Consider the following 57,671-nt stretch of genomic DNA (forward strand, 5'->3'; position numbering starts at 1 on the left):
GTAATGACATTGTCTGCTACTTCGATAATCCCACCATTGACTGCAATCCAATTAATATGTTTGTCATCGTCTATCCGACGAACCTTAACTTGGTCTACAGCCAAAACCGCAATGGTATTGATATGATGAGGTAAAATCCCTAATTCACCATCAATTGTCTTGACAGATACAAATGCGGCATGATGATCATAAACCAGTCCATCGGGTGTCACGATTTGGACGTTCATTTGACTCATCTTTCACCTCTTCTTAGAATCCCATTTTTTCAGCTTTGGCGATGACATCCTCGATTGAACCAACACCACGGAAGGCATCTTCAGGAAGATGGTCATATTTTCCGTCCAAGATTTCTTTAAAACCACGAACAGTTTCTGCAACCGGTACGTATGAACCAGGTTGACCGGTAAATTGTTCGGCAACGTTGAAGTTTTGTGACAAGAAGAATTGGATCCGGCGAGCACGAGCAACCAATGTTTTTTCATCATCAGACAACTCATCCATCCCCAAGATGGCAATGATATCTTGCAATTCATGGTACCGTTGAAGGACACGTTTGACCTCAGAAGCTACGGCATAGTGCTCTTCTCCTACGATTTCTGGAGAAAGGGCACGAGAGCTTGATGCCAATGGATCCACCGCAGGGTAGATCCCCAATTGTACCAATTTACGTTCCAAGTTGGTGGTTGAATCCAAGTGGGCAAAGGCGGTCGCTGGCGCTGGGTCTGTATAGTCATCGGCTGGCACATAGATGGCTTGGATCGATGTAACAGAACCTTTCTTGGTTGACGTGATCCGTTCTTGCAATTGCCCCATTTCAGTTGCCAAGGTTGGTTGGTAACCAACGGCTGATGGCATCCGTCCCAAAAGGGCTGATACTTCAGATCCGGCTTGGGTGAAACGGAAGATATTGTCAATGAAGAGCAACACGTCTTGACCTTCCACGTCACGGAAGTATTCCGCAATGGTCAAACCAGTCAAAGCCACACGCATCCGTGCTCCAGGTGGTTCATTCATTTGTCCAAAGACCATAGCAGTCTTTTCGATAACACCTGATTCTTTCATTTCTCCGTAAAGGTCATTCCCTTCACGTGTCCGTTCCCCAACACCTGTAAATACGGAAATACCACCGTGTTCTTGGGCAATGTTGTGGATCAATTCTTGAATCAAGACGGTCTTCCCAACTCCGGCACCACCGAAGAGGCCGACCTTCCCACCTTTCAAGTAAGGGGCTAAGAGGTCAATCACTTTGATCCCTGTTTCAAGAATTTCTTCTGAAGTAGAAAGCTCATCAAAAGATGGGGCTTTTTTGTGGATGGATTCACGTGGAGCATCTTCTGCAAAAGGTTGATCCAAGTCAATGGTATCTCCCAGAACGTTGAAGACACGTCCCAAGGTTTCTTTTCCGACAGGAACTGAGATTGGACGACCAGTGTCCAAAACTTCCATTCCACGTGTCAAACCATCGGTTGATTCCATGGCAATGGTCCGAACGACCCCATCACCAAGTTCAAGAGCTACTTCAAGAACGACTTTTGATTTTTGTTGGTCATTTTTATAGACTACAAGTGCATTATTGATCTCAGGAAGTTTATCTCCTACGGAAAAGGCAACGTCAACGACGGGACCTACGACCTGAGAAATTTTGCCTAAACTCATGTCATTCTCCTATTCTAACTAATTTCTACTGCTTAACAATAAGCTTTTTTTGTATTAAAAATTGTATCCGACACCTATTCAAGAGCACTCGCACCAGCAACGATTTCAGTAATTTCCTGAGTAATCGCAGCCTGACGAGCACGGTTGTATTGAATCGTTAATTCGTCAATGACCTTCTTGGCATTGTCTGTCGCAGTTTGCATGGCCATCATACCTGCAGCATTTTCAGCTGTTTTGGCATCAATAATGGCCCCATAGATCATGCTTTCTGCAAACTGTGGAAGCAATTGATCCAAAATCGCATCACGACTGGATTCCAATTCCAAATTTAAGACATAGTCTTCATCGGCTTCATTGGGGTCCAAGTCAATGATGGGAAGCATTTGCTCTACCCGCATTTGGCTGGTTAAACTGTTGACATGATGGTTGTAGCAAACGTACAACTCATCAAACAAGCCTTCTTGGTACATTTGAACGGTTTTTGAAATGATTTTACGAACTTCCTTAAAGCTAGGCTGATCCGCCAAGCCACGCAATTCATAAACTGGCTGAATCCCACGCGCACGGAAGAAATCCGCACCGACACTTCCAATACAGATCACTTCAAAGTCATCTCCGTTTGGATGGTATTCTTCCTTCATTTCCATCATGGTTTTCAAAATAGAAGCATTATAGCCTCCCACCAAACCACGGTCTGATGTAATCACAATATAAGCTGTCTTTTGGACTGGACGGCTCGCAAGCATAGGATGGGACTTGGTATTTTCTGTTTCATGGCCATGGAGCAAGTCTGTTAAGAGCTTACGAACCTTAGCAGCATAAACCTGAAAATCCTTGGCTGCCTGCTCAGACTTACCGAGTTTGGCAGCGGACACCATCTGCATCGCATTGGTGATTTGACTGGTGTTTTTTGTGGATGCAATTTTATTTTTAATATCATTTAATGAAACTGCCATCTTCCACTCCTATTTCTATTTGAAATTTGACTGGTTGACAAATTCAGTAAGGGCCGCATCTAGTTCTTCTTCATTTGGAAGGTCGAGCGTTGTCCGAATAGTTTCAAAAATTCCTGCATGATGGGCTTCAAAATAATCAAACAATTCTGATTCAAAACGAAGAATATCATCCACTGGAACACTGTCCAAGTAACCATGTGTCAATGCGTACAAGATTAACACTTGTTTTTCAACTGTCAATGGTTCATGAACAGGTTGTTTCAAGACTTCCACTGTCCGACGACCACGGTTCAACTTAGCTTGAGTGGCTGCATCCAAATCACTACCAAATTTCGTGAAGGCTTCCAACTCACGGTAAGAAGCGAGGTCGATACGTAGGGTACCAGCAACCTTCTTCATGGCCTTGATTTGAGCAGATCCACCTACCCGGGATACAGAAGATCCGGCATCGATGGCTGGACGAATTCCTGAGTTGAACAAACTATCTTGCAAGAAGATTTGGCCATCTGTGATGGAGATCACGTTGGTTGCTATATAAGCGGAGATATCCCCTGCTTGGGTTTCAATGATTGGAAGCGCAGTGATAGAACCACCACCCAATTCATCTGAAACCTTTGCGGAACGTTCCAACAAACGGCTGTGAAGATAGAAGACATCCCCTGGGAAGGCTTCACGACCTGGTGGACGACGAAGAAGAAGGGACAATTCACGATAGGCTACGGCTTGTTTTGACAAATCATCATAGACAATCAAAACATGTTTACCGTTATACATGAATTCTTCTGCCATGGCAACCCCAGCATAAGGTGCGATAAAGAGCAATGGGGAAGGTTGAGAGGCAGATGCCGTCACGACAATCGTGTAATCCATGGCTCCATATTTACGGAGAGTTTCTACTTGGGTACGAACCGTTGATTCCTTTTGTCCAATTGCCACGTAGATACAGATCATATCTTGACCTTTTTGGTTCAAGATGGTATCAATGGCAATCGAAGTTTTCCCTGTTTGACGGTCCCCGATAATCAATTCCCGTTGACCACGTCCAATTGGGACCAAAGCATCAATGGCTTTCAAACCAGTTTGGAGTGGTTCTGAGACTGATTTCCGTTGCATAACGCCAGGAGCTGGTGTTTCAACTGGACGGAATTTATCTGTCATAATCTCACCCAAACCATCCACTGGTTGGCCAAGTGGGTTGACAACACGACCAATCAAGGCATCCCCTGCAGGGACTTCCATGATTTTACCCGTACGACGGACCGAATCCCCTTCACGAATATCCGTGAAATCACCCAAAATGATGATCCCGACATCCGTTGTTTCCAAGTTTTGAGCCATCCCGTATGAGCCATTTTCAAAGATCAACAACTCACCACTCATGGCATTTTCAAGACCATGAGCACGGGCAATCCCGTCACCAATGTAGGTTACAACACCTGTCTCAGTGACGTCAAAGTTTGGCTGGAAATTTTCAATTTGTTGCTTAATTAAAGCGCTGATTTCTTGTGCGTTAATCGCCAAAATTCACACCACTTTCTATTTCAATTTAGATTTTATGACTTGCAATTGGTGTTTGAGACTGGTATCCAATGTTTTATGATTGGCTGTCACGACAAACCCACCAATTAAATCTGGATCGATCTTTTGTTGGATTGAGCGAACCTGAATGCCAAATTTTCTTTCGATAATGGGTACCAATTTTCGCTCTTGAGCTGGATCCAAGGCTGTAGCTGTCGTAACCGTCACGACAAAAGCATTACTCAGTCGTTGGATCTGATCCAAACAGATCGTTATAATGTCATAAAATAAGGCTTCACGATGATTGAGAATAACCACTTCAATCAAATGGTCGAGTAATTGTGAATCCGAGGGTTGAAAAAGTCGTAGACTTTTTGCTTTCTCTTCATCCTCTACACCGATATGAGCTAAGAAGTTAGCAAGTCCAGTCTCCTCAAAAATGCCCTTGATTTGGGTTAACTTTTCAAAGACCAGGTCTTGTTCTCCTTTTTCAAAGACCAATTGAACAAAAGGCTGGGTATATTTCTCAATCACCATCAGTTGCTTTTTGTCCATTAGGCTTCTCCTAATTCATCAAGATAGCGATCGATCAGTTGGCGTTGAGCTTCAGCATCTAGCTGTTGGCTCAACAATTTTCCAGCGAGATGCACAGTGAGATCCGCCACATCGCCTTTGATACTGTTCAATGCTTCTTCTTTGTTGTGCGCAATTTCTTGTTGCGCTTTTTCTTTCAAACGTACAGCTTCTTGAGTGGCATCTGAAAGGATTTGCGATTTGTTCTTTTCAGCAGTTTCCTTTGCATTTTCTACGATAGACGCAGCTTCTTTGCGACTACCCGCCAACTCTTCTTCACGTTTATTTGCTAGTTCCTCAGCTTTTTGACGAGCTGATTCTGCTCCATCAATATCATCTGTAATCTTTTTGGCACGCGCTTCTAAAATTCCATTGATATTGTTCCATGCAAATTTCTTTATTAAAAAGATTAATAATAGGAAGGAACCAGCAATGAGAATAAAGTTACCAATAATTTCACTCATTGATACATGCATTCTTCTACTCCTCCTCTACTTACTCTTCGCCATTAATTTTCTTACCAATATAGATTGATGACAACATGGTAAACACATAGGCTTGGATACATGAAATGAAAATCGAAAACGCTGTCCACGCCATGCTTCCAATAAAGGCAAATGGATACCAATAAACAGCTTGATGCGATAAAGTCACAAGCAAGCTTGCTAGTACCTCACCCGCAAAGATATTTCCGAAGATCCGAAGTGCCAAGGAGGCAAAGTTCGTTAATTCTTCCAAAATATTCATGGGTGTCATAAACCCTGGTGTTACAAAGGCCTTCAAATATTCCTTTACACCACGCCTGCGAATTCCTTCTACATGGGCGATCAAGGTGATCAAAAATGAAAAGGCAAAGTCATAACCCAGGTTAGCGGTTGGTGATGTCCACAAATTGTAACCATTGGTCGTTTCGATTTTAGCCATCAATCCAATGTTATTGGCCACTAAAAGAAATAGGAAAAGAACAAACAAGAACAAGGAATAGTCCTTTATATAATGTTCCCCAATATTTCCTTTGGTGAAACCTACGACAAAGTCATATGCATATTCCAGCACATTTTGTTTGCCCTTTGGTCGGATCGTCATTTTACGGCTGGCCCAATAAATAAAGCCAAAAACCACCAAAACAGCAATCAAGGTCATAGCAAGTAGGGTCAAATTAAAAGTTACAGGTCCAAGAGTTATCGTTGGAGTGATACTTTCTTCCAAGTTTTGACACCTCCTTTTCTAAAATAGAAGTGCTTATTTGATAATGAAGGCCATAACCAAGGTTACGAAGAAAGTACCTTCGACAAAGGCAACACCAAGAATCAAGAGACTACGCAATTGACCGATAATTTCTGGTTGACGAGACGCAGATTTCAATAAGCTGCTCATCATCAAACCTTCTGCCAGTGATACACCAAAACAGGCTAAACAAAGACCTAAAAATGTTAAATTCATGATGAATTCTCCTTTTATAAATTTTACCTTATTAGTTTACTCCTATTAAATTTAATAGTCAAATATTTCCTCATAAAGTAAGCGTTTTACTTTTATAAAAGTCCTATTCTACGAGGAAACTTCACACTTATTTTTTTAATGCAAGTCCTAGATGAAACACTTTCACCCCTTCTATCCTTCTTTTCAAATACACCCGATGCTATTTTCCTAAAAAGTAAACTCCCACCTGCTAGGCAGATGAGAGTCCATTGATTATTTAAAGATAGAAGTTTTAAAGCTATCTGTCTGTTGAAGCAATTTCTTGAAGATTTTTTCCTTCAGTGAAAGGGTATGATCAAATTTGACTGATCCGTTCTTCAAGCTTGCCTGATCTTTTTCAACGGCAGCCGCGAAGGCTTGTTTTAAGTCTTCATAAGAGTTATAAGTTGTACCATCGATTTCGATTGATTGAAGTCCATTTTTGGCACTGGTTACAACTTCATTGAAGTAAGCTTTCTTCCAGTCTTCTAGGTTGTTAAATCTTCCATCTGAAATCTTCTGAATAATGTAATCATCCCCTAGAGTGGCATGTCCAGCTTGTTTTGATTCCTGTTTATACTTGTTTGAAGCATATCCTAGGAAGCCTTTTTCATAGCCATAGTAACCCCAGATTCTGAAGGTGTTGTGTTTGAAGGACATGGCTCCTGGAGCTCCTTCACTAGTATTTCCACCATAGATACCCGTCATCATCGGCACAGTCACATAGGCTGAACCAAAGTCAGATGGATTATAGACTCCATTTCCAGGACCACGATTGGTCATGAAGTTGTTAGTCACTAAGTCATCAACTGTATGCAAAGGAATCGCCTTTTCATCATCATTCAAAGGTCGAACCTTGTCAAATTGATTCCTGGTGTTGCTACCACGATACTGTTTATCCAGCTTCTTGAACCAAGCATTGTTTAAATCTTGACTTGCTTTATCAAGGACTGCTTCTCCTTCGAGATAATCCAGAAGCATGAGCGTATCATTGTAGCCTTTCATGTAGCGATCAATCTCAGCTCTCGATGTAAGGTCATTTGGATTGGTATTGTACCATTGGTTCCCATCGTTCGGTCGTTCATAAGCCATATTGAGACCTAGGGCTTTGTATTCCCCATTTGGATTGGATACGGATGGTGTTTGGAGCATGCCTTGGGCATAGGCTTCCAAGTCCGTTCCTTCACGATGTCTCCAGCCGCCCAAGTATACCATACGGTCATTGACGTGGGTCGTTTCATGGGTAAAAGCAGAAATCCCAAAGTCACTGATCATATCCGTTACCATAAAGAAGACCGAATCATCTTTATAAGGATTTCCATAGACACGAGCAGTTGCTCCCATACGCCAATCCGTCGCATGGTAACGATCGGTTGGTCCATACAATTCACGAATTGGAGCGACATCTTTTCCACTATTCGTATGGCCATAACGGTCTGTACTAATACCTTTGTAGTTTTGATTATCAAGGACCGGTGTTGGCACCATATTATTGCTCTTTAAGAGTTGGTTGCGAACATTATCAGCTGCTAATCGTGACCAGAAATCCAAGTAGTCTTGTTGGGCTTTGGCTACTTTATCAATCTCAGCCTTGAAAGCAGTCCGTTCTGCTTCTGAATTTTTACCATATTTTTCAAAGGAACTATAAGCCAAGGTATTGTAGGTTGAAATCAAGAACATGTGCGCATCTTTAAGATTCAAGAGTGGCAAGATCATTTTACCGTGGATATCGTTATTTAAGCCTTCATATGCCCGGTGTTTGGCAGAAGCGAATGCTGGATTTGAAGTCTCAGGCTCCACAATATAGACATTGTCTTTCGTGGCTTTGATGAACCAATCATTCAAGTCTCTATCACTTGTAAAGAGCTCCATGTTGTATTTCAAGAAGTCATTTAGATTACCTGAAAGTGTATGTTTGGCAACGACTTCACGGAAGGCATCGTCGGTACGAGTCCCTTTGATGTAGTCTTCTTTTGAACCAATTTCAATCAAACGGTCTAAGACATCGACATTCTTCCCATAGAAGTCCGGCTTGAACAGCATAAGTGGCTTAATGTTGACATCATCAAACTTCACTCCGTAATAACGGTTGAGGTAAGAAAGACCCAGAAGTACGGCAGCCTTCTTGTCCTCAATTTTCTTGATCAAGGCACGTTTTGCAGCCTCATCAGTGTTTAATTGATGGTCTTCATTTTCAACCAGTTGTTTGACAAAGTGAGCCAGATTGTCCTTGACTTCTTTGAAGCTTTCTTCGAGGTAAAGGTTCTTAATGGCATTGACTTTATTGCCACCCGTACGACCCAAGTGCGTATAAATTGGATCTGATTGCAATTCAATTGGACTTAGTTTTTCAACAATCGCATGGATCAGATCGCTCCGGTCTTTGTCTACCATATTTGGCGTGTAGACCACATCTCCTAGCTCAGCTACACTATACTCTTTAACTTGCTTCACTTTAGAGTCTTTTGGCGTGATGCTAAAGACATCTTTTGTCTTATCGGCATAATGAATCAGAATATGGTCGGCATCAGCTAGTTCCGTCACAAAGGTATTGCCTTTCATAGCGGTAACAGATAAGACTTCTTTTGTCAGGAGAGGACTTCCTGCAGCCAATTTATTCCCTTGGTTGACAATCCACTCTTTGTTGTAGAATGGTTGGATTTTTTCTATATTGCGATAAGCTTGTTCACGGTCTGCTTGGTAGTCTTGGATCTCCTTATAGGTATCCGCTTTTGGTTGGACCTGATTCAAGGTATCCTCTACTAAAGGATTCAGGACAGCTTTATCCGCTGTAATGCCCATTGCCTCAATTTTCTGACTGGCTTCTTCAAGACCAATCTCTTTAATTCTATTGGTACGCGAACGCTTGAAGGAATGTTTCCCTGAGCTGACATCTTTGACGACATAGTTTCTTTCAATCCAGTCGTTCGTGTAATAACCATCTTCTGCGTCTAGGTCACTGGAACCGTAGAATTCTTCACCGTTTTCAACTTTCATCATGGAAACTGTGTCAGCAACTCTACCCCAGGTCCAGTTTTTACTAATGAATCCACCAACTTCAACTGGTGTTTTGACCTGAATGGTTCCTTTTGTAACCGCATTTCGAATAGAGGCATACTTGTCGATCCCATTAGGGTCAGAACCATTATCCGATCTCGCAACCAGACCACCAACACGGGCTTTATTGGCTTTGATATCCGCGTCTACATAAGCTTGTTTGATATTGCCTCGCCATACTTCACCGGCAATGCCACCAATATCCCATCCCTTGTCGCCAATTCCAGTAATCTTACCGATAAAGGCAACATTCTTCAAGAGACCTCCAGTGTCCACTTTATTGACAATACCGGCTATCCCATCTTTGCCAAGAACACTACCAGTCACCTTGATATTCTCAATCGTAGCATTTTTAACGGTTCTTGCAAGTGGGGAAATAGATTCAATCCAAGGCATATTGATGTCAACATTTCCTAAGTTAATATTTTTAACAGATCCATTCTCGATTCCATCAAATAACTGGCGAGCCATATTGTAGATGGTGTATTGTTTACCATCCACACTGGTTAAATGACCAGTAAAGGTACCTGGGACATACTGTTTAGTTGGTGTTGGTACATTTGCTGCATTCAGATCCGCACCGAGTTTGAAGGTTCCATTTTTATTTGCCTGCATGGCTTTGACAAGTTCATTAAAATCGTAATAGACATCCCCTTCGTGGGCTTTTGGTTTGGCAAAGTAATGAACATACTCTTGGCTAAATCGTCGATCAGAAGTCCGTTGAACCAAATCAGATGCTTTGGCTGTCACTTTGTAGAGCGTCTTACCGTCTACCGTTACCTCTTCGATTTTATCAACGGCGAGTTTAGTGACCTTATTATCCTCTGTTGTGACTTTCAAGTAATAAGGGGTGACATCTGTTGGTGTTTCGGACAATAAACTGCTATCTGTCTCAACACCTTGGTCGTCCACACGGATCAAACTAGATTCCTTGATGTTTTTGACTTCTACTTTTTTAAGATCTAGTCTTAGAGGTTCTTCTTGGAGAACTTCTTCTTCATCCCCATTTCCTCGGTCATAAACCATGGTTGTAGCTAGCGTGTAGTCCTTATAATAGTCCAGATCTGCCAAAGCTGCTGCAAGATCCGCTTCTGTGAGGCTAACGGTCTTAACCACTTGACCGTCCTTTTTCAACACCGTTTGGATCGACTTGATGGTCACACCATCTGGTTTACTTAAACGATAGGTAGCCTTTGCAGTCCGATTTAGTTCTTCCTTATCAAGTGTCGCTAACGTTAAGCTTGGTTTTTCAAGTTCTTTCGTTCCTTTTTTGATGATACGGTCCTGCGGTGCTTCTACCACTTCCTCTGAAACGGTCGGTGCATCCGCTGTCTTTACACCTTTGATGGTCTTGTATACCTTGGTGATTTTCTTCTTTCCATTTTTCCCTACTTGAGAGACTGTCTCAGTGCCCTTTTGCAGGCTAGCATCTTGCTCTGTCGCCGTCTTAAATGGGATTTCTTCGATCGACACTTCCTCGGTCTGTCCTTCGATAGCCTTGGTTCCACGACTGATTTTTTCGTTCATAGGAGCTTGGAGTGTCTCTGTGCTGGTGCTGATTGGCTCTCCAACTTTCTCACCATTGATCGTTTTATAAACACGATGAATCAACTGGCTTCCCACTTGACCTTTTTGAATCACGCTTTCTTCATCGGTGTATCGATTGGCATCTGCTACAGACTCAGTTGCATATGGAAGAGACACCGTTTCTGTTTCAGCTACAGTCCCTTCGGTCATTTGGTAGCTTGGATTCTCCGGCTGAACCGCTGCTTCACCTTCATGGCCTACTTCTTGCGTCCCTTTTGCATCCACTACTCCAGTATAGGACGGGGTCTCCGGCTGAACTGCTGCTTCACCTTCGTGGCCTACTTCTTGTGTCCCTTTTGCATCCACTACTCCAGTATAGGACGGATTCTCTGGCTGAACGACCGCTTCACCTTCGTGGCCTACTTCTTGCGTCCCTTTTGCTGTGACGACTGGCTGCGGACTTAGTTGAGTTTCTTCTTTTGTTCCTACTGAAAGGACTTGTGAAACTGGTTCTTTCGTAACTGTATTTTCGATTACCCTTCGAACTTCTTTACCGTCCACAAGACTCACTTCTGTATCGATTCTCCGCTCACCAGTTTGACCAGCTGTTAACACCTTGCTTTGGCCCTTAGCTAGTGTAGCATCGGCTTGCTCCACCGTTTCAAATGGAATTGACTCTGTAGAAACTTCAACCCTTGGCTTTTCAACCATCGGAAAGGCTGGAGCATCTTCAGGAATCACACGTGAGTTCAAATCTAGTGGTGGTGCCACCGGACTTGTATGGGCAGTGGTTGACGCAGGTTCTTGTTTTTTCTGAATCTTGGTTGGGACTTCTTTGCCGCTTTCTTTAGTGGTTGGATAATGAAGATATCCGACATAGTCGTACCCATCAATTGGAATCACACCAGCTGCAAGATCTTTGCTGGATGAGACAGAAATCGTTTGATTATAGGGCAATAATACTTGATTTTGTAAAGCTGCCACTTCTACTGGAAGGAGAAGACTTTGCCCCATCACCCCAATTAAAAGAACACCCATCACCTTGTTGCGGTGCTTTTTAGAAAGCAAGAGAACTGCCAAAGAAGCTGTCGCAAAACTAAGTCCTAGTAGTGCCACTTCCTGACTTCCTGTCTGAGGCAAGGTTTGTTGGGGCATTCCTTTTTTTCTATAGACCAAATAAAAGGTATCCTCGTTTTGGTATTGATCTGGAATCGCATGAATGACTTGCGCCTCTTCATCAGGAGTGAGCTCGTCTTCTGTCACATATCCAAGATGGACATTGGCCGCTTGTGTATACTGATCGGCTTGTACAGGTTGAGGAGTAAGTAGACTCGCTCCTAATAGAAAAACTCCAATCGCAACTGGCCCTACACCAACAGATAATTTTCGAATCGAATATTTGGTGATTTTTTCAACAGTTTGTTTCTTCTTTTTCATCCTTTAAATTCCTACATAGTAATATTTGTTTCTCAAGAATGGACTATTCCTTTTTTAGAGCAGGTCTACAAAGGAAATTCCTGAGATGTTTTACCTTTATCTATCTTATCTTTTTTCAATTATTTTAGCAAGTTTGACCACTCACTAAATGGACTATTTTCTATCGGTAAATCGTTGCGAGGACCGAACAACTGTTGCTTTTCTAAACCATCAAAAAAGAGGGAGACTAGAACGAAAGTGAAGAAGTTTCATTCCAGTCCCACCCCAAAGTATTCTACTATAATGATTGATACAAGTCGTTGTAGCGTTGACTAGCTGTATCCCAAGAGAAATCGCGCGTCATGGCTTGCTCTTGCAACCCACGCCAAGCTTCTTGATCATTCGTATAAACACCCAAAGCTTCATCAACTGCCCAATTCAACCAATACCCTGATAAATTGTTGAAACTAAATCCGGTTCCACTGCCATCATAAGCGTTATATGGTTGAACAGTATCCCGAAGCCCACCAACTTCATGGACTAGCGGAAGCGTTCCATAACGCATGGCCATCATTTGAGAAAGTCCACATGGTTCGAAGCGGCTTGGCATCAAAAAGACATCCGAAGCGGCATAAATTTCTTGCGCTAATTGAACATCAAACAAAATATTGGCAGAAAGTTTATCCGGATAGGCTTGGCCAAACCATGCAAAGGCATTTTCAAAGCCAGGATCTCCCGTTCCCAATAAAACGATTTGAATATCTTTTTGCAAGAGTTGATGCAATCCTTCAACGACCACATCAAAACCTTTTTGGCGTGTCAAACGAGAAACAATCCCAAACAGAGGAACATCATCCCGTACAGGTAATCCAACGCGCTCTTGAAGGGCCCGTTTGCTCTCTGCTTTTCCTGATAAATCGTCTTTGCTAAAATGATAGGTTAAGAGTGGATCTGTTTCCGGATCATAAAGATCTGCATCAATTCCATTGACAATACCTGTCAGTTTTCCAGATTCCATCCGCAAGATTTGATCCAGACCACAACCATACTCAGGGGTCATAATCTCGTAAGAATAACTAGGAGAAACCGTCGTAACACGATCCGCATACAAGATACCAGCCTTCATCCAATTGAGACAGTCTTTCCAACGAAGTGTGCCATCTTCATAACGTTCAAAGCCTACACCAAACAGATCCCACAACATACCTGGATCAAATTGCCCTTGGAATTCCAAATTGTGGATGGTTAAAACAGATTTAATACCATTGTAAGCTTGAATCCAACGGTATTTTTCTTTCAGAAGGAATGGAATCATGGCCGTATGATAATCATGCGCATGCACAACATCTGGAATAAAATCCACTCGCTCCATCATCTCGAGAGCTGCCAATTGGAAATAGGCGAAGCGTTCTCCATCATCGAAATCACCATAAACATGGCCTCTGAAGAAATATTTTTGGTTATCAATGAAATAGAAGGTAACACCATCTCTAAAGATACGCTTAACCCCAACGTATTCACTTCTCCAACCAACCTTGGTTTCAAAATGCAAGACATCTTCGATTTGATCCCCAAATTTGGTATCTACCATATCATAGTAGGGAAGAACCACACGAACATCGTGCCCACTTTTAGCTAGTGATTTGGGAAGAGCTCCAATTACATCACCCAAACCACCTGTTTTTGAAAATGGAGCCCCTTCAGCTGCGACAAATAATAGTTTCATTAGACAATATCCTCTGTAACAATTGTTCCTTTTTGAACCACTACAGGTGCTTCTAGACTACCACGAATCGTCACACCAGCAGCGACTTCAACACCCTTATCAAGAATTGCATGTTCAACAATGGCATTTTCACGAACCACAACACCTGGGAAGAGTATACTACTACGAACCTCTGAACCTTGATGTAAGTAGACACGACGCGAAACGACAGAGTTTTCTACCCTACCTTCTACGATACTACCTGATGCAAATTGAGAGGTCTTAATATTTGAAGTTTTTGCGTAATAGGTTGGCTCTTCATTTTTCACCTTTGTATAAACTTTTTGATTTGGAGAGAAGAGTTTGATGAAATTTTGTGTTTCCAACATATCCAAATTTGAACGATAATAAGACTCTACAGAATGAACATTGGCTAAGTAACCTGTATATTCAAAGGCAAAGGCATTGTATTCTACCGCCAACTCGCGTAAGATGTAGCGCAATTTTTGCGGATATTCTTTTTTCGCTTCTTCCTCAATCTTTTCGATCAACCAAGGCGTATCCACAATAAAGATATCTGTCGACATATTGTAGACTTCTTTTGCATCTTTGCTATCAAAGAGTTTTTGACTGATGACATGGTCTGATTCATCAATTTCCAAGACAGAATTGACTTCTGAAATATCTTTTGAAGGCAATTTTTTATAGACCACCGTGATCGGACGATCGACCGTATTGTGCAAATGGAAGACCTGATTGAGATCAATATTTACTAAGACATCACAGTTCAAAGCAACTGTTTGGTCGGAGCCAGACCGTCTCAGATAAGTCAATAATTGTTGGTAGTATTCTGGTCCTACCGTTGTATTTTCAACTGGAGTATTATAGATTCCAAGGTAATAGTGACTCAGCAAAGTAGACAAGCCCCATTCACGACCAGAACGAATATGGTCAAAGACTGAGCTGATATTCTCTTGTTGGAAGATTCCAAAAACGCTCCGAATTCCTGCATTGGCAAGACTTGACAACGGGAAGTCAATCAAACGGTATTTCCCACCAAAAGGCAAAGAGGCAACCGGACGATGGCTAGTTAAAGTGGACATATCATGATACCCAACTGTATTTCCTAGAATGGCTGAATATTTATCAATCTTCATCTGTAACTACCCCCACTTTTTCATTGTAACCGATAACTTGTACTTCCTCTGTACCATCAATCACGACACCATCCGCAATGACAGCACCCTCACCAATAATCGCACGTTTGACAACTGCACCTTTACCGATAATGGCATTGCTCATCACGACAGAGTCTTCTACAACAGCGCCTTCACGGATCTGAGCTTCTGTAGATAAGATGGAATGTTTCACCGTACCATCTACCAAGCAACCATCGACGACCAGAGAGTCTTCAACATGCCCATTTTCACCAAAGAAGTTTGGTGGAGAAATGAGGTTACGTGAATAGATTTTCCAGTGACGATCACGACTATCCAAAGCATTATTTGGATCAATGTATTCCATATTGGCTTCCCAAAGAGATTCAATGGTCCCAACGTCCTTCCAATACCCATTGAATTCATAGGCATAAACGCTTTCACCTGATTCAAGATAAGTTGGAATGACATTTTTACCAAAGTCTGACATATCGATATCGCTCTTTTCAGCAGCAACCAGCATATTGCGCAAACGAGCCCAGTCAAAAATGTAAATTCCCATGGATGCTTTGGTTGATTTTGGTTCTGCTGGTTTTTCTTCAAACTCAACAATCCGATTGTTGGCATCTGTATTCATGATTCCAAAACGGCTAGCTTCCTTCAATGGTACATCCAAAACGGCTACTGTCAAACTAGCATTGTTATCTTTGTGAGATTGAAGCATGTCATCGTAGTCCATCTTGTAGATATGGTCTCCAGAAAGGATGAGAACATATTCCGGATTGATGCTATCGATATAGTCGATATTTTGGAAGATTGCATGGCTAGTTCCTTCAAACCAACGATTTCCTTCACTAGCAGAATAGGGTTGTAGGATAGAAACCCCTGTATTGATCCCATCTAAGCCCCAGCTCGAACCATTTCCAATGTGGCTATTTAGTGCGAGCGGTTGGTATTGTGTAATAACTCCGACATTATGAATACCTGAATTGGCACAATTTGATAAAGCAAAATCGATAATGCGATAGCGTCCACCAAATTGAACCGCAGGTTTTGCAATGTTTTGAGTTAATTTCCCAAGACGTGTTCCTTGCCCACCGGCAAGAATTAAAGCAAGCATTTCATTCTTCATTGACTTCTTCCTCTTTATAAAGCCTAGACTCCTATAGAGTCAACCAATTAACCTATTTATCAGATGTTTTTGATTTCGTCGTACGCAACTTTCTCTTCACCTTCCAAATGCTGGCACCCAATGCCGGTAAGGTAAAGGTCAAAGTTTGCTGATAATCCTTCCACAGCCCTTCTTGAGACTGAACTGTCGGATTGGTTTCTTTCCAAACGCCTCCCCATTCTTCTAATTCCGTATTCCAAATCTCTTCGTAAACAGCAGGAATTGGAACACCAATCGTAAAGTCCTTGCGTTCAATTGGAGCCATATTAAAGACACAGATCAAAAATTCACCTTTGCGAGTTTTCCGAATGAGCGAAAGTACACTTTGATCGCGATTGTCCGCATCAATAATTTCTAAGCCCTCAAAGCTCTCATCAATTTCCCACAATTCCTTGTGATCTTTATATAATTGATTCAGCTGCGAAGTAAAATGGCGCATCTTCGCATTCATTTCATCTTCAAGATTACTCCATTCGAGTTGCTCTTCTGATTTCCACTCTAAAAACTGACCGAATTCAGATCCCATAAAGAGTAACTTCTTACCTGGATGGCAAACCTGGTAGGTCAAGAGATTGCGAAGACCTGAAAATTGATTGTAGCGGTCTCCCCACATCTTATGCATCATACTCTTCTTTCCGTGAACCACTTCATCGTGAGAAAAAGGTAGCAAGAAGTGTTCAGAAAAGGCATACATAAAACTGAAGGTTACCAGATTAAAATCATACTTACGGTAGATTGGATCTTCCTCATAGAATTTGAGAATGTCATTCATCCACCCCATATTCCATTTATAGTCAAAGCCCAAGCCCCCTTCTTCTTCAGGACCCGTAATTTTTTGACCAGCCGAGCTTTCCTCAGCAATCATCATAACATCTGGGTGGTCTTGCTTGATAATTGCATTTAGGCGTCGTAAGAAGTGGACCCCTTCATAATTCAAATTTCCCCCGTCAATATTTGGCACCCATGGTCCGCTATCATAATCGAGATACAACATGTTGCTGACCGCATCCACACGAATACCATCTAAATGATAGGTTTCGATCCAGAACTTGAGGCTAGAAATCAAGAAGGATTGCACTTGATTTTTCCCCAAATCAAAGTTCAAGGCTCCCCAACCATAGTTGTGGGCCCGATGTTCATCTTGATATTCAAAGGTTGGTGTCCCATCATAATAAGCCAAGGCATCGTCATTGATAATGAAATGACCAGGCACCCAGTCCACAATGACCCCAATATTGTTCAGATGGCATTCTTCCACAAAATCTTGAAATTCTTCCGGACTACCGTAGGTATGTTCCAGGGCAAAGTAACCCATCAACTGGTAACCCCAGCTAAGGCCTAGTGGGTGAGCCATTACCGGCATAAACTCCACATGCGTATAGTTCATTTCAACCAGATAAGGAATCAATTCTTCCTTTAACTGGGTAAAACTATAGGGACTATGGTCTTCGTTGCGTTTCCACGATCCTGCGTGAACCTCATAAATGCTAACCGGTCTCTCTTTAAAGCCCAGTTTTTTACGACGGGCTCTCCAAAGACCATCTTTCCATTTTTTCTCAGGAATCTCTTTAATAATGGAGCCTGTATGAGGGCGCTTTTCCATCCAAAGAGCCACCGGATCAATTTTCAGGATTTGCTGGCCATTGTTTCGAGTGACAAGATATTTGTAGATATCTCCTTCCTTGGCATCTGGGCAAAAGGCTTCCCAAACCCCCCCTTCGTTTTTCACCATGGGAAGTTTACGATCCTCCCAATCAGTGAAATCGCCGACCACATGCACGGCTTGGGCATTGGGGGCCCAAACACGGAAGGTGTATCCTTCTTGATCTTCGATGATCTCCTTGTGAGCTCCTAGGTACTCTTGAAGTTGAAAGTTGTCCCCTCTTCCAAAAGTCCATAAGTCTGTACTTCTATCCATGTACTTACTCCTTTATGTTTTTGAAAGCGTTTTCTGCTTGATTTAATTTTACTATAAAACTGTTAAATTTTCAAGATGATTCTGTCAAATTCATATGAAATATTCAGGAAACTTTTATTATTTTTTCCTACCGAATAGTTTCTTTTCATTTATTCCTATTTTCTGAAGATTATATACTATTATACTAAATTTTTCTAGTTTTTGAAAGTTAAAACCGAACTTTCATATGACGAGATTTATCACTAATTAGTTAAAAACGAATATTACCCTACATTTTGCTTTAAATAATGGAAGAAAATTTTTCAAAAAAAGAGGCTGGGACAAAAGTCCTAGCCTCTCAATTGTTTTTGGATTATCGAGCAAGACGCAGTGGTTGAGTGGGCTCTACTACGCTGATTTCATCAGCTTTTACAGCCCTACTCAACTGTGCGGAGGTGGGACGACGAAATCGAATTCTAACGAATGACCGATTTCTGTCCCACTCTCTTGATTGATTCTTAGTCAACGTTTACGTATTCTTTTGAAAGTTCAAGAACTTCTTCCATTGTTGAACATTCAGTAAGAGCACGGTTAGCGTATTCTTTCATCTTAGCTGTGTCCAATTTCTTCATCAAGCTACGTGTACGAAGTACTGAAGTAGCTGACATGGAGAACTCATCCAAGCCCATTCCGACAAGAAGCGGAACAGCTGTTTGGTCACCAGCCATTTCACCACACATACCCGCCCATTTACCTTCAGCATGCGCCGCTTTGATCACGTTATTAATCAAACGAAGAATTGATGGGTTATATGGTTGGTAAAGGTATGAAACTTGTTCATTCATACGGTCAGCAGCCATTGTGTATTGGATAAGATCATTTGTACCAATTGAGAAGAAATCAACTTCTTTCGCGAATTGGTCTGCAAGCATAGCTGCAGCTGGAATTTCAATCATGATACCAACTTGGATATCATCTGCAACTGCAACACCTTCCGCAAGCAATTTAGCCTTTTCTTCTTCAAGGATACCTTTTGCAGTACGGAACTCTTTCAACAAAGCAACCATTGGGAACATGATCCGTAATTTACCGTGAACAGATGCACGAAGCAAAGCACGCAATTGTGTACGGAACATTTGATTACCCGTTTCAGAGATAGAAATACGCAAAGCACGGTAACCCAAGAATGGGTTCATTTCTTTAGGAAGATCGAAGTAAGGAAGTTCTTTATCCCCACCGATATCCATTGTACGAACGACAACAGGTTTACCGTTCATACCTTCAAGAACTGCTTTGTATGCTTCGTATTGATCATCTTCAGTTGGGAAGTCTTGAGAGTCCATGTACAAAAATTCTGTCCGGTAAAGGCCAACAGCTTCTGCACCATTTGCGTTGACCCCTTCAACATCTTTAGGAGTACCAATGTTAGCAGCCAACTCGAAGTGTTTGCCATCAGCTGTCACTGTTTGAGCATCTTTGAGGAGAGCCCATTCAGCTTTTTGTTTCGCATAAGCTTCACCAGCTGCTTTAAATGCTGCAATTTGTTCTTCAGTTGGGTTGATGACCACTTCGCCAGTGATTCCAGATACAGCCAACACATCACCGTCTTGTACCAAATCAGTAATATTGTTTGTACCAAGAACCGCTGCGATTTCGAGTGTACGAGCCATGATTGCTGAGTGACTGGTACGTCCACCGATGTTTGTCACAAAGGCTTTGACATACTTTTTGTTCAACTGAGCCGTATCAGATGGAGTTAAATCGTGTGCCACAACAATAGATTCTTCATCGATTGTTGCAGGATTCGGCAATTTTTTACCTAGCAAGCTAGCAAGGACACGTTTGGTAACGTCACGAATATCTGCCGCACGTTCTTGCATGTATGGATTGTCTTCCATCCCTTCAAAAATGGCGATAAACATATCAGTGACTTCTTTCAAGCCAGCTTCTGCGTTGATTTTTTTCGTACGAATGGTTTCTTTGATTTGGCCAACCATTTCAGGGTCAGCAAGAACCATCATATGCGCATCAAAAACTTGCGCTGCTTCTTCACCAAGGCTTGCTACTGCATTCTCCCGAATAAGAGAAAGCTCGTTCTGTGAAGCTTCAAGAGCTGCATCCAAACGAGCTTCTTCTGCACTTGTATCTTCGACTGAAACAGTCTCGAATGATAAGTCTGGTTGAATGAGCAAATATGCCTTAGCAACGGCAACACCATCAGATGCTGCGATTCCCTTAAGCATTTTTGTCATATTTAAGCCAATCCTTCTTTTGTCATTGTTTCTGAGATAGCAGCGATCGCATCATCTGCGTCTGCACCTTCAGCTGAGATCACAACATCTGCACCTTGACCAACACCAAGGCTCATAACACCCATGATTGATTTCAAGTTTACTGATTTACCTTTGTATTCAAGAGTGATATCTGAAGCGAATTTGCTAGCAGTTTGAACCAACAAAGTTGCTGGACGTGCGTGGATACCTGTTTCTGCCACAATGTGGAAATCTTTAGAAGCCATAATTGGACTCTCCTTTTTAAAAATAGTTTTGAGTTACCTTTTGATAACCCTTACAATTTGGTATTATATCATCTTTTGAAATTTTTTTCAAGATTTTTATCACTCACTTACAGAAAAAGCCTGCCAAAAATCGCAAGCCAGATACATTTTACTGAAATGAGCTTCAATGAATGAAAAAGTCATTGAATTTTCTACTATATTATAATCCAGTTATTTTCACTCTTTTCAAATAGTAAAAAGCTAGAAAACCACAGGATATTGATTCATCAAAAAATTATTCCTAATTAAAGATGCTTTAAAGCCTATTCCTATCCCTTTTTCAAGATTTTCCTACTTTTATCATACCACAACATATTGTGCTTTAAAAAGCCCTTTTTAGATCTTTGCACAATATTTAGTTAAAATTATTGACAAGTTGCTAGAATTTGTTTATACTGTTTACAGATTTATATTTCGATAGGAGAACGGAAAAAGAAATGGTAACCATTTACTCAAAAAATAATTGTGTACAATGCAAAATGACAAAGCGGTTTCTCGATAGCAACCATGTGGAATACCGTGAAATCAACTTGGATGAACAACCTGAATTCGTAGAGCACGTTAAGAGCCTTGGCTTCAATGCTGCTCCTGTTGTCCAAACACCAGATGATGTATTTTCAGGCTTTCAACCAGCTAAGTTGAAGAAACTTTCTTAATAAACACAGGATTTTGCTGAAATAGGGTCTAGCGTTAGCAACCTAACACTAGACTTTTTACTTGTAATTTAGAAATTAGAAAAGGATTATTATGGGATTAAAATCTCTTGAAGACGTGACGTATTTTCGTCTAAATAATGAAATCAACCGTCCGGTCAATGGCCAAATCATGCTTCATAAAGATAAGGAAGCCTTGGATGCCTTCTTTAAAGAAAATGTAGTGCCAAATACTTTGGCCTTTGATTCAATCACTGACAAGATTCAGTACCTTCTAGAGCATAATTACATTGAAAGAGCTTTCATCGAGAAGTACCGTCCAGAATTTTTGGAAGAATTGGCCCAATTTATCAAAGACCAACACTTCCAATTTAAGTCTTTCATGGCGGCTTATAAATTTTATAACCAGTACGCTTTGAAAACCAATGATGGGGATGCTTACCTTGAAAGTATGGAAGACCGGGTCTTCTTTAATGCTCTCTACTTCGCAGATGGAAATGAAACCATTGCCAAAGATATCGCAAATGAAATCATCCACCAACGTTACCAACCTGCCACTCCTTCTTTCTTAAATGCAGGTCGTGCTCGTCGTGGTGAATTGGTTTCTTGTTTCTTAATTCAAGTAACAGATGATATGAACTCGATCGGACGTTCCATCAACTCTGCCCTGCAACTTTCTCGTATCGGTGGGGGTGTTGGGATTTCCCTCAGCAACCTTCGTGAAGGTGGTGCACCCATCAAGGGCTATGAAGGTGCTGCTTCAGGTGTCGTTCCAGTTATGAAGTTGTTCGAAGATAGCTTCTCATACTCTAACCAATTGGGTCAACGTCAAGGTGCCGGAGTTGTTTACCTCAACGTCTTCCATCCAGACATCATCGCTTTCCTTTCAACTAAGAAAGAAAATGCCGATGAAAAAGTTCGTGTCAAGACGCTCTCACTAGGTGTTGTCGTTCCAGACAAATTCTATGAATTAGCGCGTAAAAATGAAGAGATGTACCTCTTCAGCCCATACTCTGTCGAACGCGAATACGGTGTGCCGTTCAACTACATCGACATTACTGAAAAATACGACGAATTAGTAGCAAATCCGAATATCCGCAAGACCAAGATCAAGGCGCGTGATTTGGAAACTGAAATTTCTAAATTGCAACAAGAATCCGGTTATCCATATGTCGTCAATATTGATACAGCCAACCGTGCAAATCCTGTTGATGGAAAAATCATCATGAGTAACTTGTGTTCTGAAATTCTCCAAGTTCAAGAGCCAAGTTTGATTAACGATGCTCAAGAATTCCTTCAAATGGGGACAGACGTTTCTTGTAACCTTGGTTCAACCAACGTGGTCAACATGATGACGTCACCTGACTTTGGCCGTTCGATTCGTGCCATGGTGCGTGCTTTGACCTTCGTTACAGATAGCTCCCATATTGTCGCGGTCCCTACGATTGATCATGGTAATAAACAAGCCCACACCTTCGGCCTTGGAGCCATGGGGCTTCACAGCTACCTTGCGCAACAATTGATTGAATATGGATCACCTGAGTCTGTTGAATTCACCAGCATCTACTTCATGCTCATGAATTACTGGACTCTCGTGGAATCAAACAACATCGCGCGTGAACGGGGCCTTACCTTCCACAACTTTGAAAAATCAGACTATGCTAGCGGCACTTACTTTGATAAGTATGTGACTGGAGAGTTTGTTCCAAAATCCGATCGTGTCAAAGAATTGTTCAAAGATATCTTTATTCCTAGCGCTGCTGACTGGGCTGAACTTCGTGATAAAGTAAAAGCAGATGGTCTTTACCACCAAAACCGCTTGGCAGTCGCACCAAATGGCTCTATCAGCTACATCAACGATGTGTCTGCTTCTATCCACCCCATCACACAACGGATCGAAGAACGCCAAGAAAAGAAAATTGGGAAGATCTACTACCCTGCAGCTGGTTTATCAACTGAAACCATTCCTTACTACACTTCTGCTTATGACATGGATATGCGAAAAGTAATCGATGTCTACGCGGCTGCAACTGAGCACGTAGACCAAGGACTTTCCCTCACACTCTTTATGCGCAGTGACATTCCAAAAGGTCTCTACGAATGGAAGAAAGAAAATAAACAAACGACACGTGACTTGTCCATCCTTCGCAACTACGCCTTTAACAAAGGAATCAAGTCCATCTACTACGTCCGTACCTTTACAGATGATGGTGGAGAAGTTGGTGCTAACCAATGTGAAAGCTGTGTCATCTAACAAATTATTAATAAGGAATTTTTATGAAAAAACATTTTTCACTACAACAATACTCTATTTGTTTATTATTAGAATCTGCAACTTTTTTATTCTTATTCAGATTAATTATTGGTTTAATTATCAAATTGAAACTACAAGCTACATTTCGTACTACCTTATTATTCTCAGTTTGTTTTTTAGGGTTGGTATACTTTGTCCTCAAGAGTATCTCACAAAAATACTCTAACAAACCTTATCTATCAATGCTTCCTGTTAGCTATTTACTCGGATTTTATCTGATTTATTTTAAGATGTTTCTAGATAATACAACTAAATTTTTTGATTATACCGAACAACTAGCTTTACTAACTTTGTTCTTTATTATTGTAAATACTATTGATAAGATTATCGATAATTTTCTAAAAAACTCCAAGGAGAAATAAACCTATGGAAACTTACTACAAAGCCATTAACTGGAATGCCATCGAAGATGTCATCGATAAATCCACTTGGGAAAAGCTGACGGAGCAATTTTGGCTCGATACTCGTATTCCGTTGTCAAACGACTTGGACGACTGGAGAAAGTTATCTCACAAAGAAAAAGACTTAGTTGGAAAAGTCTTTGGTGGATTGACTCTTCTAGATACCATGCAGTCTGAAACAGGTGTCAACGCCCTTCGCGCAGATATCCGTACCCCTCATGAAGAAGCAGTCTTTAATAACATCCAATTTATGGAATCTGTCCACGCTAAGTCCTACTCCTCTATCTTTTCTACCTTGAACACCAAGGCTGAAATTGAGGACATCTTTGAGTGGACCAACACCAATCCATATCTTCAGAAAAAAGCTGAAATCGTCAACGAAATCTATCTCCATGGTACGCCACTTGAAAAAAAAGTAGCCAGCGTCTTTCTTGAAACCTTCCTCTTCTACTCTGGTTTCTTCACACCGCTCTACTATCTTGGGAACAACAAGTTAGCTAACGTAGCTGAAATTATCAAGTTGATCATTCGAGACGAATCTGTTCACGGAACCTATATCGGCTACAAGTTCCAACTTGGATTTAACGAATTACCAGAAGACGAGCAAGAAAAACTCAAAGAATGGATGTACGACCTGCTCTACACCCTCTATGAGAATGAAGAAGGCTACACAGAGAGCCTCTATGACGGTGTGGGTTGGACAGAGGAGGTCAAGACCTTCCTTCGTTACAACGCCAATAAAGCCCTCATGAACCTGGGCCAAGATCCGCTTTTCCCTGACTCAGCAGATGATGTCAACCCAATCGTCATGAACGGAATCTCAACCGGAACATCCAACCACGACTTCTTCTCTCAAGTCGGAAATGGTTACCTTCTCGGTGAAGTAGAAGCCATGCAGGATGACGATTACAACTACGGATTATAAGAAGAAAAACCTTTCCAGACGGAGAGGTTTTTTTATTGCAATCTTATTCTGATTGGAGCTATTTCTTTTTTGAAAAAAGAGGTTGGATCAACATCCAACCTCTCTGATTCTTACAATTTACCTGCTACGACATCCAACAATTCTTGGATTTTCGCTTGGTCGCTTCCTCCTGCCATGGCCATGTCTGGTTTACCACCACCACGTCCGTCGACGATTGGAGCTAATTCTTTAACCAAGTTACCTGCATGTACCTCTTTTGTCTTGCTGGCTACAAGGATATTGACCTTGTCACCAATGGCCGCGACAAGAACAAGGATATCAGAGTAATCTTTTTGCTTCCAGTTATCCGCGAAGGTACGAAGGGCACCTGCATCAGATACAGAAACTTGACTTGCAATAAAGCGGTATCCGTTTGCTTCTTGAACATTCTTGAAGACATCACCTGCAGCTGCGGCTGCAGCTTTTTCCTTCAATTCTGCATTTTCTTTTTGAAGTTGTTTTACTTGTTCTTGGAGAGCTTCCACTTTATGAGGAACTTCCTTGAGTTGAGGTGCTTTAAGAGTTGCTGCAACTTCTTTCAACGCATCTTCCTGTTCACGGTAGGCCTCAAAGGCTTCTTTACCAGTTACTGCCAAGATACGACGAGTTCCTGAACCGATCCCTTCTTCTTTGACAATCTTGAAGAGACCAATTTCAGAAGTATTGCCGACATGGGTACCACCACAAAGCTCAATAGAATAGTCACCAATGGTTACAACACGAACATTTTTACCGTATTTTTCACCGAAGAGGGCCATTGCTCCCATTTCCTTAGCTGTATCAATATCGGTTTCAATTGTCTTGATTGCAATAGCTTCCCAGATTTTTTCATTGACTTGTTGTTCAATAGCACGTAATTCTTCAGGAGTTACGGCTTGGAAGTGAGTAAAGTCAAAACGGAGGAATTCTACTTCGTTGAGAGATCCTGCTTGAGTCGCATGATTTCCGAGAATGTTATGAAGAGCTGCATGAAGCAAGTGAGTTGCTGTATGGTTCTTCATGACGCGGTGACGACGATTGGTATCAATAGCCAAGGTATATTCTTGGTTCAAGGAAAGTGGTGCCAATACTTCAACGGTATGGAGTGGTTGACCATTTGGTGCTTTTTGAACGTCTGTAACATTTGCTACGACATTCCCTGCAGTATCCAAGATTTGACCATGGTCTGCTACTTGTCCACCCATTTCAGCGTAGAAAGGAGTTTCAGCAAAGATGAGGGAAGCAGTTCCTTCAGATACAGCTTCTACTTCTGTATTGTCCGCTACAATAGCTACCAACTTAGAAGACAATTGGCTAGCATTATAGTTAAAGTGACTTTCAACTGTAATATTTTGAAGAGTTTCGTTTTGCATGCCCATAGATCCGCCTTTGACAGCTGATGCACGCGCACGTTCTTGTTGTTCCTTCATAGCTGCTTCAAAACCGTCACGATCAATAGTCATACCAGCTTCTTCAGCGATTTCTTCTGTCAATTCAACTGGGAATCCATAAGTATCATAAAGTTTGAAGACGTCTTGTCCATCGATAACTGATTGACCTTTGGCCTTCAAGTCAGCTACGATACCTTGAGCAAAGTGTTGACCTGAGTGAAGGGTACGAGCAAATGACTCTTCTTCGCTCTTAACAATTTTTTCAATAAAGTCACGTTTTTCAAGCACTTCTGGGTAATAGCTTTCCATGATTTTTCCAACAGTTGGAACCAATTTGTAAAGGAAAGGTTCGTTGATACCCAATTTTTGGCCATGCATAGAAGCACGACGGAGGAGACGACGAAGGACATAGCCACGTCCTTCATTTCCTGGAAGAGCCCCATCACCAATCGCAAATGAAAGAGAACGGATGTGGTCTGCAATGACCTTGAAGCTCATATTGTCGCCATCTGGATCGTAGGTTTTACCAGACATCTTTTCCACTTCACGGATAATTGGCATGAAGAGGTCTGTTTCAAAGTTGGTCTTAGCTCCTTGAATCACGGCCACTAAACGTTCCAAACCTGCGCCCGTATCAATGTTCTTGTGAGGCAATTCCTTGTATTCACTACGAGGTACAGCAGGATCTGCGTTAAATTGTGACAAGACAATATTCCAGATTTCGATGTAACGGTCATTTTCGATATCTTCTGCAAGAAGACGAATACCGATATGATCTGGGTCAAAAGCTTCCCCACGGTCAAAGAAGATTTCAGTATCTGGTCCTGAAGGTCCTGCACCGATTTCCCAGAAGTTGTCTTCGATTGGGATCAAGTGACTTGGATCTACTCCAACTTCTACCCAGCGATTGTATGAATCCTTGTCATCTGGATAATAAGTCATATAGAGTTTGTCTTTAGGAAAGTCAAACCATTCTGGACTTGTCAAGAGTTCAAAAGCCCATGTGATGGCTTCATCACGGAAGTAATCACCGATAGAGAAATTTCCCAACATTTCAAACATGGTATGGTGACGCGCAGTCTTCCCTACGTTTTCGATATCGTTGGTACGGATGGCTTTTTGAGCATTGGTAATCCGTGGATTCTCAGGTTTAATGGTTCCATCAAAGTATTTCTTGAGGGTTGCAACCCCTGAGTTGATCCATAAAAGGGTTGGATCGTTAACTGGAACTAAGCTAACAGATGGCTCTACAGAATGTCCCTTGCTTGCCCAGAAATCAAGCCACATTTGGCGAATTTGTGCACTAGATAGTTGTTTCATATTTTTCTCCTAATTCTAATTGGGTTAATTTGCGCCTGCTTCTAACATTTCGACATAATCGATAGCGACACAAAGTGAGATGACTAAATCAGCGTATTCATCCTCATAAACCGATACTTGGTACGTTGAGGTAAGGTGAAAGAGTTCTTTGCTAATCTCAGCAACAATTTGATCCCGATCATCCAACAATTTGAAATCCAGGTCCCAGATATTTCCTTGAACCCGCAGTCCCAAATCTTCAATATCGTATTTGTCTCTCAAAAGCGTAAGCTTTTTAGTGATAAAAAAGCGATCCCCATTTTTTAAGCTAACCTCAAATTTTGAAAGAAGTGTGAATGGCTTTTTCGTGATCTGGCTGACTTCTTGCCCCTCGTTATCATAGATGGTAAAGGTTTTAGGAACTTTAAAAAAGGATCCCTCAACCTGGTATTCGACATTTCCTAACTCATTCTTGATATCGAAGCGTTCGCCACCCAATCGAAATTTTTGTTTCACTTGATAGATTCTCATTTTCTATCTCCTTTGAAAAGACGCTAACAGGCATGCATAAACAAAAGACAAGCCACCAAACGAAGGGCGAAAAACCGCGGTACCACCTTCATTCAATGAACTTGTCATTCTTCATTTTTTATTTCAATTGTATCAATTGAGTAGCAAAATCATTTCTCTTCCATGGCTCGCACCACCGCCACTTCTCTGTTTCCGATAACCAATGATTTATTCTCAACTATTTATTATACAGGTTCAATAAAGAACCGTCAACTATTTTTTAGAGGATGAAGAGCTGCTATCGCTCGTTTGGACACCGATATTTTGCAAATATTGGTTAAAGGTTGACTTGAAGGCATCATCTTTGACCTTGATATTGGCATCGGTCATCGCTTTGGCAATAATGCTACGGATGAAGTTAGTATCTTGCTTACGACCTTCGACAATGATTTCTTTCAAGCGTTTTTCGTATTTCTTCCAATCAGAACCTTTTTCAGTCTTCTTGTTTAATTTCACAATATAGTAGCTAGCAGAATAGTTTTGTCCTGCTGATACGGTGATCACATCTGAAATGCCGTTTTCATCCAACTTAAAGGCTGCTTCTTTGACTTGAGATGGGATATCTGCCGTTCCTGAATCAAACTTGACTTCTCCACCTTTGTCTTTTGTAGCAGTATCTGTTGAATTTTCTTTGGCGATTTGAGCAAAGTTTGCACCTTCAGCTTTAGCCGCTTCCAATACTTCTTTTGCTTTGTCTTCTGAATCCAATTTGATAACTTGTGCTGTTACTTCAGGTGTGTAAGATTCAAAGGCTGTCTTGTAGTCTGAATCCTTGAGATCCTTCTTCGCAGCTTGGTTGACTGCGTATTCCAACAACATATTGCTACGGATTTGTTTCTTGGCTGTTTCTTCCGTCAAGCCTTGTTGCGCCAAGTATGCATCAAATTGGTTGCCCAATTGTTTCTTTTGCTTGTCAAATTCTTTGTTGACATCTTTATCAGAAACTTTTGATCCATATTCTTTTTCAAAGACCTTATTGATGGTCATTTGGAAAAGGACTTGTTGGGCTCCTTGATTTGATTTCATTTCATCATAGAAATCAGAAACTGTAATCGTGTCCCCTTTCATGGTCACGATATCTTTGTTTGTGCCATTGGCACATGCTGCTAGTGTTACGACTGATAGCAAGGTCACAGCACCTGCTACAAGTTTTTTCTTCATGAAATTTCTCCGTTCCTTTTTTAAACTTCTTCTATTTTACCACAAATTAGAGAGAATACCTTAAATTTACCTAAAATGAGCCAGGCTCTGGCAAGGTAACTGTCTCTGCATTTTTTCGGATCATTAAGATGCCGTCACCAAGCGGCACCAAGCTAGCGGTTAAATCCGGATGATTGAGAGTTGCATCAAAGAGGTTCTGCAGACCTCGATAGATGGTTCGTTGTCCACGACGGACTTCCATGATGTCTTTGGCAACATCTCCCCCTTGGAAAATATCATCTAGCACCACGATACCTCCAACTTCTAGAAGCTCTAGGATCCGTGGCAAAAAGACGATGTATTTAGACTTGGCTGAGTCCATAAAGACAAAGTCATAGGTCTCTGTTAAATCTTGTAAGACATCCACCGCATCTCCCTCTAGCAAGGTGATTTGCTTTCTCTGATCAAATTTAGCCAGATTTTCCTTGGCAAAACCGATCATTTCCTCGTTTCGATCAATGGTGGTAATTTGCGCATTGGGGGCATTTTCCGCCATCAAGAGGGCCGAAAACCCAATGGCCGTCCCAATTTCAAGGATTTTCTTTGGTTGTAGGCTTTGCAGAAGCAGTCGAAAGTAAGCGACCGTCTCCTGCGGAATGATAGGAATATTTTCCTTGCGCGCAAACTCTTCTAATTCCTTGAGGGCACCAGCTACCGGCTTTTGACGCTTCCGCATAAAGTCGACAATCTCATCCTTGACCACTGGCCGACGCATATTGTGGTTGGCATTTTTACTATAAGACTCCACCATCTTATGCAAGTCCTAATTTTTCTACAAGGGCTTCAAATTCATTTAGGCGACGTTCAAAGACCGCAAAAGCTGCGTCCAAGTAGTCTTCTTTTTCCATATCCACACCTGCTTTGCGGATGACATTAAGTGGATAATCAGAGTTTCCAGCTTTCAGGTAATTGATATATTTATCACGGTCTTCTTGGGTTCCATGAACAATTTTTTCAGCTAGAGCTGAAGCTGCCGCAAAACCAGTTGAATATTGGAAAACGTAGTAGTTATAGTAGAAATGAGGAATGCGAGCCCATTCATATTGGATCTCAGGGTTGTCTTCTTTTGAAAGACCATAGTATTTCTCATTGAGATCTGCATAAAGGTTGTTCAAGAACTCACTCGTTAAAACAGTCCCTTCTTGGTCAGCCTTATGAATCGCATGCTCAAATTCAGCGAACTGAGTTTGACGGAAGACGGTTCCACGGAAACCATCTAGGAAATGGTTGAGGATGGCAAAGCGGGTTTGATCATCTTCTACTTCTTCCAAGAGACGTTCTGTCAAGATATTTTCATTGGTCGTAGAGGCAATTTCAGCAAGGAAAATAGAGTAGTCCCCATAGACATAGGGTTGATTTTCACGGGTATAGCTCGAATGCATACTGTGACCAGTTTCGTGCACCAAGGTAAAGAGATTATCCAGTGTATCTTGCCAGTTCAACAACATGAAGGCATTGGTATCATAAGAACCACCTGAGTAGGCACCTGAGCGTTTTCCTTGGTTAACATGTACATCAATCCACCGTTCACTAAAGGCCCGTTTGACACGAGACAAATAATCCTCACCTAAAACAGCCAAGACTTCTTCTGCTTTTGCCAAGGATTCTTCATAGCTAAACTTGTAGTCTGTATCTGATAATGGGGTATACATATCGTACATTTTCAAGTCAGAGATACCAAGAATTTTAGAACGCAACTGAATATAACGTTGCAAGAGTGGCAAATGTTTGTTGACAGCGACTACCAAGCGTTCATAAACGCTTTCTGGCACAAAGTTTTCAGAAAGGGCTGCTTCACGAGCAGAAGAGAATTTACGCACTTTGGCATTGAAGTTATGAACTTTTACATTGGTTTGTAAGGTCTTGGCATACGTGTGTTGGTATTGTTCATAGACCTTATAGAGTCCTTCATAGGCTTCTTTACGGACCGCACGATCTTTTGATTCAACCAAAGAAATGTAATTGCCATGAGTCAATTGCACTTCTTCACCCTTGTCATTATGCACGGTTGGAAATACAATATCTGCATTGTCTAGGATTTCAAAGGTTTCGCCACCAGATGCAAAGATTTCTCCCGCTCCAGCAAGTAACTCTTCTTCTTTGTGAGACAAGACATGTTCTTTTTTCTCAAGTAAGCAATCAAAATAATGACCATATTGTTCCAAGGCTGGAACTTCATTTACAAAATCCTTGTACTGCTCATCAGTAATAGCCATGAATTCAGGCTCATAGAAGGCAAAGGTTTCCCCTAATAAACTATAGAGTGCCATCCCTTTTGATTGGTATTCTTGGTATTTGGCAACCCGTGTATCTTGGTCATTTTTCATATGGGCATAGACATAGACCTTCTCCAACCGGCGGCTCAATTCCAAATAAGCTTCAGTGGTCTCTAACAGGTTTTGTGCCGAATCCAATAAATGACCAGCATAGTGGCTGGCTGCTTTCATATCCGCAGCTAAGCTACTTGCTTCATCTTCCCAAGCTTGATCTGTCGAAAAAATCGTCGACAAATCCCACTGGTATTTTTCATCAATTTCATTACGTTGTTTTACCATTTCAATTCATCCTCCAAAGTACTATTTTAGCATAAAAATAGTGTTTGGTGGGGAATTCCAACACAGAAAATTATCTTTTCTACCGCCTATAAAAGCAGGGAGAATAAAGAGTTTGGACTGGCTTGATTCCTTGCTCCTTGTAATAAGTGAGAAATTGCTGGTAATAATCTTTGAGATCGACCTCAATCTGAATCAAATGGTCTGAAACAATGGGACGACACATAGGATAAAAATAATCTAGATCTTTCTCAAGTAAATGGTGTCCCTGCAAATAGAGTTGCTCCTGTAACTTCATCCACCTTGGCTGACGGTAGAATAGTTGCTGCCTTACGTAAGATAAAAAATGCCGATCCAACTCTACTGGTAGTTGCTGCAAGGGTTGCTTTAGATAAGGTGCCCGTAGCATTTCAAGCAAGTGCCCTTTCCCAAAAGAAAATACTTCTGTTTTATAATGCAGTCGTCCCCGTAAATCCTCATGAATGAGGTACTGCAACCGAACTTCTTTCTTTGCAAGATCCAATTCCCAAAGATGAAATCCACGATTCTGACTAAAATAAAGAAAACCAGCTTGTAAGTTGCTCAGTCTTTCCTTGAGCCACAGCTTTTTTCCCAGCAACCAATAAACCTGATAACCGTGGGCTCGATATGCATCACTTCTCTCTTTTAATCGTTCCAAAGATAAGGGACTGCACTGCACCTCCAAAGCCAACTTCTTGTCCACAACCAAAAGATCCGCAATTTGCTGAAACTCTGGCAAATAATATTCGACTTCTGTTCTTGCTTCCTTGGATCCCCAGTCATAAAGACTGGCTTTTAATTCCAGGTGTTCCATGCTCTCAGCTTCATGATGGTAGGGACACTGTTGTAATTCTACATGGGCAAAATGAGCCCGTAACACTGAGCCGTTTTTCAATCGCACTTCACTCTGACAAGCTAAGCAATAAAAGGGCCCTGCTGCCACAGGTGGAATCTCCTCCATACAATTCCACCGCTCTTGATGTTTATCCATCGCTATAAACATTTCCTCACCTCCTCACTTATACCATTCGAAAAAAATAAGAAAAAGGCTGGAAATTTCCAACCTTTCTTCACATTATTCGTCAGAATCTGAGTCTGAATCGTCACTAGAATCATCTGCAACAGGAGATTTGCTTAATTCTTTTTTCAAATCTTCCATTTGTTTTCGAGAATCTTCCAACTGTTTTTTCGCATCTATTATGATATCGATCAAATCTTCACGGTCTTCTTTGGGAACGACAGTACTATCTGAACCAATGTTTTCCAATGCTTCGTTAAAGACTTCTTTTTGATTTTCCATTTCTTGTTTCAAAGCGCTAACTGTTGCATCATAGCTCTCTTTATCAGTACCTGTCACAGAAATACCTGCTTCTTCCGTAAGAGAAACCGTTTGATCCATTAATTTTGCAAACAACTTTTTGAAGTCGCCAACTGTCTTTGCCTTACTGATGTCATCATCTGTCACAACACTTGAAGCAGATCCTTCTTCAGAATCTGTTACCGTGTTCTTACTTTTTGAAGTGCCAGAAGACTTACTGGTGACTTTTGAGGTTGTTTGACTATTGGAAGTTTCCTTCTTTGTTTCTTGCTTGTTTGAACAAACAGCAAGTGTGACAAGAGTCAAAAGTGCGGCAGTCGATAAGATCATTTTTTCATAAAATGGTCTCCTTTAATTTTGATATTTATTATTGTAACAAGAAATACTTTGACTGTCAAATTAATCGCTGGTTCTTACTAATAGTAAAATAGTTAGACCAAACACTGTAGCATCCGCCATTCTGTCCAACTGCTAGTTGAATCCGTATCCTCCTCTATCGTGTTTTATTCGACAGTCCCACTAAATAGACTACGGACCTTCCCTTGGGGCATTTTTAAGGCAAAACTCAGAAGAAAGGCAAGGCCAACAACACCTGCTAAAAAGAAGCTCATGAGTTGGTAGCCACCTACTTCAATAAAGTGGGCTGCTATCGGTTGTAAGAGGATTGTTCCCAGATACCTAGCTCCTTGCACAATGGCCATAGCAAGAACCAAATCTTTCCCATTTACTTGTTGGGCAATAAAACGCAAGGATACCATAATCAAGACCATGCCCGTCGTATGCTTGGCTAACAGAGTTATCAGGACCTTTAAAAGGATAGGGCTTGGGAGAGCATAGATCGTATATTGAGCACATAAAATTCCTATCGGAAGAGCAATTAAAACGCGGAGGGGCCAGTGATCCATAAACCGATCAGAGAAAAAGATCAAAGGGGCTTCAACGACAACCGAGATAGCTACGACTGTTGCAGCTGTCTGTACAGAGAGCCCATTATCCATCAAGAGGTTTTGAATATAGGTATGACCAATGTTTCCAACTCCTGAAGCAAGACCAATCAAAATAATAAAGAAGAGATAAGGTCTATTGTTCAACAGGGGACGAAGAGAAACGGGTTCTTTTACTTTTTCTTCTCTTTTCTCACTATTCCCCATACGGACTGCACTTAAACAGAAAATACTCACAACAATGGTCAGCAACACCGTATAATAGACCGCTTGAGGGCTAAACTGATGATAAATCCAGCCAGCGATTTGTACACCAAGGGAGTAACCAATCGTGCCCCATACACGTATCTTTCCAAAAGCGTAGGCACTTTGCGTCGCAAAGACTTCCATCATAGGGGCAGTCCCATTTAAACAGACCAGAACGATCCCATAAAAGACGGTCAGCCAAAAGAGATTGGGAGCCCAAAGAAAGCCTAAAACTCCACCAAGAATGGCACTCAGACTGAGGGTCGTCATTTTTACGATTCCAAACCGCTCATTGATATAGCCAAAGCATGGTTGAGCGATCATGGATAAGAAAAAGGCAACCGAAACCAAGGTAGAGACTTGACTGGCATTATAGTGTTTTCCCATCAAGTAGACCGAAATCAAGGTCGTAAAAAGGGAGGTAGACATGAAATAAAAACTATAGAGCAGCAAATAAGCTGCATAGGAATTACGAAATTTTTTCATTAGAATCCTTTTCTACATCAGTATGGATGAAACAATGACAAAACCCAACTGAGTAGCAGTTGAGTTTCTATCTATTCTTTATTGTAGCGCCGTTGGGTATCTCTTGTGCGTCTCTCACGACTTTGTTTTTCAACGAAGAGAATGACTACCAGAATCACAATGGGGATCAAAATCAGGAAGTGGTCCAACGAAAGCCATTTTGTTTTTTTAGAGGCCGTATTCTTCCCACTGGCTGTTTCTTTGACCAGTTCTGGCTTGGCACCTTCCACTACCTTCATATCATCTCGGATACTTTCAGACAAGGTATAGAGATCATTATCCACCGTTAAATACCCATCTTTTACTGCAAGTGTCGGCTCCTTGGCTCCTTTTTTCACGGTCGCATAAAATGGTTTTTCGAGCGTATAAGTCTTGCCATCAATCTGATGGACACCTGCATCTAACAGTTTTTTATAGACAAATTCTTTATAAGCTTTTTCGATCAACGCATTGCCAAATGGATGACGGTAGTATTCCCCATCTTGGTCTGCCCAATCCCCTACTCCCATAATCACAGCAATTAAACGTTGATCACCCCGTTTAATCGTTGCGATGTAGTTAAAGGCTCCACGAGGGCTCGATCCGGTTTTTAAACCATCCACCCCTTTCAGGGCATACTTCGCCCCTGGTAATGAATAATTATAGGTATCAAAGGTCTCCTCATAAGGAGTCCCTTTTTTAACCGTGACCTGGGCTTGATTAGTATAAGTTAAAATATCTGGGTATTCATGAATAAAATGATAGACCAAAATTCCCAAATCACGCGCCGTTGTTTGGTTGGCCGCATCATTCGGATAAGTGCCTACCTGATAGTATCCTTGCAAGGTTGAAATAGCTGCCCCGCTTGGGTTATTCCAGACCGTATTGGTCATGCCTAATTCCTTGGCTTTGGCATTCATACGATCAATGAAAGCATCCGGATCGTTATTGGATAGGAGATTGGCCAACATAAGCGTCGACACGTTAGACGATGGAACCACCGTCATCGTGATCAATTCAGGAATCGTATAATCAACTCCAGCAACAATATTATTGTTGGAGATTTCATAAATCTTTCCAATAGCTTGGTCTGATGCTGTTGCTGTGACCACCGCGTCCTTACTGATCTTGCCCTTGGCCATATCTTCAAACAAGAGATAAAGCGTCATAAGCTTACTCATGCTGGCAGGATCTCTAACTTCATCGATATTATCTTTCCAGAGAATATTTCCCGTGTTACCATCAATAATAAGTGAGGAATGCGGACGATTGATCGCTTGTACATGGTCGTTTGGATACATTTTTTGCGCCATATCCACCAATTCATCCGCACTCACTATTACTGGCTGGCATACCATACACAGAAGGAGGCAAATAGGGATTAAATATTTCTTGATCATAAACTTTTCCTTCTCTAAGACTCATCAGCATAAGCTCCTTCACCTTGTCTCCCAGTAGCTGAAAAGAGCACGCTTCAATCAATTCTTACTTGTATTGTATCATACTTTGAAGTATTAAAAAACCTATCACCCCTGAAAAATCAGCGATAGGTCCCGTCATTTAACGACTTAACAAGCTCAAGGCTTCCTTATCTGCAATAATCGTCACATCAGGATGACCTTGAAGGGCACTAGCTGGCACTTCTTCAGACTTTTCTCCTTCTACCGTACCTTTGATCGCTCGTGCTTTTGATTCCCCATAGGCAAATAGGATAATCGATTTTGCGGCTAAGATATTGGCTATCCCCATTGAAATAGCTTGTGTTGGTACATCTTCGATCTTATCAAAAAAGCGAGAATTGGCTTCAATTGTTGAAGCATCCAACTGGACTAAGTGGGTCTGACTATTAAAAGGAGTTCCTGGCTCATTAAAACCGATATGCCCATTGCGTCCAATCCCTAAGATCTGAAGATCTACCGGATGTTCTTGCAGGATTTGATTGTAGCTTTTAACTTCCTGATCGGCTGTTTCTTCTACACCTGATGGGAGATAGCTTTCTTTGAACGGTTTGGCATCAAAGAGATTTTTCTCCATGAAATAACGATACGATTGAGGATCATCTCCTGTTAGACCTACATACTCATCGAGATTGACACTGGTTAGATTGGAAAGGTTCAAATCACTCTCACGAATTTGTTTATAAAATTCAAGGGGACTACTTCCAGTCGCAAGGCCCAGTGTTTTCGCACCCTTCTGTATGGTTTCTTTTAAGATGTCAAAGGCAACTTTTCCACCTTCGATTTGGTCTGTAACTTCTATAATTTTCATCAGAGAGACCTCCTGTTTTTCTTTACTTTCATTATATGGTATAGACCAATTTTTGTCAAGTGAAACCGCTATCTTTTCTAGTCATTTTTTTATTTTCAACTCAATTCGTGTTATAATGAAGAGTATGATTGTAGACGTATTATTGATTATTTTTTTGATCGGACTGCTTGTTTTTCTTTTATCTTTTTTGATTCATGAAAGAAAGATTCTCAAGACGCTGGTCTTTTTGATTGGAAGTTGCCTCATGCTTTTATCTTTGGGAACTGCCATTTACCTACTCACAGCATTATTATAAAAGGAGCGCAAATGAACACAAACGATTTTGATTTTGATTTGCCTGAAGAACTCATTGCCCAAACCCCACTTGAAAAACGTGATGCCTCGAGACTTTTGATTCTAGATCGAAAAACAGGTCAATTTCAAGATCGGCATTTCGATGCGATTTTGGATGAATTAGAACCAGGAGATGCCCTCGTCATGAACAATACACGCGTGCTTCCAGCTCGTCTTCATGGAGTCAAACCGGAAACAGGTGGTCACGTTGAATTCCTTCTCTTGAAAAATACACAAGATGACTGTTGGGAAGTTTTGGCAAAACCTGCCAAACGATTAAAAGTGGGGGCGACCGTAAGCTTTGGAGATGGTCGCTTAACGGCAACTGTAGAAGAAGAATTGGAGCACGGAGGCCGCATTGTTCACTTCCACTACCAAGGAATCTTCTTAGAAGTTTTAGAAAGCCTTGGCGAAATGCCACTTCCTCCCTATATTCACGAAAAGCTTGCCGACCGCGAACGCTACCAAACTGTTTACGCCAAAGAAAATGGTTCAGCTGCTGCCCCAACAGCAGGTCTTCATTTCACTAAGGAATTGCTCCAAAAAATAGAAGCTAAAGGCGTTCATCTGGTCTACTTGACTCTTCACGTCGGATTAGGGACCTTCCGTCCAGTGTCAGTGGACAATCTCGAAGACCATGAAATGCACTCAGAATTTTACCAACTTTCGGAAGAGGCCGCCGCTACTCTTCGTCAAGTAAAAGCTGCCGGAAAACGCATTGTAGCTGTCGGGACGACTTCTATCCGAACACTTGAAACGATTGGGAATAAATTTAATGGAGATATTCAAGCTGATTCAGGATGGACCAATATCTTCATTAAGCCGGGTTATGAATGGAAAGTGGTCGATGCGTTTTCAACCAACTTCCACCTTCCAAAATCGACTCTGGTTATGTTGGTCTCTGCCTTTGCTGGACGTGAATTAACCCTGGAAGCCTATCACCACGCCATTCAAGAACGTTACCGTTTCTTCAGCTTTGGGGACGCCATGTTTATTAAGTAAAGGAGATCGTATGAATAAAATTGAAAGTCGCCACCGCTTGATTCGTTCCATCATTTCTGAGCGTAGAATTCATACCCAGCAAGAACTTCAAGAAGCTCTTGAAGCCAACGGCATTATCGTAACCCAATCAACCCTTTCACGAGATGTCAAATCTCTCAACTTGTTAAAAATCAATGAAGGAAATACTTCCTACTATACCATGAACACCATTGCACCTTCCCGTTGGGAAAAACGCCTGCGGATGTACATGGAAGATGCCTTGATTATGCTGAGGCCTGTACAAAATCAAGTTGTGGTAAAAACATTGCCCGGACTTGCCCAATCATTCGGAGCAATCTTAGATGCCTTGGAATTGTCCCAAATCGTAGCCACCATCTGTGGGGATGACGTCTGTTTGGTCATTTGCGAAGACAACCAAGGAGCTTTGGATTGCTTTGAAAAATTAAAAGAATTCACTCCCCCCTTCTTCTTTAGTAAATAAAAAGAGAGTGGGACAGAAATCGGTCATTCGTTAGAATTCGATTTCGTCGTCCCACCTCCGCACAGTTGAGTAAGGCTGTAAAAGCTGATGAAATCAGCGTAGTAGAGTCCACTCAACCACTGCGTCTTGCTCGACAATCCAAAGACAATTGAGAGGCTAGGACTTTTGTCCCGGCCTCTTTTTTATGTTGTTGCTAAGCGCTGAATAGCTTCTCGATAGATTTCCATCGCAGCGTAAAGATCTTCAATTTTTGCTCGTTCATTAGCCTGGTGCTCGGTCTGTTCTGCACCTGGGAATAGTGCTCCGAAAGCAACACAGTTTTCCATCGTACGAGCAAATGTCGCACCGCCTGAAGACATGGCTGGCGTCCTATCCCCAGTTTCTTCCTGGTAGACAGCCATCAAAGAGCTGACTAAAGGACTGTCTAACGGAACATATAAAGGAGCTAAATAGTCAAATTCTTCATACTCCAACTGATAGCTAGCCGCAATTTCTTGCAGACAAGCCACTAAAGCCTCCTTGTCTGCTAGGACTGGAATCCGAATATCAATCCCGATTTCGGATTGCTCTTGATCGATGACAAGGGTTGCAAGGTTAAAGGAAAGATCCCCACTTGGTTCATCTTTAATTTCACCAAAGAGGGCAGCTCCTGTCGCGTCTTCTCCAACAGCATCTGCAATAAAGAGCAAGGCTGGATGGGGCTGAATCAGAGATAGGCTTTCTGCTAAACCAACAATGGCATTGACTCCTTCAGCTGCATCTTTAGAATGCTTGGACACCCCCATAACTGTTACCGAATGGTCTGTTTGACTATATTGAACTCCACTTTGCTCCAAAACAGGGAGCAATTCTTCTATCCGATGACCAGCATAGGTTGCCTTATCTGGGACGACGTTGAGAGCTTGACCAGCCTGTAAAGGAAGATCATCCCAACCTGGACCACGCAGTTTCACTTGTAACAAACCTTTTTCAGCATAGGTTAATGGAAAAGAGGAATCCGGTGCAAAGCCTAGATCTGCTTGTTCTTCAATTTGGTTGTAGCGATTCATACATCGCCACAAGGTTTCCTCATCTGTCCCAAAGATAAACCGAATCCGTTTGGTAAACTGGACACCTTCATCCAACAAACTCTTGACTGCATAAAGAGCAGCAAGGGATGGCCCCTTATCATCTTGTACCCCTCGACCTACTATATAGTCACCGACAATAGTCGCTTCAAAAGGGGGCGTTTGCCAATCTTTTAAATCACCGGCTGGAACAACATCCAAGTGACAAAGAACGGCCAGGAGTTCTTCCCCCTGACCGATCTCTGCATATCCATAGTATCCTTCAGGATCTACATATGTTTGAAAACCTAGTTCTCGAGCAAGCTCTAAGGTTTTTTCTAGGACATCTTGGATAGCTTGTCCAAACGGTGTTCCATTTTCCCCTTCGTTTAAAACCGAAGGATAAGAAATGATGGTTTGAAGAGAGTCTAAAAACTGCTCTTTCACATCGTCCTTTATTCTTTTCTTCATGAAACACCTACTTTATTCTATTGCAAGAATGGAACTACAGTTCCGAGTAGAAGAAGAGCAATGGTGATCACAACAATTGATACAACCAATTTACCCATGAATTTCCACCATGTACCGATTTCAACACGTCCAAGAGCAAGAGCTCCCATTACGATACCTGAAGTTGGTGCGATCAAGTTCAAGACACCAGATGCAGATTGGTAAGCTGTGACAATTAAGCTACCTGGTACATTGACGAATTTACCAAGAGGTGCCATGATACCCATTGTTGCGCTGGCAAGACCAGATGATGATGGGATCAAGAATGACATTGGCAAGTAGAAAATGTAAGTCAAGACAATGAACAATTGAGATGAAAGACCTTTCAGTCCTTCTTCACCCCAGTGAAGAATTGTTGCAGTAATCATACCGTCGTTCATAATGACTTGGATACCACGTGCTACTGCTACGATAAGGGCAACACTCAAGAGGTCAGCTGCACCATTCATGAAAGATGAAATAATTTTGTCTTCTTTCAAGCCATAAATGATACCCACAAGGATTCCCATGAAGGCAAAGAGCATAGCTGTTTGAGGGAAGTACCAAGTACCAAGAGCATCAGTGTTACCGATCAATTGACCAAGATATGGAATCTTATGAAGGGATTCATTAAAGCTTTCAAAGAATTTGATTCCCAAATCTTTGAACGGAATAAATCCAGCAACCATGATGACAAAGGTCGAAATAAATACGAGCAAGACACGTTTTTGTTTCTTGTTCATTTGTGAAGGGATTTCTTCACCATTTTCCACATTGAAATATTTCAAATCTTCTTCACGAGTTGCATAGGTTAATGATGCTGTAGGATTCTTTTGAACCTTGTCTGCATAACGGTAGACATAGTAGGTACTGAGAGCAGTCAAGACTAGCCAGAAAATCACACGGAGCAACAATCCTGATGCACTAGAGATACCAGCAGTATCAGATGCAATAACTGTTGCAAATGGATTCAATGTAGAAGCCAAACATCCAATTTGAGAACCTAGAAGGACAATCGCTACCCCTGTCAAGCTGTCAAAACCAACAGACATCATTACAGGAACAAGAAGGGGATAAAAGGCCATCGTTTCTTCACCCATCCCATAAGTTGTCCCACCAAGGGCAAACAATGGCATCAAGATCAAGATCAACATTTTTTCGCGACCTTTGTATTTACGAACGATAGAAGCAATCCCTACATCGAGGGTACCTGTTTCGTTCACAACTCCAAGGAAACCACCAACCATCAAGATGAAGAAAGCTACGTCAATCGCTGCATTGGTTGGTGCTTTACCAAGCATGGCATTGATTGGGGCCATCAAAACATCCCAAATCCCTTGAGGATTTTGTTTCACAGATTCATAACTACCTGCGATAATGGCACCAGCTTTATCAACTTTGTATTGACCAGCTGGAATGATCCAAGTTAACACTGCCATAATGGCAATGATGATTAACAATACGGAAAAAGATGAAGGCATCTTAAATCCTTTTTTCGTTTTTTCACTCATTTGTCTTCCTCCTAACGCAACAAAATGTGAGTGAGATTTTACAAGTAGAATCCTTGTAAAACGCTTACTTATGGATTTATTTTACCATATTAAAGGTAAAAACACTAGATGTTCTTAATTATTTTTTAAAAAACAGAAACCAGTGAAATCAAGCTTTAAATCGGTAAAACTTTATCCAATATTTTTATACATTCTTTTGGATAATTGTACCGCTTTCACTTTCGACCAAAGCTTCAAGATTTTCAAGAGAAGTAATAACAGCTTTTCCATGAGGTGAGCTATTTACAAAATCAATAGCTGCTTCTACTTTTGGTAACATACTTCCAGGTGCAAATTGATTCTGTTGGATATATTCTTCCAATTGTTCAACAGAGACATGTTCTAATTTTTCTTGATTTGGTTTGTTGTAGTTTACAAAAACATAATCGACACCTGTCAAAACAATGAAAAGATCTGCTTCTACCAATTCGGCTAAACGTTCTGAAGCAAAGTCTTTATCAATGACCGCTTCTACACCAGACAACCGTCCATCTTCTTCTTGTACAACTGGGATACCGCCACCTCCAGCTGCTACTACGATTTGTCCATTATCGATGAGTGCACGAATCGTATTAATTTCTTTAATTCCAACTGGTTTTGGTGATGCAACTACTTTGCGCCATCCGCGACCTGAATCCTCTTTGAAAGTTGCTCCAGTTTTTTCAGCTTCAGCTTTTGCTTCTTCTTCAGTGTAAAACGGACCGATTGGTTTTGTGAGGTTCTCAAAAGCTGGATCCTGTTTATCAACTAAAACTTGCGTTACAACAGAAGCTACATCTTTTTTTATTCCTTCTTCAAGAAGAGCATTTTGAAGGGCATTTTGAAGCCAGTAACCAATACTTCCTTCTGTCATCGCTACCAATGAATCTAGCGGAAATGCAGGGTTCTTTTCAGAATCTGCTGCTAACTGTTGCAACAAGAGATTCCCTACTTGAGGACCATTCCCGTGTGTGATGATTAACCCATCTCCATTTTTAATGAGTTTTACTAAGTGTTTTGCTGTTTCCGCTAATGCTTCTTGTTGAGCCTTCGCAGAGGGATCAGATGATAAAATTGCATTGCCACCCAAAGCGACTACGATTTTTCTTGACATAGGATTACCCTTTCTAAAAAATAGGAGCTGGACTGTAGCTATCAGTCCAGCCCCTATTACTGTTTATTATATTTTTTTAAACTTTTGGAATGTACAAGTTACCAAGAGTAGCTGCCATAACCGCTTTGATGGTGTGCATCCGGTTTTCAGCTTGGTCAAAGTGACGAGCATACTTGCTGCGGAACACTTCATCAGTAACTTCCATTTCTTCTACGCCGAATTTTTCAGCAACATCTTTACCATAAACTGTATTTGTATCATGGAAAGCTGGCAAGCAATGCAAGAAGATCAAGTTTTCATTGTTAGCCTTCTTAACCAATTCCATATTGACTTGGTATGGTTTCAAAAGGGCAACGCGTTCTGCAAATTTGTCTTCTTCACCCATAGATACCCAAACGTCAGTATAAAGTACATCTGCACCTTTCACAGCTTCGTCAGCATCTTCAGTGATCAAGATATGAGCGCCACTTTCTTTTGCGAATCCTTCTGCCAATTCAACGATTTCTTTTTCTGGGAAGAGTTCTTTTGGTGAGAAGATGTGTACGTTCACACCAAGGATAGCACCTGTTACAAGAAGGCTGTTAGCAACGTTGTTACGTCCGTCACCACAGTAGACAAGTGTCAAACCTTCGAGGCGTCCAAAGTTTTCTTGAACTGTCAAGTAGTCAGCAAGCATTTGAGTTGGGTGCCATTCGTCAGTCAAACCATTCCATACAGGAACACCTGAGAATTCTGCCAACTCTTCAACCATACGTTGGCTGAATCCACGGAATTCGATCCCATCAAACATACGTCCAAGAACTTTTGCAGTATCTTCTGTAGATTCTTTTTTACCAAGTTGGATATCGTTTGCACCAAGGTATTCTGGGTGAGCACCAAGGTCGATAGCTGCTGTTGTGAAGGCAGCACGAGTACGAGTTGAAGTTTTTTCAAACAAAAGCGCAATGTTTTTACCAGCAAGGTAGTGGTGTTGGATGTTGCGTTTTTTAAGGTCTTTCAAGTGAGCTGAAAGTCCGATAAGATATTCTAACTCTGCGCGTGTAAAGTCTTTTTCTGCCAAGAAGCTACGTCCTTGGAATACTGAAGTTGTCATTTATGATCTCCTTTTTTCATTTAATATCGAAACCCTAGTTTCCCTCAGAGCAAGCAAGTCTGGAAACGAACCTGCTATTGGGTAAAAGGATAATTAGATTTCTTCACGTTCAAATGGCATAGACATACAACGAGGTCCACCACGACCGCGAACCAATTCACTTCCGCGGATCTTGATCAAACGAAGTCCGTATTCTTCTAATTTCTTGTTCGTAACAGTGTTACGGTCGTATACGACTACCACACCAGGTGCGATTGTAAGAGTATTAGATCCGTCGTTCCATTGTTCACGAGCAGCTGCAACGGCATTTCCATTTCCACATGGAATAAGAGTCACTTTTTCCACACCAAGGTTTGCAGCTAATAGTTCTGCCAAATCACCTTTTTCTTCAACGATCTTCAATTGTTCATTTTCAAAAGTCACTGAAAAGACGCGAAGATCACCTTGAATTTCTGGGTGGATAGTGAATTTATCGTAGTCCACCATTGTGAATACTGTATCCAAGTGCATGAATTTACGGTTGTTCGCAAATTCGAAGGCCAATACTTTCTTGAAGCCAACATTCTTCTTGAAGATGTTTACCAACAATTTTTCAATAGATGCAGCATCTGTCCGTTGTGAGATACCAACTGCCAATACATCTTTAGAAAGGACTAACTCATCTCCACCTTCGATACGAGTATCTTCTTCACGGTTGTAGACAAGTTCAACTTTTCCACCATAAACTGGGTGGTATTTGAAGATGTATTTACCATACAACGTCTCACGGTTACGTGTATCTGCGTACATGTGGTTCAATGATACAGCATTCCCCATAGTAGCAAATGGGTCGCGTGTGAAGTACAAGTTAGGCATTGGATCAATAGCGAATGGATAGTCAGATTCAACCAAGTCCGTCAAGCCTTTATCAGCTTCCGGAATTTCTGGAAGTTCCGCTTTTTGGAAACCGGCCATCGTTTTTTCAACCAATTCCAGATTGTCCTCAATGCCATGAAGTAATTTCCGAATAGCATTTTTAGTTTGGCGTCCACGAATATTTGCTTCATCCAGATATTCTTCGATGAATTGTTCCCGAATTTCTGGAGAAATTAACGACTCGGCTGCCAAACGTTCCAAATATAGTACTTCAACACCTTCATTACGAAGCGCTTGAGCGAAGTTGTCGTGTTCTTTTTGTGCGTCTTCCAAGAATGGAATATCATCAAAAAGAAGACGTTCAAGATAGTCAGGCATCAAGTTTTCCAACTCTTTACCCGGACGGTGCAACATTACTTTTTTCAGTTTTCCAATCTCTGAAAAAACATGAATCGGTTTAGTTGACATCTGTCATCCTCCTTTTTCTGTGAGCTTATTCTAAAGCTTATTTCAATTGTAATTATATATACTTTTGGTAACGCTTTCACAAAGAATTTAACTTTTTGAAAGCCAAGGATTTTGCTTTTATATGAATAATATCTGTTCTTTAGTTAATATGAAGCGTTTTCTTTGGATATTTTATCTTTAATATTGTTTTTATGAATATTTATTTTTTTGAAAAATTAAAAAAAGCCAGACAAGAAAGCTTTTTCTTGTCTCACTCTCCTTCAAAACTCCTTAAGAAATAGTCTGGGTCTAAAAAAGTCAATTTTTTCCGTTCATAACCGATCTTCTTGTTTTCAACTAATTTTTTTAATACCTGATTTACAGTTTCACGTGTTGTTGCTGCTAACTTTGCTATTTCCTTCATACTGATTGGAAATGGGATTTGATCTCCTAGCTCTTCATAATCCTTACAAAGAATCGCTAAGGACTGAATAACTCTCTCCTTTGCACTCGCAGTGACAACATTTCGAAGGCGCAATTCTTGAAATTCAATAATAGATGAAAGTTTTCTAGTAATATAAAGTAATTGCTCCTTGCTCTCTTGAACACAAGATTCATATAGATTAACAGGAATAACAAAACATCTTAGATCTGTCACCGCACTTGCTGTATAATGATACCGCTCATCCTGAAAAATTCCACCAAATGGAAGTAAGGCACCTTTTTTTATGTAATCCATATAGGAAAACTGATCCGACGAGTCAAACTGTTCGATCCGGGCATATCCCTCTACTAATAGGAAAAAACGGTCACGTCTATCCCCAGAATAAAACAGGACCTGACCTTTAGAGATTGTACGACTAGAGATTTCAATCGCTAATTTATCGAAGAGCTCCACCGGAATATTAAAAAACGCGGGATGCAAGCGAAGTAATTGGTAATCGTCTTTTGTAATCATATCTACTCACTTTTTTCAATTCTACTGTTAGTATAGCACACTTTTGTGCTCAAGGGGTAAAAACCATCTTTAATTCTGAAAAATGCTTTTGGTTTTCAAAGTTCAAGTCACTAAATAGTGCTTAATCTAAAGAAAAAGGCCGGGACAAACATTCCCAGCCTCTAAGAGTAATAGTTGATGATCACCAAAACAAGTTCCTATGGCTTGCAAATCAATCCATTTCCCAGATTTATTACAAGGGATAAAAGTTGAAAAACTAAAAAGAATTGAGAAGCTTTTATTTTTTCAGGGTGGGAGCTCTATCCCGCTACATTCTTATCTTTCGAAAAGCATTATTCATTCATATTGACCCGATGCCATTCGTTAATCACATAGGCTAAGGAACCCAATTGATAAAGACCAACACCACTGATTTCAGAACTTTCTGGGGTCGTTCCACCCAGTCCTGCAGTATAGATGGCAACCAAATAAGGGGTCGATTCACGGACAATGGCATCCACATTAAGTGCCTCGGCAACATAGCCCGGTTTTTGTTGAATCACCAAATCTGGCAAGAATTTCTTATAGTATTCACCCGGGAAAGATTCCCCAATCAATTCCAGCAAATCTGCATATTTTTCTTGATGATTCCAAAGATATTCTAACACATGGATGTAATAATCCGTTGTTGTTTTATTATCTTCACTAAATGTCTTTACTTCTGGAGATCGTGATTGGCCATAACGACTAAATAATTTGCGTGCTTGATCCATACCACCCAAACGATCTGCTAGGGCATAGGCTGGCGTATTTTCAGAATACACCAGTGAATAGCGTTGCATGTCAGGGATAGACATAGCTCCATCAAAGGCTGCAACATAGTTGTCATGCTCTCCGACATATTCGTAATAGGTATTGGTAATATCAAAACGATCCGTTAAATTAAGTTTTCCCTTTGCAACCTCATCTACAACCAACATGTTCAAGGGGAGTTTATAGGTACTTCCCGCAGTCATGGGTTGAAGGTCATTCATTGCAAACTGCTCGCCTGTAATGGCATTGCGATAAGTAAAAGCGACTTGCGAAGGATCAATACCATTTTCAGCTAGATAATCTTGAACCACTTCTACCAAACCTTTATGAGCATAATCATAGACCAGGCCATAAGCAGTCATGGTTTCCATGTCAGCATCCACAACTGCTTGCTTGGCCTCGGGAGATTTGACACGCGGTTTTTGGGTTTCTGGAGTTGAGGGCTCCACATCTGGCTTCTTTATTTTCTTTTCTTTTTTTTCAATTGCTGATGCTGTGGGTTCCGTCACATGCAAATAAGCCAGTGCTCCAGTTCCTCCTAAACACAAGAGGATACTAATCCCAATCATGATCGAGCGTAGATTTACGTATTTTTTCATATAGAATTAATTATAAAAGATTCTACTGAAAATAACAAGGACAATCACAAGGAGAAAACGATTTCTTTGTAAAAAGTTTTTTAGTTTGTCCTTGTTATTATTTTCGTTTAAAAGAGCCCATAATTAGCTTGGCAATCTCACGCGCAATTGTCCGGAATAAGGAACTCAAGAAGGAATCCTTGGCCTTTTCAAGACTTGATTTCCGAGGGCGACCTGGACTGCGTTTTTGAGCTTCTTTTTCCGCTCTGGCTACTTCTTTTTGCTCTTCTTCTTGTGCCTCCTTGCTTGCTTTAGCTGCCAATTTTTCATAGGCAGATTCTCGATCAATCGTCGTCGCATACTTTTGATGGAAAGGCGATGTCGTGATCAAGGCCAATTGTTCACTCTCATTTAAGAGGTCAAAACTCGATTGAGGAGAGAGAATATAAGCACGCTCAACCACACTAGGTTGCCCCTTCTCATTCAGGAAAGAAACCAAGGCTTCCCCTGTCCCTAATTCTGTGATCACTGTTTCTGTATCAAAGTCTGGATTGGGACGAAAACTTTGGGCAGCTACCTTGATGGCCTTCATTTCTTTTGGTGTATAAGCTCGAAGTGCATGTTGTACACGATTTCCAAGCTGTGCCAAAACAGATTCTGGAAGATCTTGAGGATTTTGGGTAATAAAGTAGATTCCTACCCCTTTTGAACGAATCAGGCGCACCACTTGCTCAACCTTCTCAAGAAAAAGCTTGCTTGCATCTTTAAAAAGGAGATGGGCCTCGTCAAAGAAGAAGACCAATTTAGGTTTTTCAGGATCCCCAACCTCTGGAAGTGTTTCAAAGAGACGAGACAACATCCAAATCAAAAAGGTTGAATACAATTTTGGTGAATGAAAGAGCTTTGTAGCCGAAAGAATATTGATATACCCCCGACCAGAAGCATCGACTTGCATAAAGTCATTTAAATCAAGTGCGGGCTCACCGAAAAACTGATCTGCTCCCTCTTCTTCCAGAACCAAGAGACTTCTTTGGATAGCTCCAACAGATTGCTTGGTGATATTTCCATATTGAGCCGAATAGTCTGAGCTGTGTTCATAGACTTCCTTTAACAGGCTCTGTAGGTCTTTCAAATCAATCAAGGGCCAATTTTTCTCTTGCGCCAATTTAAAGACAATGGCTAAAATTCCTGACTGGGTTTCATTCAAATCAAGCAAACGAGAAAGGAGTAAAGAACCCATCCCTTCAACGGTAGCACGAACAGGATGACCTGCTTGCCCAAAGACATCCCATAATCGAACTGGGAAAGCTTGCGGCTCAAAAGGATCTGTAATCCCCAATAGCTTGAAGCGCTCTTCCAATTTTGGCGTCCATTGACCTGCTTTGGCTAAGCCAGATAGGTCACCCTTGATATCAGCTAGAAAGACCGGAATACCTTCTTTGCTTAATTTCTCCGTTAAAACTTTGAGGGTAACGGTTTTCCCTGTCCCTGTCGCTCCTGCAATCAATCCATGGCGATTCAGCATCCGTAAGTAGATAGGCGTCTCAACCGCTCCTTTGGTAATGGTGATAGTCGTCATTTCATTTCTCCCTAGACTTTTCTTTTGTCTTCCTTTTCTTAGCCCCCAAAATAGACTCAGACAAGCAAGACACACACTTCTTCTAGTGTATCATTTTCCTGTCCAAACGCAAGAAATTCTACTTAGATTTTAGGTTAAAGGCACAAAAAAATCTATAAGAGCGATTCCTCACTCTTATAGATTTGTTTGCTTTATTATTTTGCTGCTGCAAATAATGCATCTACCTTATTCCAGTTAATCACTGAGAAGAAGGCTTTGATGTAGTCAGGACGTACATTACGGTATTTTACATAGTAGGCATGTTCCCAAACATCCAAGCCAAGGATTGGGGTTTTGCCTTCTGAGATTGGGGTATCTTGGTTTGCAGTTGAAGTTACTTCGAGTTGACCTTCTTTGTTGACAACCAACCATGCCCATCCAGAACCAAAACGTGTTGTTGCTGCTGCTGTGAAGGCCGCTTTAAAGTCTTCAAATGAACCAAAGGCTGCATCAATAGCTGCTGCAAGTTCTGCTGAAGGAGCCGTTTGTTCTGGAGTCATCAATTCCCAGAATAGAGCGTGGTTCAAGTGTCCACCACCATTGTTGATCACCGCTTGGCGAATGTCAGCTGGAATGGTTTCTACATTTGCCAACAAGCTTTCAAGGTCTTCTCCAATTTCAGGATGTTTTTCAAGAGCCGCATTGACATTGTTTACATATGTTTGGTGATGTTTATCATGGTGCAAATGCATCGTTTCTTCATCGATATATGGTTCCAATGCATCGTAAGCATATGGTAATTCTGGTAAAATGATTGCCATTTTAAGGTCCTCTTTTCTTTATTACTGTCTTGATGATAACGCAAACAGCTAAATTATTCAACTAATCTGCTTGCGATTTCACTTGTTCTTAGATGCTATTTGCCACTTTTAAAAGTGCCAAATCAAATAGGTAGTCTTTCTCATACTGACCACTTTTAATCGCATAATCGGTCTCAATGAGGGTTAGCATGGCCTGCTTCAAAAAAGAAAGAGAAAGTCTACGACTGTCTCGCAAGGCAAACTTCACTTGGTATGGATTGATCTTACGTCCCGCTAGATCCGATAAACTCGTAACGATCTGGCTTTCAGTCTGGCCTTCTTCTGATAGAATTTTAACCTGAGTAAATAGACGGAATTGGCCCAGCATAATCGCGATTAATTTGATTTCATCTTCTCCCTGCAAGCGCAGATCTTTGACTAGATTGCTCGCCTGATCGATTTGGCGTTTGAGAATCATTTGGGTCAAGTCAAAAATATTGTCTTGTAAGGTCTTAGGAACCGCCTCTTCGACATCCTCCAAGGTAATCTGACCGTCTTCTTTATAGGCCTGTAAAAAGGCAAGGTTCTTCTGCAGCTCTCCAAAGTCATAACCAGATTTCAAGAGTAGCCGATCGAGCGCATCCCCCACAAATTTCAAGCCCAATTCTTGGGCCTGACTGGCGAAATAGCGCTTCAAATCTTGGTCTTTTGGGGTCGTCGCTTCAACGATTTGAGCATCTCTTTTTAACAGTTTGACCAAACGGCGCTTGCTATCTAACTTCCCTTCAGCAAATATCACCAATTTGGTCGATTCGAAAGGAATTTCCAGATAGCTTTCAAATTGCTTTAGATCTTCATCTGTCAAAAAACGTTTTTTAGCAGTCGTCAGGTCTAACAAGTGGTCCAAAATCACAATCTTCTCATCTGCGAAAAAGGGAAGACTAACCAAATCCAGTTCTACCTCAGCATAGGGGGTTTCCTTCATATCAAAATAAGAATAATTGAGATCAGAAGGATCGTAGGCGATCTTTTGTAAAATGTCTTTTTTTAGCCATTCAAATTGTCCGACATCCTCACCAGTTAAAACAAGAATAGGTGGGAGGGTGTGAACCGTTAGAGCCTTGATATCATTAATAGCTTGCATGATGTTCTCTTATCTCTATCCACTTAGTGCTGTTCGTGTTCGGCAGCCATTTTTTGTTCCAATGGTGTTTTTTCACCAGACAAATCAGGTGCTGCGACAAAGCTTGGAATTTGACCAAATGACCCACTTGTATAGGGATCAGCAGCTGGTCTTAACTGTGTCTCAGTAGCCACTTGAGTTGGATGAACGACTGGCTGTGGAAACGCGTTTTTTGCTGGAAACATCAAAAGGATAAGGAGGGCGACTGCCCCGATAAGCCAAATGAAGAGGAAGACCTCTAAAGAAGTTACTAAATAGAACAGAATTGGGCCAAGGTTCAAAAAGATCCAAGACCAATGAATCCCTGCATCTCGCAATCGTCGCACACAAATCGCTTGGCTCGGTACAAAAATAAGAAAATAAAAGAAGACCAAGAAAGCAAGCGACCATAGAACAGGGAGGGCTTGTAAGTTAGAGAGTGGCAAGGAATCCTTGCCAGCTTGATGCGATACATCCGCTACGATGAAAAAGACCCAGAGAGGCAATGAAATCAAAAAATTCCAGAAAAAGGCTAGCCAAAAATGGGCACGGCTGGTCCTACCTGAAAAGTCAGCATACTGGAGCCAAAATTGCTTAAATGCGTTCATATCATTCTACCTTTATATTAATTTCATCTTCTATAATAGCAATTTTCAACAGTAAAAGCAAACCTTCCCTTTCTTCTAGCGGACAGTCTCCAGCCTCCAATGATCCCAGCCAATCAATCGAATAGCCCCTCTTTCATCGGTACGAAGGTAAGAAATCGAACGCTTCTCCAATCGTTCCAACAATTCTTTATGGGGATGCTGGTAACGATTCTTCTTTCCAACTGAAATCAAGGCTAGTTGAGGATGTAATCGATCTAAAAAGACGTCGCTCGAGGATCCTTTTGATCCGTGGTGTCCTACTTTTAAGACGTCTACTTCTAGTTGGGGATAATTGGCTAAAAGCTGTTTTTCTCCTGCTTCTTCAAGGTCCCCAGTAAAGAGAAATCGTTTTTGAAAAAATTGTCCATATAAGACGATCGAATCATTATTTTTCCCATCACCTACTCCATCAGGGGATAAGACCTCTAGATAACTCTCAAATATAGGTAAGTGATCGCCTCTGTTGACAACTTTGATCGAACCATGAAGCTGTTTCAACTGCTCTTGAAATTTGGGTTGGGTGAGGCTTCCCTGACTGATATAAATCGTTTGAATTGGAATTTGTCTGGCCACCTCAAGCATATCTCCCATGTGGTCCTGATCCGTATGTGTCACAACCAAGGCATCGATTTTTCCAACCCCTCGACTCTTAAGGTAAGGAAGGAGGGTTTTCTCAGCATTGGCCGACTGATGACGCTCCTGCCACTTTTCTCCGCTCTTAAAACTGACACGTCCACCCACATCAATTAAGATTGTCCGGCCTTTCCAATCTCGTAAAAAGATACTATCTCCTTGGCCAATATCGACCATCGTAATCTCATTTTCTAAAGGGTGCTTGGTCCAAGCAAAGACAAGAAAGATAGCTCCTATACAAAGTAAGCGCAACCCTTTTTTCTTTCTAAGATCATAGAGGATCCCCAAAAGAAAGATCAAGCCAAGCAGAGCCAACCCTATCGGTTGACCAAATACTAGGGGAAGTGACGTCCCATCTGCGATCCAGCGGATACACGCCTCGATTAAGACAAAGACAGTATTAAAGATGGTCAAAGGTTTTAAAAAAGAGAATAGAAACAAAACAGTCAAACCTGGAAGCAAGACAAGGTCAAATAAAAAGGAAAAGATAAAGGTCAGCGGAATGGACCAGGGTTGAAAGACAGCAAAATAATAGGTTAAAAATGGCAATATGCCTAAGCTAATGCAAGTACTTTCCAGTAGCACTTTTTTAAAACCAACATAGGAACTCGTATCTATCAGGGTCAAAATAAAGGCATACGCACAACTTAAGACACCGCCGGCAGTAAGAAGGAAAAAAGGCATAAAAACCATCAAAAACATGATTGTAACCGCCATATTCTCCATTCCAACAATTCCTTTTTGGGACAATAGTTTTTGCAGAAGGCTACGAACAACAGAGACTGAAAAGCCCGTCAAACCCGCGTAAAGAAAGGAAAGAGGATACATCAAGAAGTCTACCGTTTCTTGCAGAATTCCCAAGCGTAAGAGGATTTTTCGAATACCATTGATGAAAAATCCAACCTGCATTCCTGATAAGGCAAACAAATGGATAATACCTAAGCTGGAATAGAGCTGGTCCATCTCTTCAAAATCAGTATCTAGATAGCCAAAGAGAAGTCCTGTCATATACTGATTCATTGGATGCGGAAAGTGTTCCTTGCTCCAAACAATAGCTTGGCGCCTCAATTGGGAGCACCAATCAAACAGATTCCAGGTTTTAGAAGGCATAGCCGATCGAAAAGACTCAATAGTGATTTGATAGTGGATTCCTTGCGTCTTCAAATAAGCACGGTAATCAAATCCTCGAAAATTTCGCTGACCTACTGGCTCTTCCATCCTTCCTTTATACGAAATATCCAAGGACTTCGTTTGTGATTGCCATTGCTTTTTTTCCTTTTCTGATTTCAACTGATAAAATACTTGGTATGTGTTTCCTTGATCTGTTGCCCTAAAGCTCAGCAAATCACCATTGATCTTAATCGTATCTGGCAGTAAACGTAACTGAGCCGGTGGCTGAGATGCTCCACTTTTGTGCTCGTTTAGAAAACGCTGAATAAAAAAGAAGCCAGCAAAACAAACTGCCAGAACTGCAAGCTTAATCAAGCTTTGACGCTCATTTTTATATCGATTGACTAACAAGAATAGAGCGACGACAAGAATGATCTCCGTCTGAAATGAAGGTTGGTAGACACTGAAATACAAACACAGCAATAAAAAGGCTAAGTGAACCGGCGAAAAGGGAAGCTGCTTAATCCACCGTGAAAGCATCTTTTAATTTCTCCAGCGTTTTCTCACCTATTCCTGACACATTTTTTAGATCCTCTACCGATCGAAAAGGACCGTTTGCTTCACGGTAGGCGATAATATCAGAGGCCCTCTTTTGGCCAATGCCTGAAACCGTCTGTAATTCAGCCTCCGTTGCACGGTTCAAATGCACCTTTCCCGGTTTTTCTGAGCTTGCAGATGAGGTAGTTGGGCTCGCTGAACCGCCAGCCGCGGGAACATCTTCTCCTTCTTTAGCCACATATATGACAGCTTCATCCGTGAGTTTTTGCGCCAAATTAACCGATTGACTATTAGCTTCTGGGGTCATCCCACCAGCTTTATAAATCGCATCGTGAACCCGACTATTGGACCGTAATTCATAAACTCCTGGCTGTTTGACAGCCCCCTTGACATCCACCGTAATGACCTCAGCTTCTTCTGACATTGAAGGGGATGTCTTTTCTTCTTTTGAACTAGAGACCTGTGTTTTTTTCTGGGATGATGATACACTAGACGCTTGATAAAGATCTGGAACTGTCGAAGTACTTGACTTAGGTTGTTGAAGGATAAAATAGCCACCCACTAAAAGGCCAATCACTGCAATCCCTAAAAAGAGTTTGTATTCCTTGATTTTTTCAATCATATCTTCCATGAAAATCCTCCTCTCACTTTTATTATTCGTAAAAATAAAAAAAACTGAGAAAATTTCTCAGTATTTTTACTTATTTTTCCGGTGTTTGTCTGGATCCCATACAAAGCTTGCGAGGTAACTAAAGAGCAAGGTCAAGATGCCCACGACTAAAACAACAGGAATCAGAAGGATTTTCAACAAACGAATCAAGATAAAGGGTTTTGTTGGGGTGTTGATCGCTTGGGCTTCCGCATCCAAACGATCAAACTCCTCTTGAACACGACGGGCAACTTCTGCTACCCCTTCGTCATTCATTTTTTTGATATCTGAAATATCAATTGGATGTCCAAAGTTCATATCAATGCGCTCACCAGTTGCCAAACCGTTCAGATTTCTTGGTCCAGTGTAAGTCACTGGCATGATACGGACCTTAGCCATTTTGGCAATGATGGCGACACCACCTTTAACATCTTGTGAATGCCGGCTCCCACTTGGGAACATAATCAAGGAACGGTTGCTCTTTTTCAACATATTAACGGGGTACTTAATAGCTTCTGCCCCTGGATTTTCACGGTCAATCGGAAAAGCTCCACACATACGAATCCACCAGCCAAAAATACGATTGGTGAAGAGTTCTTTTTTCGCCATAAAAATAAACTGCTTGGGCTTGGTCGCAAAGGCCATATAAACGGGATCCCACCAAGTCCGGTGAGGAGATACCAGGATATAATTTTCATCACGATCTGGAATATTTTCCTTATGATGGTAATGGGCATTGCCATTTAAAACCCAAAGAATAAAGGCAACAAGGCCACGTAAGTAGGTGTAAAACATAGTTGTTCCTCAAATTCATTCATTTGTTACGATATATGATGTAAAATCATATGGATTCTTTCTTATTATACCCTATCCTTATTTTGACCGCAAACCTTTTTGTAGAAAAAAGTCTCAGCAGGCCAATTCTAGATAGTCTTTTTCGCAAAAAAATGATATCATATTGTCTATGGAAACTATTGATTTAAAGGGCTTGTCCCTCAGTGAAGTCCGCAAGAAAATGGATCGTGGACAAACCAATGATTTTACAACAAATACAAGTACCAGTACCTGGCAAATCATCAAGCGCAATGTCTTTACCTTGTTTAATACCTTGAACTTTGTGATTGCAGTAGCTCTTGCTGCTGTACAAGCCTGGAGCAATATGGTTTTCTTTGCTGTCATTAGCTTTAATGCGATCACAGGGATCATGACTGAAATGCGGGCCAAACGAATGATTGACAAGCTCAATCTCATGAGCCGGGAGCTAGTGACGGTCATTCGAGACGGGGAGAAAGATGCGATTTCACCGGAAGAGCTCGTCCTTGGTGATTTAATCCTACTTTCTTCTGGGGAACAAATCCCGAGTGATGCCGAGGTCATGTCTGGAATTGCTGAAGCCAACGAAGCGATGCTAACAGGTGAGAGTGATCTGGTCTTAAAAGAGGTCGGTGATGAACTGCTTTCTGGTAGTTATATTGCCAGTGGTCAAGTCTATGCCCGTGTCAAGCGAGTTGGGGCAAACAACTATGCCAACAAACTGATGATGGAAGCCAAAACCTTGAAGCCCATCAATTCGCGTATTCTCTATAACTTGGCGAAAATCTCTAGCTTCACTGGAAAAATTATCATCCCATTTGGTCTTGCTCTCTTCTTTGAAGCTCTGTTGATTAAAATGCTGCCCATCAAGGATTCCGTTGTGAATTCTTCCACTGCTCTCTTGGGAATGTTGCCAAAAGGAATCGCCCTTTTGACCGTTACTTCTCTCCTGACGGCGGTGATTAAGCTCGGCATGCGCAAGGTTCTAGTTCAAGAAATGTACTCAGTAGAAACTCTAGCGCGTGTAGATACCTTGTGTCTGGATAAGACTGGGACCATCACCCAAGGCAAGATGACCGTGGAAGCCCTCCACAGTTTATCCGATCATTTTTCTGAGGAAACCATCAAGGTGATCCTATCAGCTTACATGCAAAATAGTGAAGATACCAACCCTACTGCGCAAGCTATTCGTAAGGCTTATGGGGAATTGGAGCACGCCTATTCTGCTGAAAATATCATTCCATTTTCGAGTGATCGGAAATGGGGAGCCATGCACTTATCCAATCTTGGAACCGTCTTTCTCGGTGCTCCTGAAATGCTTCTTCACGAAAATCCAACGGCTGTTGTCGAAGCACAAGCCCGCGGATCACGGGTGCTCGTCCTTGCCCACAGCTCAGAAATGATCAGTATGCAAGAGTTGACATTGCCAGAGGATCTTGAAGGAATTGCCGTTATTGAAATTACGGACCCAATCCGCGAAGGCGCATCGGATACCCTAGAGTATCTGCGCTCTGAAGGTGTGGATCTAAAAATCATCTCTGGCGACAATCCTGTAACCGTTTCTTATATAGCCCAACAAGCTGGCTTTAAAAACTATGAGAACTACATCGATTGTTCAAAAATTGGTGATGATCAATTAGTCGATCAAGCAGAAGATACAGCTATCTTTGGACGTGTATCCCCTCACCAAAAGAAACTACTCATCCAGACCTTGAAAGCAGCTGGCCGGACAACGGCTATGACTGGAGA

At 41.4% G+C, this 57,671-nt stretch carries 45 protein-coding genes (2 of these 45 cut by a window edge); 6 read left to right on the forward strand and 39 right to left on the reverse strand.

From position 1 onward, the window contains the following. The 15 genes from HA044_RS03425 to HA044_RS03495 form a co-directional block, all read right to left on the reverse strand. Window positions 1-236: the 5' portion of a F0F1 ATP synthase subunit epsilon gene (locus tag HA044_RS03425; RefSeq protein WP_187539304.1), read on the reverse strand. 184 nt of this gene lie to the left of the window's left edge; the window shows 236 of its 420 coding nt (coding positions 1-236); its start codon is at window positions 234-236; the stop codon falls past the left edge of the window. 13 nt (window positions 237-249) lie between these two features. Beyond that, on the reverse strand, window positions 250-1,656 hold the full coding sequence (atpD, locus tag HA044_RS03430; RefSeq protein WP_187539306.1) for a F0F1 ATP synthase subunit beta: 1,407 nt from the start codon (window positions 1,654-1,656) through the stop codon (window positions 250-252). Window positions 1,657-1,730: 74 nt separating this feature from the next. Beyond that, entirely contained in the window at window positions 1,731-2,612 is an 882-nt protein-coding gene (locus HA044_RS03435) for a F0F1 ATP synthase subunit gamma (RefSeq protein ID WP_187539308.1), read from the reverse strand. A 15-nt stretch (window positions 2,613-2,627) separates the two neighbouring features. Beyond that, the gene (gene atpA / locus HA044_RS03440) at window positions 2,628-4,133 is read right to left on the reverse strand and encodes a F0F1 ATP synthase subunit alpha (RefSeq protein WP_187539310.1); all 1,506 of its coding nucleotides are present in this window, start codon (window positions 4,131-4,133) and stop codon (window positions 2,628-2,630) included. Between the two features lie 15 nt (window positions 4,134-4,148). Next, a complete protein-coding gene (locus tag HA044_RS03445) occupies window positions 4,149-4,685 on the reverse strand; it encodes a F0F1 ATP synthase subunit delta (RefSeq protein ID WP_187539313.1) in 537 nt (178 codons plus the stop codon). Further along, window positions 4,685-5,179, reverse strand: coding sequence for a F0F1 ATP synthase subunit B (atpF, locus tag HA044_RS03450; RefSeq protein ID WP_049490536.1), 495 nt, complete (start codon window positions 5,177-5,179; stop codon window positions 4,685-4,687). The genes HA044_RS03445 and atpF overlap by 1 nt, the downstream gene beginning before the upstream one ends. Window positions 5,180-5,198: 19 nt before the next feature. Beyond that, entirely contained in the window at window positions 5,199-5,912 is a 714-nt protein-coding gene (gene atpB / locus HA044_RS03455; protein WP_003017795.1) for a F0F1 ATP synthase subunit A, read from the reverse strand. 33 nt (window positions 5,913-5,945) lie between these two features. Then, a complete protein-coding gene (locus tag HA044_RS03460; protein WP_003006433.1) occupies window positions 5,946-6,146 on the reverse strand; it encodes a F0F1 ATP synthase subunit C in 201 nt (66 codons plus the stop codon). 252 nt (window positions 6,147-6,398) lie between these two features. Next, window positions 6,399-12,185, reverse strand: coding sequence for a ZmpA/ZmpB/ZmpC family metallo-endopeptidase (locus HA044_RS03465; protein WP_187539315.1), 5,787 nt, complete (start codon window positions 12,183-12,185; stop codon window positions 6,399-6,401). Between the two features lie 277 nt (window positions 12,186-12,462). Continuing rightward, window positions 12,463-13,890: a glycogen synthase GlgA gene (glgA, locus tag HA044_RS03470; protein WP_187539317.1), complete on the reverse strand. Its 1,428-nt coding sequence runs from the start codon at window positions 13,888-13,890 to the stop codon at window positions 12,463-12,465. Continuing rightward, complete coding sequence (gene glgD, locus HA044_RS03475; protein ID WP_187539319.1) at window positions 13,890-15,026, reverse strand: glucose-1-phosphate adenylyltransferase subunit GlgD; 1,137 nt, start codon at window positions 15,024-15,026, stop codon at window positions 13,890-13,892. The genes glgA and glgD overlap by 1 nt, the downstream gene beginning before the upstream one ends. Then, window positions 15,016-16,158 (reverse strand): glucose-1-phosphate adenylyltransferase, encoded by a 1,143-nt coding sequence (locus HA044_RS03480; RefSeq protein WP_187539321.1) that lies wholly within the window; start codon window positions 16,156-16,158, stop codon window positions 15,016-15,018. Before HA044_RS03480 ends, glgD begins: the two co-directional genes overlap by 11 nt. A gap of 52 nt (window positions 16,159-16,210) precedes the next feature. Further along, window positions 16,211-18,115: a 1,4-alpha-glucan branching protein GlgB gene (gene glgB, locus HA044_RS03485; RefSeq protein WP_187539323.1), complete on the reverse strand. Its 1,905-nt coding sequence runs from the start codon at window positions 18,113-18,115 to the stop codon at window positions 16,211-16,213. A gap of 497 nt (window positions 18,116-18,612) precedes the next feature. Continuing rightward, a complete protein-coding gene (ptsP, locus tag HA044_RS03490; protein ID WP_187539325.1) occupies window positions 18,613-20,346 on the reverse strand; it encodes a phosphoenolpyruvate--protein phosphotransferase in 1,734 nt (577 codons plus the stop codon). Between the two features lie 2 nt (window positions 20,347-20,348). Next, window positions 20,349-20,612 (reverse strand): phosphocarrier protein HPr, encoded by a 264-nt coding sequence (locus HA044_RS03495; protein WP_003006411.1) that lies wholly within the window; start codon window positions 20,610-20,612, stop codon window positions 20,349-20,351. Between the two features lie 476 nt (window positions 20,613-21,088). Here HA044_RS03495 and nrdH point away from each other — a divergent pair, with 476 nt between their 5' ends. From nrdH to nrdF, 3 genes are all read left to right on the forward strand, one after another. Further along, on the forward strand, window positions 21,089-21,307 hold the full coding sequence (nrdH, locus tag HA044_RS03500; protein ID WP_187539327.1) for a glutaredoxin-like protein NrdH: 219 nt from the start codon (window positions 21,089-21,091) through the stop codon (window positions 21,305-21,307). A 91-nt stretch (window positions 21,308-21,398) separates the two neighbouring features. Next, a complete protein-coding gene (gene nrdE, locus HA044_RS03505; protein WP_187539329.1) occupies window positions 21,399-23,558 on the forward strand; it encodes a class 1b ribonucleoside-diphosphate reductase subunit alpha in 2,160 nt (719 codons plus the stop codon). A 426-nt stretch (window positions 23,559-23,984) separates the two neighbouring features. Then, on the forward strand, window positions 23,985-24,944 hold the full coding sequence (gene nrdF, locus HA044_RS03510; protein ID WP_187539331.1) for a class 1b ribonucleoside-diphosphate reductase subunit beta: 960 nt from the start codon (window positions 23,985-23,987) through the stop codon (window positions 24,942-24,944). Window positions 24,945-25,054: 110 nt separating this feature from the next. Here nrdF and alaS read toward each other — a convergent pair whose 3' ends face one another. From alaS to HA044_RS03560, 10 genes are all read right to left on the reverse strand, one after another. Continuing rightward, window positions 25,055-27,673, reverse strand: coding sequence for an alanine--tRNA ligase (alaS, locus tag HA044_RS03515; protein ID WP_187539334.1), 2,619 nt, complete (start codon window positions 27,671-27,673; stop codon window positions 25,055-25,057). 24 nt (window positions 27,674-27,697) lie between these two features. Beyond that, on the reverse strand, window positions 27,698-28,183 hold the full coding sequence (locus tag HA044_RS03520; protein ID WP_187539336.1) for an LURP-one-related/scramblase family protein: 486 nt from the start codon (window positions 28,181-28,183) through the stop codon (window positions 27,698-27,700). A gap of 252 nt (window positions 28,184-28,435) precedes the next feature. Then, window positions 28,436-29,383 (reverse strand): peptidylprolyl isomerase PrsA, encoded by a 948-nt coding sequence (gene prsA, locus HA044_RS03525; RefSeq protein ID WP_187539338.1) that lies wholly within the window; start codon window positions 29,381-29,383, stop codon window positions 28,436-28,438. Between the two features lie 70 nt (window positions 29,384-29,453). Beyond that, window positions 29,454-30,173, reverse strand: a complete 720-nt coding sequence (locus HA044_RS03530) for an O-methyltransferase (RefSeq protein ID WP_187539340.1) — start codon at window positions 30,171-30,173, stop codon at window positions 29,454-29,456. Between the two features lies 1 nt (window position 30,174). Further along, window positions 30,175-31,977, reverse strand: a complete 1,803-nt coding sequence (pepF, locus tag HA044_RS03535; protein WP_187539343.1) for an oligoendopeptidase F — start codon at window positions 31,975-31,977, stop codon at window positions 30,175-30,177. A 79-nt stretch (window positions 31,978-32,056) separates the two neighbouring features. After that, window positions 32,057-32,998 (reverse strand): competence protein CoiA, encoded by a 942-nt coding sequence (locus tag HA044_RS03540; protein ID WP_187539345.1) that lies wholly within the window; start codon window positions 32,996-32,998, stop codon window positions 32,057-32,059. A gap of 72 nt (window positions 32,999-33,070) precedes the next feature. After that, window positions 33,071-33,643, reverse strand: a complete 573-nt coding sequence (locus tag HA044_RS03545; RefSeq protein ID WP_187539347.1) for a hypothetical protein — start codon at window positions 33,641-33,643, stop codon at window positions 33,071-33,073. 173 nt (window positions 33,644-33,816) lie between these two features. After that, window positions 33,817-34,989, reverse strand: a complete 1,173-nt coding sequence (locus tag HA044_RS03550) for an MFS transporter (protein ID WP_187539349.1) — start codon at window positions 34,987-34,989, stop codon at window positions 33,817-33,819. A 71-nt stretch (window positions 34,990-35,060) separates the two neighbouring features. Then, complete coding sequence (locus HA044_RS03555) at window positions 35,061-36,407, reverse strand: DUF1958 domain-containing protein (protein WP_187539351.1); 1,347 nt, start codon at window positions 36,405-36,407, stop codon at window positions 35,061-35,063. Between the two features lie 160 nt (window positions 36,408-36,567). Then, a complete protein-coding gene (locus HA044_RS03560) occupies window positions 36,568-37,275 on the reverse strand; it encodes a glucosamine-6-phosphate deaminase (RefSeq protein WP_187539353.1) in 708 nt (235 codons plus the stop codon). A gap of 306 nt (window positions 37,276-37,581) precedes the next feature. On the opposite strand from HA044_RS03560, the gene queA reads away from it, so the two are divergent. After that, window positions 37,582-38,610 (forward strand): tRNA preQ1(34) S-adenosylmethionine ribosyltransferase-isomerase QueA, encoded by a 1,029-nt coding sequence (queA, locus tag HA044_RS03565; protein ID WP_187539355.1) that lies wholly within the window; start codon window positions 37,582-37,584, stop codon window positions 38,608-38,610. 10 nt (window positions 38,611-38,620) lie between these two features. Then, window positions 38,621-39,091, forward strand: coding sequence for an arginine repressor (locus HA044_RS03570; RefSeq protein WP_187539357.1), 471 nt, complete (start codon window positions 38,621-38,623; stop codon window positions 39,089-39,091). Between the two features lie 182 nt (window positions 39,092-39,273). Here HA044_RS03570 and HA044_RS03575 read toward each other — a convergent pair whose 3' ends face one another. The 14 genes from HA044_RS03575 to HA044_RS03640 form a co-directional block, all read right to left on the reverse strand. Beyond that, a complete protein-coding gene (locus tag HA044_RS03575; protein ID WP_187539359.1) occupies window positions 39,274-40,608 on the reverse strand; it encodes a dipeptidase in 1,335 nt (444 codons plus the stop codon). A gap of 17 nt (window positions 40,609-40,625) precedes the next feature. Then, window positions 40,626-42,137 carry a YfcC family protein gene (locus HA044_RS03580; RefSeq protein WP_187539361.1) on the reverse strand — a complete coding sequence of 504 codons (1,512 nt, stop codon included), beginning with the start codon at window positions 42,135-42,137 and terminating at the stop codon, window positions 40,626-40,628. A gap of 184 nt (window positions 42,138-42,321) precedes the next feature. After that, the gene (gene arcC, locus HA044_RS03585; RefSeq protein WP_187539363.1) at window positions 42,322-43,269 is read right to left on the reverse strand and encodes a carbamate kinase; all 948 of its coding nucleotides are present in this window, start codon (window positions 43,267-43,269) and stop codon (window positions 42,322-42,324) included. Window positions 43,270-43,345: 76 nt separating this feature from the next. Then, on the reverse strand, window positions 43,346-44,362 hold the full coding sequence (gene argF, locus HA044_RS03590; protein ID WP_187539365.1) for an ornithine carbamoyltransferase: 1,017 nt from the start codon (window positions 44,360-44,362) through the stop codon (window positions 43,346-43,348). 93 nt (window positions 44,363-44,455) lie between these two features. Continuing rightward, on the reverse strand, window positions 44,456-45,685 hold the full coding sequence (gene arcA / locus HA044_RS03595) for an arginine deiminase (protein WP_187539368.1): 1,230 nt from the start codon (window positions 45,683-45,685) through the stop codon (window positions 44,456-44,458). Between the two features lie 250 nt (window positions 45,686-45,935). Further along, window positions 45,936-46,622 (reverse strand): Crp/Fnr family transcriptional regulator, encoded by a 687-nt coding sequence (locus HA044_RS03600; RefSeq protein ID WP_187539370.1) that lies wholly within the window; start codon window positions 46,620-46,622, stop codon window positions 45,936-45,938. A gap of 332 nt (window positions 46,623-46,954) precedes the next feature. Continuing rightward, entirely contained in the window at window positions 46,955-48,013 is a 1,059-nt protein-coding gene (locus tag HA044_RS03605; RefSeq protein WP_187539372.1) for a serine hydrolase, read from the reverse strand. A 97-nt stretch (window positions 48,014-48,110) separates the two neighbouring features. Continuing rightward, window positions 48,111-49,571: a helicase HerA-like domain-containing protein gene (locus HA044_RS03610; RefSeq protein WP_187539374.1), complete on the reverse strand. Its 1,461-nt coding sequence runs from the start codon at window positions 49,569-49,571 to the stop codon at window positions 48,111-48,113. Window positions 49,572-49,765: 194 nt separating this feature from the next. Continuing rightward, window positions 49,766-50,371: a superoxide dismutase SodA gene (gene sodA / locus HA044_RS03615; RefSeq protein ID WP_187539376.1), complete on the reverse strand. Its 606-nt coding sequence runs from the start codon at window positions 50,369-50,371 to the stop codon at window positions 49,766-49,768. A gap of 88 nt (window positions 50,372-50,459) precedes the next feature. Then, window positions 50,460-51,494 (reverse strand): DNA polymerase III subunit delta, encoded by a 1,035-nt coding sequence (gene holA, locus HA044_RS03620; protein ID WP_187539378.1) that lies wholly within the window; start codon window positions 51,492-51,494, stop codon window positions 50,460-50,462. A gap of 23 nt (window positions 51,495-51,517) precedes the next feature. Further along, window positions 51,518-52,120, reverse strand: a complete 603-nt coding sequence (locus tag HA044_RS03625; RefSeq protein WP_187539380.1) for a DUF805 domain-containing protein — start codon at window positions 52,118-52,120, stop codon at window positions 51,518-51,520. A 75-nt stretch (window positions 52,121-52,195) separates the two neighbouring features. Next, entirely contained in the window at window positions 52,196-54,442 is a 2,247-nt protein-coding gene (locus HA044_RS03630; RefSeq protein ID WP_187539382.1) for a DNA internalization-related competence protein ComEC/Rec2, read from the reverse strand. Then, window positions 54,423-55,091: a helix-hairpin-helix domain-containing protein gene (locus tag HA044_RS03635; protein WP_187539384.1), complete on the reverse strand. Its 669-nt coding sequence runs from the start codon at window positions 55,089-55,091 to the stop codon at window positions 54,423-54,425. Before HA044_RS03635 ends, HA044_RS03630 begins: the two co-directional genes overlap by 20 nt. A 66-nt stretch (window positions 55,092-55,157) precedes the next feature. Continuing rightward, the gene (locus HA044_RS03640) at window positions 55,158-55,904 is read right to left on the reverse strand and encodes a 1-acyl-sn-glycerol-3-phosphate acyltransferase (protein ID WP_187539387.1); all 747 of its coding nucleotides are present in this window, start codon (window positions 55,902-55,904) and stop codon (window positions 55,158-55,160) included. Window positions 55,905-56,073: 169 nt separating this feature from the next. Between HA044_RS03640 and HA044_RS03645 the strand changes: the two genes are divergently transcribed. After that, on the forward strand, window positions 56,074-57,671 hold the 5' portion of the coding sequence (locus tag HA044_RS03645) for a cation-translocating P-type ATPase (RefSeq protein ID WP_187539389.1). Its footprint extends 742 nt past the window's final position; only the first 1,598 of its 2,340 coding nucleotides appear in the window; its start codon is at window positions 56,074-56,076; the stop codon falls past the right edge of the window.

The sequence above is a fragment of the Streptococcus sp. IMAU 99161 genome, assembly GCF_014435245.1.
GTDB classification, from domain to species: Bacteria; Bacillota; Bacilli; order Lactobacillales; family Streptococcaceae; genus Streptococcus; species Streptococcus lactarius.

Coding starts and splice junctions, on each gene's coding strand:
- atpD (WP_187539306.1), bottom strand. CDS start 1,656: ATGAGTTTAGGCAAAATTTCTCAGGTCGTAGGTCCCGTCGTTGACGTT.
- HA044_RS03435 (WP_187539308.1), bottom strand. CDS start 2,612: ATGGCAGTTTCATTAAATGATATTAAAAATAAAATTGCATCCACAAAA.
- HA044_RS03445 (WP_187539313.1), bottom strand. CDS start 4,685: ATGGACAAAAAGCAACTGATGGTGATTGAGAAATATACCCAGCCTTTT.
- atpF (WP_049490536.1), bottom strand. CDS start 5,179: ATGCATGTATCAATGAGTGAAATTATTGGTAACTTTATTCTCATTGCT.
- HA044_RS03460 (WP_003006433.1), bottom strand. CDS start 6,146: ATGAATTTAACATTTTTAGGTCTTTGTTTAGCCTGTTTTGGTGTATCA.
- HA044_RS03465 (WP_187539315.1), bottom strand. CDS start 12,185: ATGAAAAAGAAGAAACAAACTGTTGAAAAAATCACCAAATATTCGATT.
- glgA (WP_187539317.1), bottom strand. CDS start 13,890: ATGAAACTATTATTTGTCGCAGCTGAAGGGGCTCCATTTTCAAAAACA.
- glgD (WP_187539319.1), bottom strand. CDS start 15,026: ATGAAGATTGATAAATATTCAGCCATTCTAGGAAATACAGTTGGGTAT.
- HA044_RS03480 (WP_187539321.1), bottom strand. CDS start 16,158: ATGAAGAATGAAATGCTTGCTTTAATTCTTGCCGGTGGGCAAGGAACA.
- glgB (WP_187539323.1), bottom strand. CDS start 18,115: ATGGATAGAAGTACAGACTTATGGACTTTTGGAAGAGGGGACAACTTT.
- ptsP (WP_187539325.1), bottom strand. CDS start 20,346: ATGACAAAAATGCTTAAGGGAATCGCAGCATCTGATGGTGTTGCCGTT.
- HA044_RS03495 (WP_003006411.1), bottom strand. CDS start 20,612: ATGGCTTCTAAAGATTTCCACATTGTGGCAGAAACAGGTATCCACGCA.
- nrdH (WP_187539327.1), top strand. CDS start 21,089: ATGGTAACCATTTACTCAAAAAATAATTGTGTACAATGCAAAATGACA.
- nrdE (WP_187539329.1), top strand. CDS start 21,399: ATGGGATTAAAATCTCTTGAAGACGTGACGTATTTTCGTCTAAATAAT.
- nrdF (WP_187539331.1), top strand. CDS start 23,985: ATGGAAACTTACTACAAAGCCATTAACTGGAATGCCATCGAAGATGTC.
- alaS (WP_187539334.1), bottom strand. CDS start 27,673: ATGAAACAACTATCTAGTGCACAAATTCGCCAAATGTGGCTTGATTTC.
- HA044_RS03520 (WP_187539336.1), bottom strand. CDS start 28,183: ATGAGAATCTATCAAGTGAAACAAAAATTTCGATTGGGTGGCGAACGC.
- prsA (WP_187539338.1), bottom strand. CDS start 29,383: ATGAAGAAAAAACTTGTAGCAGGTGCTGTGACCTTGCTATCAGTCGTA.
- HA044_RS03530 (WP_187539340.1), bottom strand. CDS start 30,173: ATGGTGGAGTCTTATAGTAAAAATGCCAACCACAATATGCGTCGGCCA.
- pepF (WP_187539343.1), bottom strand. CDS start 31,977: ATGGTAAAACAACGTAATGAAATTGATGAAAAATACCAGTGGGATTTG.
- HA044_RS03540 (WP_187539345.1), bottom strand. CDS start 32,998: ATGTTTATAGCGATGGATAAACATCAAGAGCGGTGGAATTGTATGGAG.
- HA044_RS03545 (WP_187539347.1), bottom strand. CDS start 33,643: ATGATCTTATCGACTGCCGCACTTTTGACTCTTGTCACACTTGCTGTT.
- HA044_RS03550 (WP_187539349.1), bottom strand. CDS start 34,989: ATGAAAAAATTTCGTAATTCCTATGCAGCTTATTTGCTGCTCTATAGT.
- HA044_RS03555 (WP_187539351.1), bottom strand. CDS start 36,407: ATGATCAAGAAATATTTAATCCCTATTTGCCTCCTTCTGTGTATGGTA.
- HA044_RS03560 (WP_187539353.1), bottom strand. CDS start 37,275: ATGAAAATTATAGAAGTTACAGACCAAATCGAAGGTGGAAAAGTTGCC.
- queA (WP_187539355.1), top strand. CDS start 37,582: ATGAACACAAACGATTTTGATTTTGATTTGCCTGAAGAACTCATTGCC.
- HA044_RS03570 (WP_187539357.1), top strand. CDS start 38,621: ATGAATAAAATTGAAAGTCGCCACCGCTTGATTCGTTCCATCATTTCT.
- HA044_RS03575 (WP_187539359.1), bottom strand. CDS start 40,608: ATGAAGAAAAGAATAAAGGACGATGTGAAAGAGCAGTTTTTAGACTCT.
- HA044_RS03580 (WP_187539361.1), bottom strand. CDS start 42,137: ATGAGTGAAAAAACGAAAAAAGGATTTAAGATGCCTTCATCTTTTTCC.
- arcC (WP_187539363.1), bottom strand. CDS start 43,269: ATGTCAAGAAAAATCGTAGTCGCTTTGGGTGGCAATGCAATTTTATCA.
- argF (WP_187539365.1), bottom strand. CDS start 44,362: ATGACAACTTCAGTATTCCAAGGACGTAGCTTCTTGGCAGAAAAAGAC.
- arcA (WP_187539368.1), bottom strand. CDS start 45,685: ATGTCAACTAAACCGATTCATGTTTTTTCAGAGATTGGAAAACTGAAA.
- HA044_RS03600 (WP_187539370.1), bottom strand. CDS start 46,622: ATGATTACAAAAGACGATTACCAATTACTTCGCTTGCATCCCGCGTTT.
- HA044_RS03605 (WP_187539372.1), bottom strand. CDS start 48,013: ATGAAAAAATACGTAAATCTACGCTCGATCATGATTGGGATTAGTATC.
- HA044_RS03610 (WP_187539374.1), bottom strand. CDS start 49,571: ATGACGACTATCACCATTACCAAAGGAGCGGTTGAGACGCCTATCTAC.
- sodA (WP_187539376.1), bottom strand. CDS start 50,371: ATGGCAATCATTTTACCAGAATTACCATATGCTTACGATGCATTGGAA.
- holA (WP_187539378.1), bottom strand. CDS start 51,494: ATGCAAGCTATTAATGATATCAAGGCTCTAACGGTTCACACCCTCCCA.
- HA044_RS03625 (WP_187539380.1), bottom strand. CDS start 52,120: ATGAACGCATTTAAGCAATTTTGGCTCCAGTATGCTGACTTTTCAGGT.
- HA044_RS03630 (WP_187539382.1), bottom strand. CDS start 54,442: ATGCTTTCACGGTGGATTAAGCAGCTTCCCTTTTCGCCGGTTCACTTA.
- HA044_RS03635 (WP_187539384.1), bottom strand. CDS start 55,091: ATGGAAGATATGATTGAAAAAATCAAGGAATACAAACTCTTTTTAGGG.
- HA044_RS03640 (WP_187539387.1), bottom strand. CDS start 55,904: ATGTTTTACACCTACTTACGTGGCCTTGTTGCCTTTATTCTTTGGGTT.